A 56748-nucleotide genomic window follows, 5' to 3' on the forward strand; every position below is an offset into this window, starting at 1 on the left:
GTGCGTGCGCCGAAGTTGGCGATGTTCAGGTAGCCGAGGAGGATGTCGTCTTTCGAGTAGTCCTTCTCAACGCCGATCGCGAGCCGCATCTCCTTGAGCTTGCGGGCTGCGCCGTCGGCGCCCGATGCCTTCGTGGCCTCATCCGCGCACGCGTTGAGGTCTTCCTGGGAGGCCGATTCGACCTCGCACTGCTGGATGAGGACGTTCTTCACGTACTGCTGGGTGATGGTCGATCCACCCTGTGTCTGCCCGCCGACCACGTAGGTCTTGAAGATAGCCCGCGCGGTTCCGATCATGTCGACGCCTCCGTGCTCGAAGAAGCGCGGGTCCTCTGCTGCGACCGCTGCGTCCTTCGCGAACTGCGACACCTGGTCGCTCGTGACCTCTTCGCGGTTCTGGTCGTAGAACGAGGCGAGCAGGGGAGTGCTGCCGTCGGAGGCCGTGGCGTAAATGTTGGTCTTCTCCATCGACTGGCCTACCTTGAGGTAGTCGGGGAGCTCGTTGAAGACGCCAATCGTGCTGTTGGCGGTCATGCCAGTGACGGCAAGTGCGGGCGTGACGGCAGCGGTAACGAGTATTCCGGCAGCGACACTTAGTCCGATGAACCCGAGGAAGCCCCCGAGCACACCACTAGCCGTGCGTTTTTGTTCAGGCATAGGATCACTTTAAGCGACAAATCTGTAAAAGCGCCTTAATGGGTGCTCTGGTGGGTCCGTGGTGTGCCGCTGTGCCGGTATGTCCCGGCATCCCGCCGTCGCGATTCGCACCGACACAAAAGGATAAACATGCCTCGCTGGGAGTACCTCACGACCCCCCTCATGATTCACAACACCGCCGCGATTCTCAACAACTGGGGATCGGACGGCTGGGAGCTCGTCCAGGTTGTCAACGGGCCGGAGGGTGGCCTCGTTGCGTACCTCAAGCGCCCGATCGCCGAGGCGAGCTAGTGTCGCGCATCGCCGACCGGCTCGCTGAACTCGGCTTCACGCTTCCGCCCGTTGCGGCGCCCGTCGCCGCCTACGTGCCTGCCGTCGTGCAGGGAAACCTCGTGTACACCTCGGGGCAGCTTCCGTTTGTCGGCGGCGCCCTGCCCGCGACCGGCAAGGTCGGCGCGTCCGTGTCCGCTGAGGATGCCCAGTCGTACGCGGCGACCTGTGCGCTCAACGCGCTTGCCGCTGCCGAGAGCGTGATCGGCTCACTCGACCGCGTCACCCAGGTGGTGAAGGTGACCGGGTTCGTGGCATCCGACCCCGCGTTCACGGGGCAGCCGGGTGTCATCAACGGTGCGTCGAACCTGCTCGGCGAGATCTTCGGTGAGTCGGGGATCCACGCGCGGTCGGCCGTGGGCGTCGCCGTGCTGCCCCTGGATGCGCCGGTCGAGGTGGAGCTGATTCTCGCGTTCGCGTAGTCGCCTCGGGTTGCCCTCGTGAGATAAGGACAAAGCGCCGAGATAAGGATGCCGTGGGCAGCGGCATCCTTATCTGGCGCTTTTTTCCTTGTCTGGCGCTCACCCCCCGTTCCTGAGAGCGGTGGCCTGCGACTCCTCAACAGCCCGCTTCTGGTCGTGGGTTGGCCACGAATCTGCCCTGGCCGGCGTGCCTGGGGATGCGTCCCGCAGGGTTGGGATATGGATCTTGAAGGCTGGCTCAACGCTCGAAACGGTATTGCACACCGTGCAGATGCCCTGTCTGCGGGCTTCACTGCGTACGTGGTCACAAACGCGCTGCACGCCGGCCGTGTGCGCGTCGTTCGACGCCAATGGCTTTACACAAGGACGTGCCAGGAGCCCATGCTCACGGCTGCTCGACTTGGGGCTCGCCTCACGTGCATTTCTGCCGCTCGCCAGCAGGGCTTGTGGACCATCGATGATGGCCGCACGCATCTGTCGGTGCAGCGAAACTCTGTCGTAAGGTCGGCTCCCGAGTTACGGCTGCATTGGGGCCGGCCGGTGATCCCGTCCGACAGGTTCGTTCTGGTCGAGCCGCTTGAGAACGTGCTTGGCCACGTCGCCGACTGCCAACCGTTCGAGAAGGCGATAGTGGTCTTCGACTCTGCAGTCCGGGCCGAGCTGGTAACCCACGCGCAATTAGCCCGCTGGAACCGACGGTCGAAAGCGTTTCGCAGGCTCGTGAAAGCGACGACTGAGTTCAGCGACTCTGGGATTGAAACGCTTCCCCGCGTTCGGCTTGAACGGCGGGGGATCGTCATGCGGCAACAGGTCGTCATAGACGGGCACCCGGTAGACGGCCTTATTGGCGACCGGCTTGTGCTCCAAATTGATGGCTACGGCCCCCATTCAGACCCGCAACGGCGTCGTCGGGACCTGGCCCAGGACGCTCGTCTCGTGCTGCTGGGTTATATCGTTCTCCGGTTCGACTATTACCGGGTCATGTACGACTGGGAATACGTTGAGCAGACCATTCTTGCGGCGATGGCGCAGGGGCTGCACCTTCTGCCGGCCGTCGCCTCGACCTGAGCTCAGGCTCCGCTCCACCTATAGGGCTCGACATAAGGAATTCGGCCCGAGATAAGGATGAAGTGGGAGCTTTCATCCTTATCTCGGGCCGTTGTCCTTGTCTCGCGCCGTCGTTCCGGGCTGACGCGGTAGCGGCTACTTCGCCGTCACCTGCCCCGTGATGATCTGCATCACCGTGGTGTCGGCGAGCGTCGTCGTGTCACCAATGTCGCGGCCCTCGGCGACATCCCGCAGCAGGCGCCGCATGATCTTGCCCGAGCGGGTCTTGGGCAGCTCGTTGACGACGAAGACGTCGCGGGGCCGCGCGATGGGTCCGATCTGCTCACCAACGTGCAACCTCAGCACAGCGGCGATGTCCTCGACGGCGGCAGACTCCTCGAGCATGCTCTCCTTGATGATGACGAAGGCGACAACGGCCTGCCCCGTCGTGTCATCGTGGGCGCCGACCACGGCAGCTTCAGCGGTGAACGCGTGGGCCACGAGCGCGGACTCGATCTCCGCGGTCGAGAGTCGGTGTCCGGAGATGTTCATCACGTCATCGACGCGTCCGAGCAGCCAGATGTCGCCGTCGTCGTCGAGCCGGGCGCCATCACCGGCGAAGTACAGGTTCTTGTCGCCGAACTTCTCCCAGTACGTTTCCTTGAACCGCTCTGGGTCGCCCCAGATGCCGCGGAGCATCGACGGCCATGGCTCCGTGACCACGAGCAGTCCGCCGTTGCCGCTGCCGACATGCGATCCGTCGTCGTCGACGACATCGATCGAGATTCCCGGGATCGGTACCTGGGCACTACCGGGCTTCGTCTCCGTCACGCCGGGCAGCGCTGAGATCATGATCGCCCCGGTCTCCGTCTGCCACCACGTGTCAACGATCGGCGCCAGCTTGTCACCGATGACCTTGCGGTACCACATCCACGCTTCGGGGTTGATCGGTTCGCCGACGCTTCCCAACAGGCGGATCGACGACAGATCGAATTTCTTCGGGATCTTCCGGCCAAGCTTCATGAACGAACGGATGGCGGTGGGCGCGGTATAGAAGGTCGTCACCTTGTACTTCTCGATGATTTCCCACCAGCGACCGGGGTGCGGTGTATCAGGAGTGCCCTCATACAGCACCTGCGTCGTGCCGTTCGCGAGCGGGCCGTAGACGACGTAGCTGTGGCCCGTGATCCAGCCGACGTCGGCGGTGCACCAGTACACGTCTGACTCTGGCTTGAGGTCGAACACCATCTTGTGGGTGAACGTGGACTGGGTGAGGTACCCACCCGAGGTGTGCAGGATGCCCTTCGGCTTACCGGTTGTGCCCGAGGTGTAGAGGATGAACAACGGGTTCTCGGCCGGGAACGGCTGCGCCTCGTGTTCGGACTCCGCCTTCGCCATTTCCTCGTGCCACCAGAGGTCGCGGTCGGTCCAGTCGACCTCGTTCTCGCCGCGCTTGACCACGAGCACGTTGGTGACCGTCTCCTGCGGGCCGAGGTCACCTCGTGCCTCGAGCGCGGCATCCACAGCGGGCTTCAGCGCACTGACCTTGCCCTTGCGCCAGCCGCCGTCGGCGGTGATGACGAGCTTCGCGCTCGCGTCGTCAACGCGAGAACGGATGCTGTCGGCGCTGAATCCGCCGAAGATCACCGAGTGCACGGCACCGAGCCGCGCGACGGCGAGCATCGAGATGACCGCCTCCGGGATCATGGGCAGGTAGATCGCGACCCGGTCACCCTGGCCAATGCCGAGCCCGGCGAGGACGTTCGCTGCGCGCTTGACCTCTTCGGTCAGCTCGGCGTAGGTCACAGTGCGGTTGTCACCCTGCTCGCCCTCCCAGTGGAACGCGACGCGGTCGCCGTTGCCGGCTTCGACGTGCCGGTCGAGGCAGTTGTAGGCCACGTTGAGCTGGCCGTCGTCGAACCACTTGGCGAATGGGGGGTTGGTCCAGTCGAGGGTCCGAGTGAACGGGGTGTTCCAGTGAAGCAACTCACGAGCCTGCCGTGCCCAGAACTCGAGTCGATCGGCCTTCGCTTCGTCGTAGAGCGCGGCAGTGGCGACAGCATTTTGCGAAAATTCTTCGCTCGGAGGAAACTTGCGGGTTTCATGCAGGAGGTTGTCGATTTGAGGATTCATGTTGTGGGTACTCGCTCCTTTGCGACGCGTGGTCCGGGTCACTTCTGTGTAACTCATACAGACTGTACCGCGAATGATCCCCGGTGGGCGGGAGCGCAAAATGGGGCAGGAATGGCCGGTCCACCCTTTGGGGGACTTTGGAGGCCTTTACCGCTTGCGCGCGGACCTATTCCGCGTACACTGGGCCTCGGCCGAATTCACAAATTCGATCATGCGGCGTGCGGATTATCCCCCAGTCCAGCGCCGCCAGTGGCGGCATCCATTTCCCCCGATGGATGCCGCTGCTCTCATTTTCACCGGGCACCGCGGAGCCGTCCATTCGCCCGGTTCCTCCACAGCCAGGGCGCCCGTGTGAGCTTTCCACAGGTGTCTGGCGCCAGCCACACCGGTGACCCGCCGTCACTAGCGTTCCGGTATGAATACCCGATTCGTCGCCGCTCCGGCTGAGCTTGCCGGGTACGCCGCGGGCACCCCTCCTCCTCCCATCGTCGGCTCCCGTTCCGACGACACGGAGGGTCAGGCGGGCTCGACCGGGGCCGTAGTTGCGAAAGATCGTTTCGTTCCGTCGGGCGCCGCGACTCAGCGTGGTCCGGGTCGGCTAAGCCCGCAGTGGCCGAGCGTTTCGAAAGCGGTGACGGTTCCCGTCCGTCTGGCGCGCCCCGACGGTCCACGTGAAGCCCCAGTCGGGCTCGTCGACGCGTCCCCCGACGTCGGCGGCCCGGCTGGCCCGCGATCTGCGGCCGGTCCAGCTGGCCCGGCTAGTCGAGCTGGGCCGGCTGCAACAGCAGCCCGCCTCAGACTGAGCCTAGCTGCCGAATTCGGTGCGCTCGGAGGGTTTCTGGTCGAGGACGCGGTCACCGACGTCTTTATTAACGGTGAGCGCGGTGGCCTGTGGGTCGACCGCGGCGACGGGCTCCAGAGAGACGGGACCCTGACGCTCACCGAGCGAGAGGTTCGCGAGCTCGCGGTGCGGTTGATCGGGCTCGGCGGGCGCCATATCGACGAGGCAACGCCATGCGTCGACGTCAGGCTGCCCGGAGGCGTGAGGGTGCACGCCGTCCTGCCACCGGTTTCGGTCTCAGGAACCCTGGTCAGCATCCGCGTGCCCCAGGTGCGGCGGCTGGATCTCACCGAGCTGGGTGCGGCGGGCATGTTCGACAGCGACACGGCTCTCGAACTCGCCACGGCGGTCAGGGAGCGCACCAACCTCCTCCTCACCGGCGCGGCAGGCACGGGTAAGACCACGTTGCTCGGTGCGATGCTCGCGAGCGCACCCCCGAGTGAACGCATCGTCGCCATTGAAGATGTCGCTGAACTCGGGGTGAACCACCCTCACTTCGTCTCGCTCGAATCGAGGCAGCCCAATCTGGAGGGGGCCGGTGCGATCAGCATGGACCGACTCGTCAGGGAGGCGCTGAGGATGCGCCCCGACCGGCTGGTGGTGGGGGAGTGCCGGGGTGCGGAGGTGCGCGAATTGCTCGCCGCCTTGAACACGGGCCACGACGGCGGCGCCGGCACACTCCACGCCAACTCGCTGGCGGATGTTCCTGCACGGATCGAGGCTCTTGGCGCCCTTGCGGGAATGACAACGGATGCCGTCGCCAGGCAAACGGTGAGCGCCATCGGTCTGGTCATCCACCTGGAGCGAGTCGATGGGGTGCGTCGGGTCGCACGTCAGGGGCGTTTTGCCCTCGATGAAGGCGGGCGGCTCACCATCAGTGAGGTGCCCGCGTGACAGACCCGACGCCGGGGGTTGAACGCATCGCGGCGATCACCGAGCGACTGGCCGTGCTGCTCGGTGCCGGAGTCACGCCCGCAGCGGCATGGCAGTACCTCGCGGAGTCCCAGGCGCGCGCCACAGGCCCTCCCGGCGCCGATCCCGTCCCCGAGGTGGTCGCGGCTGCCGCACTGGCTGCCAGGGACGGCATCGACGTGCCGACAGCGATCGTCGAGGCGTCGCCGGAGGGACCGGACGGCCACGCCTGGCGGGCCGTCGCAGCAGCATGGGCCGTCGCCATCGGGACCGGCGCGCGGCTGGCGCCGTGCCTGACCCAACTGGCCCGGTCACAACTCGCGCTCGGCCAGGCGCAACGCGACATCGATGCCGCTCTCGCTGGCCCCAGGGCCACCTCGAGGTTCGTGACCGTCCTTCCGGCTGTCGGCCTTCTCTTTGGTTCGGTGCTCGGCTTCGACACCTTCGGCACGTTGTTCACAACGACGCCCGGTCTCGTGTGTCTGGTGGCAGGCAGCATCCTCACCGTCCTCTCGTGGCGGTGGTCGAACCGGATGGTGAACCGGGCGCTCCCTGTTACGAGCGCACCCGGACTCGAAATCGACCTGCTGGCCATCGCGTTGTCGTCGGGTGCGTCCGTTCAGCGCTCTCGATCCGCGGTGAGCGAGGCGCTCGAAAAATGTGGTCTGAATACGACGGATGCCCCGGCGCGGTCAGTCGACGGGGCTGCCGCTGCCGCTGCCGATGCGGATGCGAATGCCGATGCCGATGCCGATGCGGATGCGAATGTGGGGACGGAGGCGAGTTCTGCCGGCCGGGTGGCGTCGCGGCGCCGGAGTATCACCCGGGTCACCCACCGAACCGGTGATGAGAACACGGCGGCGGCCATCGAGGATGTCCTTGCGCTCTCGCGCGCGGCCGGCATCCCGGCCGCAGAACTCCTGATCGGTGAGGCCTCGCGATTGCGGCGCGATGCCCGGTCAGAAGCACAGCGTGCCGCGGCCGCCCTGGGCACCCGGCTCATGATTCCGCTCGGGCTCTGCATCCTTCCCGCTTTCATGTTGGTCGGCGTCGTGCCCGTTTTGCTGAGTGTGCTGTCCTCCACAGTGTCGGGGTTCGGGTGAAGCGTCCACGAGGTCTGAGTCCAGTCGTTACAGGCCCTGACGCCGCAGAACGATTGAAGCCAACACACTCAGCATCCCCGCGATGCGGAAGGAGAACACAATGATCACGGCGCGGCAGGCATCCGGCCAGGAACCCTCTGGCACAGGCCCGGCGAGGGCGCGGCGCCCTCTTGAGCGGTGGCGGGCAGTTCGAGCGCGACTCGGTGATGACGAAGGTGCGGCGACGGCGGAGTACGCGATCGCCACCATGGCTGCCGTCGGTTTCGCGGGATTGCTTGTCGTCATCATGAGGTCGGATGAGGTCAGGACCATCCTGACCGACCTGGTGCGGCGCGCGCTCACTTTTAACGGGTAGCTGCGGTGAATACCGGGATGAGGGCGGGCCGCCGCGCAGACGGCCAGACCGGAAGCGTGACGGCGGAGTTCGCCGTGGCGCTTCCCGCCGTCATTCTCGTGCTGGCGGGGTGCCTTGGGGCGGTCCAGGTGGCGTCACAGCAGGTCCGGTTGTCGGATGCCGCCGCCGACGCGGCCCGCACCCTCGCCCGCGGCGATTCGGTCGATACTGCCAGCGCTCGGGTTTCACGGGTAGCTGGCGCCGCCGCGATGACGACGTCGACGACGGGAGACTTCGTCTGCGTCGAGCTCAGCGCACCGGCGGGGATCGGCCCGGCGGTGCTCGCCGGAATCCGGGTACGGGCATCCGGTTGTGCCCTCGCCGGCGGACTGTGACGGGAGCCGTTGAGTGAAGGAGCAGGAAGGTTGCAGACGCTCGCAAGGGGACACGCGTCGTCGGACCGGCAGGGAGGAAGGGAGCGGGTCGATTCTTGTCATCGCGCTTGCGGCATCCGTGTTGCTCCTGACCGGACTGGCTCTTCCGCTCAATCAGGCACTGACCGTGAGGCAGCAGGTGGCCAACGCGGCAGACGCGGCGGCGCTCGCCGCAGCCGATACAGCGTCCGGTGTCGTCGCAGGGATCCCGTGCGAGAACGCGGCGGAGGCCGCGCGGCTCAATGGTGCAGCCCTGCGCGAGTGCACCGTCGAGGGGGTTGAAGCCCGCGTGACAGCCACCCGGTCCGTTCTCGGGTTGACCGTGAGCGTCGCCTCGCGGGCGGGGCAACCACCCGAGGGTGCAGGCGCTGGGCGGGGTCCACCCGGGTAGCGGTGGCGGGCGTTGGGTAGCGGGCGGCACCACTCAGCCAGGACCACTCAGCCAGGCGAGCCGCCGGCTGTCACCGAGCGAGGGGTGCCCCGGTTAGCGGGAGGAGGGAGGCGTTGACGCGGACGAACGGATGTTGAAGGGCGAACCAGGGCGGACGAACGGATGTTGAGGGGCGAAACCAGAGCTGACGAGAAGCTGAAAGGGGCTGGTGTCCCACTGCGGCCCGGGCGATACTCGGTCGAAACGGCAGAGTCCGTGCACAGGTCGAGGAAAGGAAACCCACGATGGCCGCTCTTGTCACCCCCGTGGACCCACTGGAATTACATCAGAACCCGGCGTTTGCCCAGGGCATGATCGCCCCAGCCGGGCGGATGCTGTATGTCGGTGGACAGAACGGCGCCGACAGCTCGGGTGCGCTCCTGACCGGCCTCGGTGCGCAAACCGAGCAGGCGCTGCACAACCTGATTGCCGTGCTCAACGAAGGCGGAACCGGGCCTGAGAACGTGGTCAAGTTGACCATCTACCTTGCCACCGGTGTCGACCCGCACGAGGCATATGCAGCGACCGGAGCGGTCTGGGGCGACCGCAGAACGGCGATCACCGTACTCGCGGTATCGCCGGCCAGGCAAGATGCGCTCGTAGAGATCGACGCGATCGCCGCGATACCGTAGCTCGCTCAACCGGCTAGACCCGTGGCGCAGTTAAACCCGTGGCGCCGGTTCAGACTCTTGGCGTCAGTTGTACCTGCGCCAGTGGTTGGTCCGGTTCGCAAACTCGTCCCGTTCCCGGGACGAGCTCAGGATTCCGTTGCGTCGTCGAAGTTGGTCGTCAGGTACCGATAGTTCACGGCACTGGGGCGATCGGAGTCCTCGGCCTCGAACTCCTGGCCCGCCGTGCGTGCATAGACATAGGTCTTGCCGCCGTGCGCGGCGATTTCGACAGTCGGACGGGGGTCGCCCGACTCGAGGAAATCGGCGGCCAGGGTCTTGCCCTCCAACGGCCCATCGGTGAGTTTTGCGGTGTAATTGCCCGTCGAGGATGCGCTCATAGAGCCATTCTGCTCTTTCCCTTTATCTTTTCAAGAGGCGAAGGTGCTTCTTCACGACGCGCCCGATGCGTCTCCGGCGGCGCCGGGGATTAGGTGTCCCCCAGCAAAGGGTGTGTATGGTGTGCACGACGAAAGGAGTCGGGTGCCAGGCACAAAAAAGCTGGTCATTGTTGAGTCACCGACCAAAATGAAGTCCATCGCCGGATACCTCGGCGAGGGCTATGAGGTACTGAGTTCCGTGGGACACATTCGTGATCTCGCCGAGCCGAAAAACCTCCCGGCTGAACTCAAGAAGGGCGCGTTCGGCAAGTTTGCCGTCGACGTCGACAATGACTTCGAGCCCTACTACGTGGTCTCCGACAATAAGAAGAAGACGGTGGCAGAGCTCAAGCGAGCGCTGAAGAACGCCGACGAACTCCTGCTCGCGACTGATGAGGACCGCGAGGGTGAAGCCATCGCGTGGCACCTGCTCCAGGTCCTGCAGCCCAAGGTTCCGGTGAAGCGCATGGTGTTCCACGAGATCACCAAGGACGCAATTCTCGCCGCGAAGGACAACACCCGCGACCTCGACGTCGCCCTCGTCGACGCGCAGGAGACCCGACGAATCCTCGACCGTATATATGGGTATGAAATTTCACCCGTTCTGTGGCGCAAGGTCGGCCCGAGCCTCTCGGCTGGTCGTGTCCAGTCCGCTGCCACCCGCCTGATCGTCGACCGCGAACGTGAGCGCCTCGCGTTCACCGCCGCCCAGTACTGGGACCTCACGGCCCAAGCCGCTCCCGACGCCGATGCCACCCACTTCGAAGCGCGACTCGTCCGCCTCGACGGGCAGCGTGTTGCCACCGGTCGCGATTTCGATGACACCGGAAAGCTGACGAGCAAGGCTGTACCGCTCGACGAGCAGGCCGCGCAGGCCGTCGCCGCAGCACTGGCCAGCCCCGCGGCATCCGCTGTCGTCTCCAAGGTCGAGTCGAAGCCGTACTCGCGTCGTCCAGCCGCACCGTTCACCACGTCGACCCTGCAGCAGGAAGCGGCGCGCAAGCTGCGCTTCTCCGCACGCCAGACCATGAGTGTCGCCCAGTCTCTGTACGAGAACGGGTACATCACCTACATGCGAACCGACTCGCCGTCGCTCTCGAGCCAGGCGATCAAGGCGGCCCGCGACCAGGCCACCGCCCTCTACGGCGCCGACACGATCCCTGACAAGCCGCGCATCTATGCGGGCAAGAACAAGAGCGCGCAGGAGGCGCACGAGGCCATCCGGCCGTCCGGTGATACCTTCCGTACGCCGGCATCGCTGTCCTCGAGCCTTCGCGGCCAGGACTTCAAGCTCTACGAGCTGATCTGGAAGCGCACCGTCGCCAGCCAGATGGCCGACGCCAAGGGCCAGACCGCGACGGTGACCATCGAGGCGCAGGCAGACGGCAAGACCGCCGAACTGACAGCATCCGGAACCGTCATCACCTTCCGCGGATTCCTCCACGCCTACGAAGAAGGCCAGGACGAGGAACGCAATGCGAGCGACAACGCTGCCCGTGAAGCGAAGCTCCCCCCGCTGACCCAGGGCCAGAAGCTGATCCTCACCGACGTCGAGGCCAAGGGGCACGAGACCTCGCCGCCCCCGCGCTACACGGAGGCAAGCCTCGTCAAGACGCTCGAAGAGCTGGGTATCGGTCGCCCGTCGACGTACGCACAGACCATCGCGACGATCACTGACCGTGGGTACGTGACCGCGCGCGGCCAGGCGCTCATCCCGTCGTGGATCGCGTTCAGCGTGATCCGTCTGCTCGAGGAGCACTTCACCGACCTCGTCCAGTACGACTTCACGGCCGAGATGGAAGAAGACCTCGACCGCATCGCCGGTGGAGAGCAGGACCGCACCGAGTGGCTCAAGTCCTTCTATTACGGTGGCGGTGACCACCGAGGCCTTCGCAAGGTGGTCGACAACCTCGGTGAGATCGACGCGCGCGAGATCAACTCGCTCCGGCTCAGCGACACCGTGACGATCCGGATCGGCAAGTACGGCCCTTACCTTGAAGTGACGGATGCCTCGGCGCCGGCGCAGGAGGACGGGTCGCCAGCTGTTCCTCGACGCATCAACATCCCCGAAGACCTGGCCCCTGACGAGCTCACACTCGCCAAGGCCCAGGAACTCATCGACGCCCCGGTGCTCACCGACCGCGTCATCGGAGTGAACCCGGAGAACGGCAAGGAAATCCTCGCCAAGGACGGCCGGTTCGGGCCGTACGTGACCGAGGTCGAGCCAGAGCCCGAGGTAGCCGAGGAGAAGGTCGACCTCACCACCGGTGAAGTGACCGATGCTCCGAAGAAGAAGGCACCGGCGAAGAAGAAAGCCGCAGCGGTCAAACCGCGGACGGCATCCCTCTTCAAGTCGATGTCGCTGGATTCGATCGACCTCGACACGGCGCTCAAGCTGCTCGACCTGCCGCGCGTCGTCGGAGTCGACCCGGAATCCGGTGAGGAGATCACCGCGCAGAACGGGCGGTTCGGTCCGTACCTGAAGAAGGGCACCGACTCCCGGTCGCTCGAGAACGAAGACCAGATCTTCGAGATCGAACTGCCGGCGGCGCTCGAGATCTTCGCGCAGCCGAAGTACGGCAACCGCCGTGCGTCGAGCGCGCTCAAGGAATTCGAGGCGGACCCGGTCAGCGGCAAGCCGATCAAGGTGAAGGACGGCCGATTCGGACCGTACGTCACCGACGGCGTCACGAACGCGACAATTCCGAAGGCCGAGTCGGTCGAGGAGGTCGACTTCGACCGCGCGGTCCAGTTGCTCGCAGACAAGCGTGCCAAGGGTCCTGCGGCTCCGCGCAAGAAGGCTGCTGCGAAGAAGCCTGCCGCCAAGAAGCCCGCTGCGAAGAAGCCCGCTGCCAAGAAGGCGACGACGACAGTGAAGAAGCCGACAGCCGCGGCAGCTGCGAAGGCAGCGGCCGCGTCGAAGACCGGAGTGTCGACAAAGACAGCGGCTGCCAGGAAGCCTGCCGCGAAGAAGACCGCCGGCGCTGCTTCGGCAACCGCTGAGTAATGGCGGCATCAGACGGATACCCCGGGCTGTTCATCACCCTCGAGGGTGGTGACGGCTCGGGCAAGTCGACGCAAGCCGCCGAGCTCGAGTCGTGGTTGCAGGAACAGGGGCGCGTCGTTGTGCGCACCCGTGAACCTGGCGGCACCGACTTCGGTGTCGAGGTGCGGGAGATCGTGCTGCACCACCGTGGCGACATCACCCCACGGGCAGAGGCGCTGCTCTACGCGGCAGACCGTGCGCACCACATAGCGACGAAGGTGCGGCCGGCTCTCGAGCGCGGCGAGGTGGTCCTCCAGGACCGCTACATCGACTCCTCTCTCGCCTATCAGGGCGCTGGGCGCGAGCTCGGCATCGACGAGGTCCGGCAACTGTCGATGTGGGCGACCGGGGGGCTGCTGCCCGATCTCACCGTTCTGCTCGACCTTAACGAAGACGCCGCACGGCTTCGGCTCGACGCGTCCCGTACTCGGTACGACCGGCTCGAAGCGGAGAAGTCGGCGTTCCATCGTCGCGTGCGCGAGGTCTACCTCGAGCTGGCTGCGGCGGAACCTGAGCGATTTTTGGTGCTGGATGCCACGGCATCCGTCGCATCGCTCGCCGAGAGCATCCGGTCACGGGTGTCGACGCTCCTCTAGCTGCCACGCACCGCCTCGCTCCGTCCGTGGGAGGGGCTGTCAGTCGCCACAGGTAGGCTGGGACCATGGCCACCTGGGATGACGTCATTGGGCAGGGCGACGCTGTATCGCTCCTGCGCGACGCCGCATCCGACCGCGGAGGTGACTCTCACGGGTCGATGACCCACGCGTGGCTGATCACCGGTCCGCCGGGGTCAGGGCGCTCAAACCTCGCATACGCGTTCGCCTCGGCACTGCTCAGTTCCGAGCCCGACGGCGACCCGGTCACCTCGAGGCAGGTCGACGCCCGGACGCATCCCGATCTCACAGTCCTCTCCACGTCGAACGTCATCATCAAGATCGACGAGGTCCGCGAACTCGTACGCAGTTCGCAGTTCTCGCCGGCCATCGGCCGGTACCGCGTCATGGTGATCGAAGATGCCGACCGTATGGCCGAGCGGACCTCGAACGTGCTGCTCAAGGCACTCGAAGAGCCACCGGAGCGCACGGTCTGGGTGCTGTGCGCGCCCAGCGAGGCCGACCTCATCCCCACAATCAGGTCACGGGTTCGTGCGGTCCGCCTGCGGGTGCCGTCGGTTGACGAGGTCGCCGCACTCATCACCCGCCGCGACGGTGTTGACGCTGAGACCGCCGAGCGCGCCGCCCGGCTGGCTCAGAGTCATGTGGGCATGGCGCACCGGTTGGCGACGGATGCTGGCGCCCGCGAGAGGCGCAACGAAACGCTTACGGCCGCCCTCGGCATCCGCAGCGTGTCTGATGCCGTGCGCGCCGCTGCCCGCATGATGGAGATCGCCGGAGACGACGCGAAGGCGTTCACCGAGCAAAAGGATGCCGAGGAGCGGGAGCACGCGCTGCGCTCGCTCGGTGTCGAGCCGGGCCAGAACCTGCCGCCCGCGCTTCGATCGCAGATCCGTTCGCTCGAAGACGACCAGAAGCGCCGTGCGACCCGCAGCCTCCGCGACGGGATCGACAGGATCCTCGTCGACCTGCTGTCGCTCTACCGCGACATCATCATGCTGCAGCTCGGCCGGAGCGAAACCGTCATCAACCGCGAACTCCTCGACCAGCTCGAGGAGGCGGGTGAAGCCAGGACGCCGGCCGAGACGATGGCGACGATGGATGCCATCCAGCAGACGCGGCGCCGCATCGAGGGCAACGTTGCACCGGCCCTCGCCCTCGAGGCCATGCTGGTGACGGCGATCCGATGACCGCCCCGGCGGCACCGAGCACGGCAGCGACACCGAACACAACAGCGACACCGACCACAACAACGGCACCGACCAGGCGGAGATGACTCGAGTGACAGATCCACAGCGACGCGGCGGGCTGCGTCAGGCACACACCGGCAGGAAGGTCGCGGGCATTGTGGCTCTGACTGTCGCGCTTGTGATGACGATGAGCGGATGCGTGACCGCATTCTTCCCCGACACCCAGCCCGGCAGCGTTTCAACTTCGACGCCGAACACGGAAGACGTGGCGGAGAACCTGCGCGAGTTCTACGGACAAAACGTGGTCTGGTCGAACTGCGAGCGTGCGTTCGAGTGCGCAACCGTCGCTGCGCCGATGGACTGGGAAAACCCGGAAGACGGCGAGATCGAACTCGCTCTGATCCGGCAGCAGGCATCCGGGAACGCCATCGGTTCGCTCTTCGTCAACCCCGGCGGGCCGGGAGCCTCCGGGTACGAATTCGTGCGCGACTCGGTGGATTACGCCACGGACAGCAGGCTCCAGGAACGATTCGACATCGTCGGGTTCGACCCACGCGGTGTCGGGCGATCCACGCCCGTCACCTGCCTCGACGCCGAGGAGATGGACGAGTACCTCTACGGGCTCGCAAACTCCGAGCGTGGCAGCGAGGCCTGGATCGACGAGCTTGAAGCGAGTTCCAAGGAGTATGGCGACGCCTGCGCCGCGAACACGGGGGAGTCCCTCGAATTCACCGACACGGTCAGCGCCGCGCGAGACCTCGACCTGATGCGCGCCGTGCTCGGAGACGAGAAGCTCTATTACCTCGGCTACTCCTACGGAACGTTCCTCGGCGCTACCTACGCCGAGCTGTACCCGGAGAAAGCCGGCCGGCTCGTGCTCGATGGCGCCGTCGACCCCTCGAGCAGCATCTTCGAGGTCAACCTCACCCAGGCCAAGGGCTTCGAGAGCGCGCTTCGCGCCTATCTCGAGGACTGCCTCGGCACCTCGGAATGCCCGTTCAGCGGAACCGTTGACGAGGCGATGGCCACCATCGGTGCCCTGCTCACCTCGGTCGACGCGTCCCCGATCAAAAACACCGATGGTCGCATGCTCGGCGCGAACAGCCTGCTCACCGCCATCATCTACCCCCTGTACTCGCCCGGGTCCGGCTGGCCGCTGCTCAGCGAGATGTTCGCGGACGTCATGAGCGGCAGCGCCGAATACGCGTTCTCCTTCGCGGATGCCTACAACGGCAGAAACGAAGACGGCACCTATCGCGACAACTCCACTGAGGCATTCAGCGCGTACAACTGCCGGGATTACACCTACGACGACGACCCCGCAAAGATGGCGGAGGAAGCCGCAGCACTCGCTGAGGCCGCACCGACCATCGGGCCGTTCTTCGGTTACGGAGACATCAGCTGCGTAAACTGGCCATACCCCGACGGCGCAGAGCGCAAGAAGATCACCGCTGAGGGTGCGCCCCCGATTCTCGTCGTCGGTACGACCAACGACCCCGCAACACCGTACGTCTGGGCTGAAGCGCTCGCCGAGCAGCTGGAGAGCGGCGTTCTCGTGACCTACGAGGGCGAGGGGCACACCGGGTACAACAAGGGCAGCGAGTGCGTGAACTCGGTCGTCGACGACTACCTGATCTCCGGTGAGGTGCCGACGGAGGACCCCAAGTGCTCCTGACGTGGTCGTGACTGCCCCGAAGAGGCTGTAAGATCGATAGCTGTGTGCGTCGCATCCGTTCGCGGAAGCGGAACACGCCGCCTTAGCTCAGTCGGCAGAGCGTTTCACTCGTAATGAAAAGGTCGTGGGTTCGATTCCCACAGGCGGCTCCACACAGAAACAGGGATCGAGGCTTCGGCTTCGGTCCCTGTTTTCGTTCTCTGTGGATGCCGACGGGCCAGGGTGGGCCGGTCGGCGCGGGACAGTGGTCCCGCTCGTCGCATGACCCCCAAAGGGTGGTCTATCGACCCGGAGCATCCCCCTGCTACCGTCGAACCAAGCTCGCAAACCCTTCGGGGTTGGCGCGCTCCCGACTGTGCCCCCAATCGGGAGCCCCTCCAGTCGCCATCCGGCGGTGGGAGGGGCCTTTTTCTTGGCCGATCGGGCAAATCTCCCTTGCCCGGAGTCAGCCTAGAACAGCCCTACCGGTAAACCCAGTCCCCTGTGCGGGGGACCGACGGTGCCGCGGTCTGCGCGTGGTCGCCGTCCCGGAAACCGCAGCGCCAGCATCCGCTCTCCGTGTCAGAGGTCCGCGAGCCCGAATTATCTCCCCGGGTCGGATTGCCGCCAGTAGGGTAGAGCCGTGACTACAACTGGGCTCCGCTGGGGCATTCTCGGACCGGGCGGCATCGCCAAGGCATTCGCATCAGACCTCGCTCTCCACAACTTCACGCTCCAGGCCGTCGGTTCTCGACGTCTCGACACCGCGCGGGAGTTCGCCGAGCAGTTCGACATCCCGAACGTGCACGGAAGCTATGAGGACCTCGTCGCCGACCCCGAGGTCGATGTCATCTACATCGCCACTCCTCACCCGTTCCACGCGGAGCAGGCCCTTCTTGCCCTCGACGCCGGCAAGCACGTGCTCGTCGAGAAGCCCTTCACGCTCAACAAGCCCGAAGCCGAAGCGGTCGCCGATCGCGCACGCGAGCGCGGTCTCGTCGTGATCGAGGCCATGTGGACCCGATTCCTGCCGCACATGATTCGCATCCGCGAGGTCATCGAGTCCGGCGCCATCGGCGAGGTGCACTCGATCATCGCCGACCACACGCAGGACCTCCCCGACGACCCGGAGCACCGGATCAACGACCTGGCGCTCGGTGGAGGCGCCCTGCTCGACCTCGGAATCTACCCGATCTCGTTCGCGAACGATCTGTTCGGAACCCCGGATACGGTGCAGGCATCCGCAACGTTCAAAGCCACGGGCGCCGACGCCAGCGTCGCAACGCTGTTCGGCTACGGCGACAAGCGCATCGCGACCACGCTGTCGGCGAGCGACACCAAGGGTCCGAATGTGGCGAGCATCATCGGTACCGAAGGGCGCATTGACATTGACGCGGTCTGGTACACCCCCACGTCCTTCACCGTCTATGACGCCGCCAGCACCGTGACCGAGACGTACCAGTCGGCGGTGACCGGTCGCGGCATGCACTTCCAGGCCGCAGAGCTGGAGCGCGTCGTCGCCGCGGGGGAGTTGGAGAGTCCTCTCATTCCGCTCGACGAGACGGTCGCCATCATGGGAACCCTCGACGAGATTCGCCGCCAGATCGGCTTGGCCTACCCCGGCGAGTAACCAACTGCAATAACCAAACGGATGCCGTCCTGCGCGCAAACGTCGGAGGCAGCTAAAATGCCCGGGTGCGTGAAAAACCACCGAGCGACAACCCGGGCTCAGGCGACGACGACGGCCAGGCCGCGCCAGCCGCGCCCGGGATGCCTTCGGTGGGCGGGGACGACGTGAACCCGGGCGACGTGGACCCGGACGAGGCGAACCCGGGCGACGTGGACCCGGACGAGGTGAACCCGGGCGACGCTGACCCCGGCGATCGGGACTGGACGCTCAGCGGGGACGACGACGAGGCCGGCTGGTTGCTCAGCGATTCCGAACCGATCGATGACGAATTGCTCGGCACCCGGTCAGAGGACGACGCGAAGCGCCCCGAAGACGCGCTAATGGACGAACCACCGTTGACGGCTGAAACGGCAACGGTCGTGGCGATCCCGCCGGTGGCCGCAGCCTCCTCCGTCGGGGCAGGCCTGATCACCGGACCCGACGACCAGACACCCGTGGCGACCGGCACGGCGGCAGCGGAGTCGCCCCAGCCGCTCACCCACCGGGCAGGCGGGATCGGGGCGCTGTTCGCCCGGCAGCCGAGGGTGTGGATGATCGCCGCGTCGGTCGCTGCCTTCGCCGTTGTGGGCTCGGGCGCTGTCGCCCTCGGGGCCGCGGTCGCGACCCCCGGGACGTCGGCGCCGTTCGCCATCGTCGACGAATCGGCGAGTCCGAGCCCGACAGCAACCACCCCACCGCCGCGCCCGCTCCCCGCGACCGAGCTGCCGGCATCCGCTCTTCGCAGCTGTTCGGTAGCTGGCCTCCTCGGAGACACCCGTTTCGGCACGCTTCAGGCCCAGGTCCTCAACGCGGCGACCGGTGAACTCCTGTTCGAGCGCGACCCGTCCACGGCATCGCAGACCGCGAGTTCGATGAAGGTGCTCACGGCCGCGGCGGCTCTCAGCGTGCTGGGCCCGGACTTCCGCGCGTCAACGCGGGTGGTCGCCGGAACTGAGCCGGGCACGATCGTGCTCGTCGGCGGCGGTGACCTCACCCTGACCCGGCTGCCAACGGGCCAGGAGCCGGTCTACACCGGAGCCGCGCACCTCGACGAGCTCGCGTCGAAGGCCAAAGCAGCCTATGAGGCCGCGAACCCTGGCACCCCGGTTGAAAAGATTGTGCTCGACTCCGGCTACTTCACCGGGAAGACCTGGGGAGACACCTGGCCTGCCACCGAGCGCGGGGCCGGCTGGCTGTCGCACATCACTGCACTCCAGGTCGACGCGGACAGGGCCGACCCGCAGGTCTTTCTCTCACCGCGCGGCGAGGACCCGATCGGCCGGGCCGGCAGCGCGTTCGCCTCGTATTTTGACAATGTGCCCACCGAACTGGGCACGGCGCCCGCCGGTGCCGTTGAACTGGCGTCCGTCTCCTCCCAGCCGCTCTCCGTACTGATCCCGCAGGCGCTGATCCCCTCGGACAACTCCCTCGCGGAGATGATCGGGAGGCACCTGGCGATCGCCCTGGGGCTTGGCAGCAGTATCGACGCGATGGCGGCGGCGATTCCGCAGGGCCTGGCGAAGTACGGCATCGATACCTCCGCACTTCGCACCGCCGACGCCTCGGGAATGAGCCGCAATAACGCTGTGCCGCCCGAGTACTTCACCAAACTGTTCCTGAAGATCCACGCGGGGGAGGGCAACCTGGCCATCATCCGTGACGGTCTCCCCGTTGCAGGGGAGTCAGGCACCCTCGACTACTCGAACCGGTTCTTCGGCGCCAACGCGGTGGCTCGCGGACACGTCCGGGCGAAGTCCGGGTCGATCTCGAGCGCGTATACCCTGACGGGAATGATCGACGCCGCCGACGGCTCGACGCTCATCTTCGCCATTTACGCGACGGGCAAGGTCGGTGCCGGCGCCAGGACGGCGATCGACACTCTCACCACCGGTTTCTACAAGTGCGGCGCGAACCTCTCCAACACGTAGGGCGACTGCCGTCGCGTCGTTTCGGGAGGAAATTCCGGGGGTCGAGGTGCTGTGCGGGGTCGGGCCCCACATTTCTCCGCCTGAAGTGGCGGCAGAGCCGTCCGGGCGGGGTCGGTGGCGGCGGCGCGCGCGCCTGTCCAACATGTTGGACGGGCTGTTACGTCGTTTACGTTGGACGGGTGCTGTTACGTCGTCTACGTGGGGCGGATGCCGTCGCGTCGTCTACGTGGGGCGGATGCCGCCACGTCGTTTCGGGAGGAAATTCCGGGGGTCGAGGTGCTGTGCGGGATTGGCCGCCGCGATTCTCCGCCTGAAGTGGCGGCAGAGCCATCGTGGTGGGGTGAGCGGCCCCCGACCTGAGTACGCTGGCGTAGACCAGTCGAACACCCACGTAAACCAGTCGAACACCGAAGCGGAGGAGCGATGACCAAAGCACTGTTCATCATCGATGTGCAGAACGACTTCACCGAGGGCGGTGCGCTCGGGGTCGACGGGGGAGCGGCTGTCGCGGCCGACACCTCCCGCTACCTCGAGCGGGCGGCGGACGATTACGCGCTCGTCATCGCGAGTCGTGACTGGCACGACCCTGATTCTGACAATGGCGGACACTTCGCGGCCAGTGGAACCGACCCGGACTACGTGACCACGTGGCCGGCACACTGCGTCGCCGGTACCGCGGGTGCCGACTATCACCCGGCGCTTGACCTTTCCCACGTGACGATGCACGTGAAAAAAGGCCAGGGCGAACCGGCGTACTCGATCTATGACGGCGAGGTGGAGGGCGGAGCGTCCGACGGCGCGGGCATCTCAGCCGTGCTCGACGAGCACGGGGTCACCGAGGTCGATGTCGTGGGGATCGCCACCGACTACTGCGTGCGTGCGTCGGTACTCGACGCCATCGAGCACGGGCGGCATGTGCGAGTGTTCACCGACCTCATCGCCGGGGTCGGTCGCGAGTCGAGCGACGCTGCGCTCATCGAGATGGGCCACCTCGGAGCGGAACTCGCCTCGAGCGATGCCGGTTAGGGCGTCCACCACGGACGGAGGGGCAGCGTGTCCGACGACGAACGGTCGTTCGGCCTGACCGCGAGCACCTGATGCAACTGGATCCCGCCGCTTTCGAAGGCGAGACGGGAGCCGGCCATATACAGGCCCCATACCTTTGCGGTCGGAAGCCCCACCTCTGCGACCGCCGCGTCCCAGTTGTCGACCAGGTTCGCGCACCAGTCCCGCAGTGTCATCGCGTAGTGCGGGCGGAGGTTCTCCTCGTGCAGTACCTCCAGACCGGCATCCTGTGCCTCGACGATGATCCGACCTGAGCCGGTGAGCTCTCCGTCAGGAAACACGTACCGGTCGATAAAACCGTGTGCTGAGGCTTCCGATTTGTTGTCAGGCCTCGTGATGCAGTGGTTGAGCAACAGGCCGCCAGGACGCAGCCTCGACTGCAGGAAGCTGAAGTAGGCGGCGTAGTTGCGCACGCCGATGTGTTCCAGCAGTCCGATCGACGACACCGCGTCGAAGCCCGTCTCTGTGACATCGCGGTAATCGCCGTAACGGACCTCAGCGAGGTCGCCAATGCCTTCTTCTGCGATCGCCCGTTGGGCCCACGAGGTCTGCTCCGCAGACAGCGTCACCCCGGTTGCCCTGACACCGCGGCGGGCGGCATAACGGACCATTCCGCCCCACCCGCAGCCCACGTCGAGCAACCTGTCACCGGGCTTCAGACGTAGTTTTTCGAACACCAGCCGGTACTTGTTCTCCTGTGCCTCGTCGAGAGTCGCATCGGGACGCGGGTAGCACGCGCAGGTGTACGTCATGGAGGGTCCGAGCACCCACTCGTAGAAGGTGTTCGAGACGTCGTAGTGGTGGTGGATCGCCTCGGCGTCGCGGCCCTTGCTGTGCCGGATGCCCCCGGCGACGCGGCGCCACCTCGCCGGAATCTCCTCCGGCGGCGGAGCGACGGGCCGCAGGTGCTCGACGCCGATGGACCGCACCACCTGCGCCATCACCCGCGGCGCCGGCAGTTTGAAGACCAGCGCGTCGGCGAGGGCCTTGAGCAGTTCGTACGGATCCCCGGGATGCACCCCGTGAACATCGAGATCGCCGCCGATGTAGGCCCTGGCGAGGCCGAGGTCTCCTCGTCCCGTGGCCAGATAGGTGGTGCCGCGCGGCGTTTTCAGTTCCAGCCCGAGCGCGGCATCCGGTGGCCCGGCCGAACTCCCGTCGTACGCGGTGAACCGAAGCGGAAGCCGTCCGCCCGCGAAAATCTCCAGAATTTCAGCGAGCGTCAGCCTGTCGTTCTTCTGGGTCGTTTCCGGCGTACCTTCGTGTACCGTCGTCATCGTCGTTGCACCGCCTTCTGATAGAGGTCGAGGAGTCGTGAGTCCGGGTCGTAGCGCCTTTTCGCCTCGCGATAGGTCTCGCCACCGTAGAGGTCGTCGAACTCCTGTCGGGAGTAGTACGAGTCCGAGTACAGCGACTTGTGTCCGTCGAACTGGTCGACCGTCCGTTCGATGAGGCGGTTCGTTTCCCCCTCGCTCGAACCGACCGGGACCGCGGACCAGAAACCGACGTTGACGTACGACTCACCTGGCCTGATCGGATAGAGCGGCCAGCCCGTATCGTCGCGCAGGGTCAACGGGCACAGCCAGACCGGGGAGATGGGCACCGCCCTGAGGAACCACTCCAGGAAGTCAGCGGATCGGTCAATCGGTACTTCCACGTCCTGCACAACACGTTCGAGCGGTGGGCGCCCCTTGAGGCTTTCGAGGCGATTTCCGATGTCGAACCGTCGCTCGAGTTTCATCAGCGCGCCGTAGCTGCTGCTGCGGCGGTAGCGCCGGGGCCAGAGACGCCTGACGAACGGATGCTGGACGCCGAACGCGGCGGAGCACCAGAACCAGTCGGCATCCCACCGCCACAGGTAGTCGGAGGTGGTGAGCCGATCGTGGGTGACGCCGCTGGCGTGCTGGATCGAACGATAGTAGATGCGCTGCCCGGTGTAGTCGCTCACCGGGCCGGGGGCCGCGGTCTGTGCGCCCAGACACAGGTAGCTTTCGTTCGCGCTGAAGACGACGCCGTCAAGGTAGTCGACGGTGGCGCCGTCGAACTCTCGGGTTTCGGTGATTCGCCGCATCGTTGCCACCAGGTCAGCGATGGAGTCGAACCGCACATGCCGGAGCGCGATGAAGGGCTGCACGCTCTCGAGTTCGATGCGGAGGCGTACCGCATAGCCGAGGGTGCCGTACGAGTTCGGGAACGCGCGGTACAGATCCGCGTTCTCGGCCGGAGACGCGGTGAGCAGTTCGCCGGAACCGGTGAGGATGTCCAGCTCGAGCACGGACTCGTGCGGGAGGCCGTTGCGGAATGACGTCGACTCGATCCCGAGACCGGTGACGGCGCCACCGAGGGTGATGGTTTTGAGCTGTGGCACCACGAGGGGTGCGAGGCCGAAGGGCAGTGTCGCCTTGAGGAGATCCTCATAGGTGCACATGCCGGCCACATCGGCGGTTCGCACGAGGGGATCGACGGCGATGACGCCGGTCAGTCCCGACGTGTCGAGCCCAGTGCTGCCTGTCCTGTCGCGCGTCCGGAAGAGGTTGGACGTGGGTTTGGCGAGCCGTACGGTTGCCGTGGGCGGGAGCGCCCGATAGCTCTGCAGAAGCCGCTCGACGCCCATGGCGTGAGCGTCCCGTGCGTCGGTGGCGGTAACGGACACGCCCTCACGCTACTCCGCAGAGTGTCGCGAGGCGACCCTAGGTCAGAACCCCAGCTGACGCAGCCGTGTGCTCGACGATCTCGCGGTAGAACGGCGCAACGACCGCGGGGGAGACTCGGCAGTCCAGGAGATAAACGCCGTCGCTTCCCGACGCGACCCACGACTCGAAGTCCACCAGATCGTCGAGCGAACGGATGACGTCACCCCTGCCGCCGAGAGACCGCGCGATGCCGGCGAAGTCGACCTCGTCGATGAGCATCGGTGCTGTGCCGAGGCCCTGCCTCCCATACGAGTGAATCTCGGCGCCGTACGCCGCGTCGTTCCAGACGACGATGATCCCCCGCCTGGCCGTGCGGATGACCGAATCGAGGTCGGCGAGAGCCATCAGTCCACCGCCGTCGCCGGTGGAGACCACGAGGGTCGCATCCGGGAGGGCAGCTGCCGCGCCGACGGCACTGCCGAACCCAAGGCCGATCGTCTGAAACGCGGTTCCCACCATGAGCGATCGGTTCGGCGACGCGACACCCCAGTAGGTGTTGGACCAGCCGAGGAAGTGTCCGCCGTCGGTCACCGTCACCCGGTCCTCGGGCAGAGTGCCGGCCAGCCGGATGGCGACGCTGCGGGGGTCGAGCCTGCCGTCCTCCAGCGTGCCGACGCTCGATTCGCGAACGCGGAACCTCGCGGCATCCGCTGCCAACCGGTTACGCCAACCCGCTGAGTGTCGCGGCGCGGGCGGGACGGCGGCCAGGATGGCGTTCGCGGTGAGGGCGACGTCGCCGGTAACCGCCAGTGTGACAGCGGGGTGTGCGGCCGGTTCGCGATCATCGATCCGGATCACAGCGGTGGCCGGGCCGAACAGCGTGTCGAACTTCGTGGTGAAGTGGTTGAGACCCGCGCCAGCGACGAGGGCGACGTCGGCCTCACCGATCAGTCGCATTGCCTCGTCCTGCCCGAACCCGCCGACGGTGCCGAGATCGAACTCGGGGCGGGAGAACAGTGAGCGCCCGAGCGCTGTGGTCGCGGTGAGGGCGCCGAGCGCGTCCGCGAGCCGGCTGAGCGGTTCGCCGGCTCCGGCCAGCCAGGCACCGCGGCCGGCAAGGACGACCGGGCGCCTGGCGCCGGACAGCACACGCGCGGCAGTGGCGATGTCCGCCTCCTTCGGTTCCACAGGCGCGGGGTGCGCCACGCGGGGCAGCGCTCCCTCTTCGCCGGCGTCGGCTGTCGCGAGGTCGGAGGGGATCGCCAGCACGACCGCCGTGCGGTGGGTGAGCGCGTGACCGACGGCGGCGACCGTGACGCAACCGGCATCCGCTGTGCTCACTGTGAATGTGGGGGCACCGACGGATGCCGCGAGCGCACGCTGGTCGATATCCCACGGCCGTGGCCCGGTTGTGGGTGAATCACCGACGAGCAGCACCAGCGGCGTGCTGGCCTGCACCGCCTCGGCGAGGGCCGTGACCGTGTTGGTGAAGCCGGCGCCGTAGGTTGTGGTCGCGACGGCGAGGCTGCCGCTCGCCCGGTAGAACGCGTCTGCGGCCGTCACCGCTGCGGCCTCGTGCCGCACGGCGGTATAGACGACCGGGGTGCGGCCGAGAGCGTCGATGACGTGGGCGTTGCCGTTGCCCATCACGCCGAAGGCGTGAGAGACGGACGGCGCGAGGGCCTCGGCGATGCGGGTGGCGACGGTGGTCATGGCTGTCCTCGAAGTCATATAGCGGCGGGTGAGTTCCGTATATGTCTTGCGGGGCCTGTGCCGACCTCGTTCAACGCCCCTTTTCCGAGCGCACGGCGCGACGCCGTTGACACCGGGCAGTCTAGTCCTGGGCCTATGGTCGGTAAACTCGCGCAGTGCCCGTTATCGAGATTTCCGACCTCAACGACCCGCGCCTCACCGATTATGCGCACCTGACCGACGTCGCGCTGAAGAAGGCCAGGGGGACAGAGCACGGCCTCTACCTCGCCGAATCGCTGCTCGTGTTCCAGCGCGCCTTGCGTGCCGGTCACCGACCCCGTTCCGTCCTCGCGCTCGGGACGAGCGCTGATGCCGCCATCGAGGCACTCGGCGAGGACGCTGCCGACGTCCCCGTTTTTGTCGGGCCGGGGGAGCTTCTCGCCGGCCTGACCGGCTATGTGCTGCACCGCGGACTCATCGCGTCGATGCACCGACCGGCGTTGCCCGAGCCGGCAGAACTGCTCGCCGGCGCTCGCCGCATCGTGATCCTCGAGAATGTTGCAGACCCCACCAACGTCGGCGCGATCTTCCGTTCAGCGGGCGCCATCGGGGCGGATGCCATTCTCGTGACGCCGCGCTGTTCCGACCCGTTCTATCGACGCGCCATTCGGGTGTCGATGGGCACCGTGCTCCAGGTGCCGTGGACCAGGGTCGGAGACTGGTCATCGACCCGCGCCCTGCTGACAGAGCAGGGTTTCCACGTTGCCGCCCTCGCGCTGAACGATGATGCCGTGAGCCTGCGGGACTTCGACGGGGCATCGCACGAGCGCCTGGCCCTCGTGCTCGGCGCTGAAGGTGACGGGCTGACCAGAGACGCGATAGCGGCATCCGATACCGTCGTCCAGATCCCGATGAAGCACGGCATCGATTCGCTCAACGTTGCTGCAGCCAGTGCTGTCGCGATGTGGGCTCTCGGCTGAGTCGTCGCAGGCGGGTGATAAATCAAGGCACCCAAAGTCAAGTCCCAGCGGCATTTTATTTACCCGTTTACATTGGGAAGTGCTCAGTTCGGGCATGAGAAAAGCGGCGCGATACTTACCAGCGCCAGCGCTGGCCCGTTCGGGAGCCGCGCGGAAACCTCAATGGCAGCTCGGCGGGTGGGACGACCGCGTCCGGGGCTGCCGGCTGACGGTCGTCCGCGCCAGCCCGTGTGAGTCTCACATCAATAATCCAGATTTCCCGTGCCATCCGGGCGTGTGTCAACACAGGTGGTAACCAGTGCGCCGATGGGCGTCAACGAGCTAAGGAGAAATGAAGAGATTGGGAAGTTTGGTCTACGGCTTCGGCGAGACTTATGAGTTCGAGGACCGACTCCTCGCGCACCTGAAGGTGGTTATCGGGTCGAAGCTTCGTCGCCGGGAAGGCTTCTACCTCAGTTGGCCACTCGGCCCCGACCAGGAACTCGGGCGTACCTCGCTGTGGCTGTCGCCGGCCATACCGCTGCAGTTCCATTTCAGCGACGACGCGTCGCCCGCGTTGAACAAACAGTGGCTCGAGTCGATGATGAGTTCGTCGTACGGTCCCCTGGGCCTGACGATTACCGAGGAGCCGGAGGACGCGTCCCGCGCAGGTCGGTCCGCCTGACCCGAACCGCGGTGCCCTGCCGAGCAGGGGCCCCGCGGGGCGCTGTCGGCGTGCTGCCGGAGGCGCCCATTCGGTGCTTACTCGGTGCTTACTCCGTGGCTTACTCCGTGGAGTGCCTCTCCAGGAAGGTGTACACCTCGGAGTCGTCGACACCGGGAAAAGTCCCGCTCGGCAGCGGAGCGAGCACGTGCGCGTGCAACCTCGCACTCGGCCAGGCGTTGTCACGCCAGCGCTCGGCGAGCGTGGTGGGCGGACGGCGGCAGCACGACGGGTCGGGGCAGGTCGACGTCGCGCGCGCCGTCGTCTCCCGCCCGCGGAACCATTTCGCCTGGTTGAACGGCACCCCGACCGAGATCGAGAATTCGCCAGCGCTGGTCGTGCCCGTCTGCGTTGCGCACCAGAAGGTGCCGGCGGGGGTATCGGTGTACTGGTAGAGCTCCGTCGTGCGGTTGGTGCGCTCGAACGCGCTTCGTGCGCTCCACTTGCGGCACACCAACTGGCCTTCGATCGCGCCGGTGACGTCGACGGGAAGCGGAAGGTTGTCGTTCTCGTAGCCTTTCGCGAGGGAACCGTCCTCCCCGACCCGAAGGAAGTGGAATGGCATGTCGAGGTGCCTCGTCGCGAGGTTTGTCAGCCGGAGCGCCGCGGCCTCATGGGTGACGCCGAACGCGTCACGGAAGTCCTCGACCGCCAGGTTCCGTTCGCGTTTCGCCTGGGTGAGGAAGTCGACGGCGGCTTTCTGCGGCATGAGACAACAGGCGGCAAAGTAGTTGATCTCGAGCCGTTGCTGCAGAAACGCGGCGTAGCTCGTCGGCCGGGTGTGCCCGAGCAGCCGGTGAGCCATCGCCTGGAGCGCCATCGACCGGAGGCCGTGGCCTCCGGGAATGGAGGCGGGCGGCAGGTAGATCCGGCCGTTGGCGAGGTCGGTGACACTTCTCGCTGAGTGCGGCAGGTCATTGACGTAGATCAGGCTCAGGCCGAGTTGTTCGGCCATGATGCTCACCGTGCGGTGGGTGAGCGCTCCGCGCACGTGACCCGCCGCTGCGAGGCGGGCTTCAGCGAGGTCCTCGATCTCCGGCAGGTAGTTGTCGCGCTCGCGCATGTTTTCCCGCAGCTCGGTGTTCGCGCGACGGGCCTCCTCGGGCGTGGCGATCGCCTCGGTCGCCTTCCGCTGGAGTTCGCGGTGCAGGCCGACGAGTGCTGCGAGTGCGTCATCGCTCATGCCTTTCGTCGGTTTGACGGCGGGCAGGCCCAGCTCGGTGTAGAGCGAACTCTGCTGGAAGCGTCGCAGTTCGATCTCGAGCGCCGCCCTCGGGTTCGGTGCCTCGGTCGACAGCAGATCGGTCAGCGCCACACCGAGGGCGGTGGCGATCGCCTGGAGCGTCGAGAGCTTGGGTTCGCGCTTGCCGTTCTCGATGAGGGAGAGCTGGCTTCCGGCGAGATCAACGCGCTCCCCGAGATCATCGAGTGTCAGGTTGTGCTCGGTTCGAAAGTGACGGATGCGATGCCCCAGCGTGGAGAGATCGGAGGTCGGTCGAGTCATGCCTTTACCGTAACCGAAAGAAGGGCGATTCTTAACGCCTCTTTCTTGATTATCCGAGGGATTTCTTTGTGAGAGTGGATGCAGGTCAACTTTTACAGCACGCAACGCAGCAGAGGAGCTCCCATGTCGATCGCCGAAGTCGACCGTCTCACGGTCACCACTCCGACCCCCGGGCTCCTCGAGACGGAGTCCGCCCCGATCGCCGGCACCGAAGCATCCGCCCCCCTCGACAAACTTCGTGCCTGGGTCGACTCGATTGCCGCACTGGCGCAGCCCGACGAGGTCGTCTGGTGTGACGGGTCGGTCCGTGAGAGTGACAGGCTGACCAAGCAGATGGTCGCCGAGGGCAAGTTCATCAAGCTCAACCCTGAGTGGCGCCCCAACAGTTACCTCGCCAGGAGCGCGCCGAGCGATGTCGCCCGGGTCGAATCCCGCACCTTCATCTGCTCGGACAGGGAAGAGGACGCGGGGCCGACGAACAACTGGCAGGACCCCGAGTCGATGCGTGGTGAACTGGATGCTGTCTTTTCGGGAAGCATGCGCGGTCGCACGATGTACGTCGTTCCGTTCTCGATGGGCGCTGTCGGTGGCCCGCTCTCGCAGCTCGGGGTTCAGATCACCGATTCCGTCTACGCCGTGCTCTCCATGGGCATCATGACCCGCGCGAGCGACACGGTTCTCGACCTCATCGCTGACGGTGTTCCCTGGGTGAAGACCGTGCATTCGGTCGGTGCACCGCTCGGCCCAGACGACGCAGATGTGCCCTGGCCGTGCAGCGACACCAAATACATCGTGCAGTTTCCCGAATCGCGAGAGGTGTGGTCGTACGGCTCCGGTTACGGCGGCAACGCCCTGCTGGCCAAGAAATGCTTCGCGCTGCGCATCGCGAGCGTCATGGGGCGCGACGAGGGCTGGCTCGCCGAACACATGCTGCTCGTTCGCATCATCTCGCCCGAGGGTAAGAAGTACCACGTCGCTGCCGCGTTCCCGTCCGCCTGCGGCAAGACGAACCTCGCGATGTTGCGCCCCACGATCCCGGGCTGGCGCATCGAGACCCTCGGTGATGACATCGTCTGGCTTCGTCCCGGTGAGGACGGCAGGATGTGGGCCATCAACCCCGAAGCCGGATTCTTCGGCGTCGCCCCAGGCACCGGCCAGTCGACCAACGTCACCGCCGTTGAAACGCTCTGGGGCAACACGATCTTCACCAACGTTGCGCTGCGTGACGACGGGGACGTCTGGTGGGAGGGCCTCACCGATAAGGCTCCCGATCACCTCATCGACTGGGAGGGCAACGACTGGACGCCTGACTCCGGGCGGCCGGCGGCTCACCCGAATTCCCGTTTCACCGTGGCAGCAGCCCAGTGCCCGTCGATCGCTGATGACTGGGAGGACGCTGTCCCTCTCGACGCCGTACTGTTCGGTGGGCGGCGCGCCACCAATGTCCCTCTTGTCGTCGAGGCCACCGACTGGACCCACGGCGTGTTCATGGGCGCGACCATCTCAAGCGAGAAGACGGCGGCCGCCGAAGGAACCGTCGGTGAGTTGCGCCGCGATCCGTTCGCGATGCTCCCGTTCTGCGGGTACAACATGGCCGACTACTGGGCGCACTGGCTGGCGGTTGGCCAGAACCTTCGCTTCGACCGGGCCCCGCGAATTTTCCAGGTCAACTGGTTCCGCAAGGGTGCCGACGGTGGGTTCCTCTGGCCGGGCTTCGGCGAGAACTCGCGGGTGCTCGAGTGGATCGTTCGCCGCATCGAGGGACAGGTACCGGCGCGGGAGACGCCCGCGGGTCGCATCCCGGTGCTCGCAGACCTCAACCGGGACGGTATCGACGTCTCCGATGACGCTCTTGAGGCGCTGTTCGCCATCGATCCTGAGTCATGGCTGGTCGAGGCCGACCTGACCGAAGAGTTTTTCAACACCTTCGGCTCCAGGGTGCCACCGGCCCTCCGCGCCGAACTCGCCTCGCTGCGTTACAGGCTGCACCAGAGCCGGTAGCCGGGCCATACAGCCGGCCTGACAGGGATGCCGCGAGGTGCCCGGAAGTGTTCTGAGACACCTTGGCGGGACCGTCTCAGAGCACTTCCGGGTACCTCGCGGTCGCGTGTTCAGCGACAGGTTCCGCGGCAGTCGCTGGTCTCCTCGCCGGTGATCGTCCTAGGATGGCGCCGTGCTGTCGATGACTGCGAGGACGGGGCGAGCATGAGAAACGTGCCGGAAGAATCGGTCGAGATTCTCTACCGGATTGCGGCCGCGCTGGAAAAGGACGGCCCGATCGAAGTGGGCACCATGTTCCGGAGCCCTGGGCTCAGAACGGGGAAGGCGATCGTGGCGTTCCTGGGATCGGAGAACCGCTTTCTTGTGAAGCTGCCGCGGGAACGCGCGGATGCCCTGGTTGACACGGGTGATGCTGAACCGGTCACCATGGGAGCGCGCACCATGCGCGAGTGGATCGCGATCCCGCCAGCGGACGGAGTGCCGGAGACAGAGGCCAGGTGGAGTGCGTTCGCCCGCGAGGCGTTCGCCTACGTCCGAAGTCTCTGAGACCCCTGCAGCGTGAGCGTGGTTCGTTACTACGTTTTATCGTAGTATCGACGGGTGGATGATCAGAGTGAATTACAGACGCTGAGGGAACAGCTGCTCGCACTTGCTTCGCGGGTGGCGACGCTTGAGAGCGGTGCGACGACCCACCCGCGGGTGGCTGAGCCTGGAGCCGAATCCGCTGACGCGTTCTGGGCGCTGTCAGGCCTGCGCTCGCGGTTAGCGGACCACGCATCGACGCGGGATGGCGCGGTGCTGCTTGTCGGCGCCGTAACGCTCCCGACCGGGGCGCCGGTTGAGTGGCAACAGGGCGCCGGCACCTCCGGGCTGTTCGAGGTGGAGTGGAGCGATCGGGCTGCGGCATTCGCGGCACTCGGACACCCGGTGCGACTGGAGCTGCTGCGACACATTCTCTCGGGTACCCACGCGACCGCCGACCTCGCCGCGCTCCAGTCGCTCGGGACCACGGGCCAGCTCCACCACCACCTGCGGCAATTGGTCTCGACCGGATGGGTGACGCAGAGTGGGCGGGGCAGCTACGAGGTCCCCGCTCGTCGCGTTGTCCCCCTGCTCGCGTGTCTCGCGGCGGTGGAGTAATGCGGTCGCTTATGGGGCTCTACCGCGTCCGAAGCGTGATCCTCGTGATCTCCGCCGCACTCATCGTCGTGGAGGGAGTCCTGGATACTGTGATGGAGGACGGTCCGGTCATCAGAATGCTGGGTCTGCTCCCGTTGGTTGGCGCACTCGGGCTTCTGGCGGTTCTCCTCAGTATCGCCCTGGCCGCCAAACGGCTTCCCGTGCGTCCTCCGGTCCCCGTCACTTCGCCGGTCACAGGGCGCTGGCTGGGAATCAACAGTCCAGAGACCAAGGTGCCAAGTCACGGCATCCGTGCGTATGGGCAGGCGTATGCCATCGACCTTGTCCATGAGCCTCTGGATCGCGTGCGACCCGCATTCGGTTCGGGATCGCCGATGCGACCTCCGGCCGACTACCCGGCATTCGGGCAGCCGGTTCGGGCGATGATCGACGGCGTCGTTGTCAGCGCGTCGGGCAGCCAGCGTGACCACCGCGCGCGCTCCACCTCGCTCGGGGTGATCTACATGATGGTCGAGGGAGCTCTCCGTGAGGTCGGCGGGCCGGGGTTCATCGTGGGGAACCACGTCACGATCCGGGGCGCCGATGGCGTGTACGCCCTGGTCGCACACCTGAAGAAGGACTCGTTGCTCGTGGCGGAGGGCGACAGGGTCGAGGCGGGCCAGCTCATCGCCGCGTGTGGAAACACGGGAAACACGAGTGAGCCGCATGTCCATGCCCAGCTCATGGACCGCCGTTCGCTGTGGACAGCGCAGGGCATCCCTTTCCTGTTCGCAGGCATCCGTGTCGATGACGACGGTGAGTCGCGGGACGCTCTTCCCGGCGACGGCCAGCACATGGACGCCGCCTGCGTGGTGGAATCGCGCTGACCGGGATGCGTTCCGCCCGGAAGTGGTAAGCGGCGTCAGCGCAACCCCTCCTTGTGGCCGCCGTGCGTTACCTACACTCGACGGATGCTCCTCATTTTCGGAACAACGCTCCGCAACCGGGTACTCGTCGTTGTGAACTTCCTCTGCCAGTTCTGCGGCACACATGCCTCGCAGGACGTCATCGAGAGCGCAACGAAGGTCTCAGTGTTCTTCATCCCGCTGTTCACGCTCCGCAAGCAGTACTACGTCACCTGCTCGAACTGCGGGGGAACTACACCGCTGACCAAGGAGCAGGCCACCCACGGAATCGAGTGGGCAGCCCGTAACCGCCAGGTCAGCTGACCCGCCGCGCCTAGACCAGGAGCTGGTGCTTGGCGAGTTCCTTGTAGAGGGGGACGGATGCCACGAGCTCGGAGTGCGTACCCGAACCGACCACGCGGCCCTGGTCGAGAACCACGATCGTGTCGCTGTCGACGACCGTCGAGAGGCGGTGCGCGATCACGATGAGTGTGCGGTCCTCGGCCACTGCGTCGATCGCGAGCCGCATCTTCTGTTCGTTCACGCCGTCGAGCGACGACGTGGATTCGTCGAGCAGGAGGATCGGGGGAGCGGAGAGCAGCGCTCGCGCGATGGCGAGGCGCTGACGCTCTCCACCGGAGAGCATGATGCCCTCCTCGCCGACCGGTGCGCCGAGTCCGAGCGGGTTGCGGTCGAGCACATCGGTGAGGTTGACCGCGTGCAGTACGCGGATGCAGTCCTCGTCGGTGGCGTCAGGGGTCGACAGCAGCAGGTTGTCGCGGATGGATCCGGCGAGCACTGGGGCGTCCTGTTCCACGTACCCGATCTGCGAGCGGAGTTCCGTGCGCGGCATCGTGCGGATGTCGACGCCGCCGAAGCGGATCGCCCCGGCTTCAGGGTCGTAGAACCGCTCGATGAGACCGAGGATCGTCGACTTGCCTGCCCCGGACGGGCCGACAAGTGCGGTGCGCTGCCCACGAGCCGCCGTGAAACTGACCCCGCGCAGTACCGGGTCGCCCGGTCGGCGTTTGTCGGTGTTGGCAACCGGCGCGAGGTCGCTCGTCAGGTCGCTGGGTGTGAGGGTGTCGCGGTCCGGGTCGACGCCAGCGGCGGCGTCCTTGTCCGTCTTGGTTGTGTCATCGACGGCCGCAGCCGGGTAGGAGAAGACCACCGAATCGAACTCGATCGCGGGCGCGCTGGCGGAGCGGATGCCGGGGGCGGCGACGGTCGCGGCGATGGCGGCATCCGCGTCGTCTTCGCGTGGCAGGTTGATGATCTCCTGGATGCGGCCGAGGGCGCCGAGCGCCTGGTTGGTCGCGGAGATCGCACCGAATGCCTGGCCGAGCGGCATGATCATCATGAAGAGGAACAGAATGAAGGCGACCAGGCTCGCGATGGTGATCGCGCCGCTCGCCACCCGGAACCCGCCGACGCCGAGAACGACGAGGAACGATACCTGCATGGCGATGCCGGCGACGGGGACGACGAGAGCGGACACCTTCGCGACCTGGATGCCCATGCGCCATGCGCCCGTGGCGTCGTTGTCGACGGTGGCGATCTCGCGATCCGTTGCGTTCGATGCCCGCACGGTCCGAACCGAGCTGATGGCGCGCTCGACGGAGGCGGCAAGGTCGCCCACCTTGGCCTGGGCGCGCTGGCTCGCGACCCGGATCTTTCCGGAGAGGGCGACGACGGTGACGATCGACACGGCGATGACGAGCGCGGTGAGGCCGAGCAGCACCGGGTCGATGATGAGCATGGCGATGAGGGCGCCGATAAATGTGATGATGCCGCCGACCGCCTCGACGAGCCCCTGGGTGAGCACAGCACGGAGGAGCGTGGTGTCGCTGCTCACGCGGGACACGAGGTCGCCTGTGCGGCGGGTGTCGAACTCGGAGATCGGCAGGTGCAGCATGCGTGCGACGAGTTTGCGGCGGCTGGAGAGGACGACGCCCTCACCGGTGCGCTGCAGGAGGTAGTGCTGGTAGCCGGAGATGACCCCGGAGACGACGACGAGCGCGATGAGTGCCCAGACCAGCCCGCCGAGCGCCTTGCCCTGCTCGACGATGCCGATGACCTGGCTGACGAGAAGCGGCTGGGCAAGCGATGCGGCCGAGCCGAGGATGCTCAGCGCGATGATGAACCAGAGGATCCGTTTGTGCTCGAAGAGGTAGGGGATCAGTTCACTGAACCGGGCACGCGGGCCCTCATCGGTTTTCGGCGATCGTCCGGAGAGAGAGCGACGGGCTGGCCGGGTACTGCTGGGGGCTGACATGCGGGTGTCCTTGGATCCTTGGGGAATGACGGGAGGTCAGCTTCGACCATACTTCTTGTGAACTGCTTGTTTGCTCACACCGAGTGCAAGCGCGATCAACTGCCAGGGTGCGTTGGCGTTTCTTGCCCGGCGGACGGCGATTGCTTCGACCTGGTCGAGTTCCTTGCGGAGTTTGGCGATGGCCCGGAGAGCCGCGATCGGGTCGTTTGAACCTGCTTCCCCGGCCAGTGTTGCGATGGTTCCTGTGCCCATGGTGTCAACGATAGTTGACGAGTTGTGAGCCGTCAACCTTTGTTGACGAACCCGGCCATGCACGGCTGCCGTGACGTTTGCAACCCGCCTCCGCGCGCCAACGACGCGGATAAGCTGGATACCCTTCCAGAAGGAGCACACATGGGTTCGGTAATCGGCGAGATCCTCACAGCCGCAGTCGGTATAGCGCTCAGCCCTATTCCGCTGGTGGCAGCGATTACGCTGATGCTCACGCCGAAATCTGTTCCGGCGGGCCTTGGTTTCCTCGGTGGATGGCTGCTCGGTGTGATCGTGCCGGTCGTCGCTCTCACCGCGATCGCCAACGCCCTCCCGGAAGACGCGGGGGATGACTCGACACCGATCGCGGGGATCGTGAGGCTTGTGCTCGGTGCGCTCCTCGTTTATCTCGCCGTCGGACAGTGGCGGCTTCGCCCGCTGCCCGGCCGCGCCGGCGTATTGCCGCGGTGGATGGCCGCTGCGGAGGAGATGACCGTTACGCAGGGGATCGCGCTCGGCTTCGGGCTGGGAGCGCTCGCGCCCAAGAACCTCGCGCTCGGGATCGCGGCAGGACTCACCATCGGCGGGGCCGAACTCAATCTCCGCGACACGATCGTCAGTGTGCTCATCTTCGTCGTTATTGCAGTTTCGACGGTGCTGATCACCATCGTCGGGTACCAGATGGCCACAGATGCGTGGCAGAAGCCGCTCGCGGATCTGCGCACCTGGCTCGTCCGGAACGGCCCGACCGTGCTCGCGGTTGCGCTCCTTCTCCTCGGCGCCGAACTCATCGGGGATGGCATCAGCTCGTTCTGAGCCGCGCCCGGCACGAGAGCATCACTTCCGGTCGAAAGCATCCGGCGGAACTGATGGGCTCGACCGGAAGTGATGTTCTCGACGCTGTGAGCAACGGATGCCGTCCCGCGCGAGGCGAGGGACGGCATCCGTTCGCTCTATGGGGCTCTCGTCGCGGTGACGAGCAGGTACTCCCACTCGAGCGTGCAGCCGCCGGCGTCGAACCGATTGACCAGGTCGACCAGATCGCGGTCGAGGGCCGCAATCCGGTCGGCGTCATCGCCGATGTTCTTGTACGTGACGATCGTCGGGCCATAGCGCGCTTTGAAGTAGTCGCGCAGTTCTTCGGCTGAGTTGAATCGCGTCACCTGCAGGATCTTGTGAGTCGAGGTGAACTCGTTCACCCGATCACCGATCAGCGACTTGACGTGCTCCTCCGAACCCCAGAGCGGCGGGGGAGAGGCGCCTGGTGGAGGCGGGGGAGCGTACGGCTTCATCGTCGCGAACATCTGCCCGATGAAGCCCTCGGGGGTCCAGCTGATGAGCCCGATTCTGCCGCCGGTCCGGCACACGCGGAGCAACTCGTCGGCGCTGACCTCGTGCCGAGGGGCGAACATGATGCCGACCGTCGACATGACGGTGTCGAACTCGCCGTCGGCGAACGGCAAAGCCTCGGCATCGGCCTGCCGCCAGTCCAGCTGGACCCCAAGCTCTTCCGCCCGGCGTGACCCCGCCTCGAGGAGCTCAGGAGTGAGGTCGCTTGCGACGACATCGGCTCCCGCCTGCGCTGCGGGGATGGCGGCGTTGCCTGACCCGGCCGCGATGTCGAGCACGCGCTGGCCGGGCCCGATCCGGAGCGCTTCCACGATCGTTGCGCCGAGGTCCGAGATCAGGTCGGCGGCGAGTTCGGGGTAGTTCCCCAGAGCCCACATCGTGCGATGTTTGGCTTTCAATGCCTTGTCGGCATCGGTGGTGACGTCGGTCATTGTCTTCCTTTCGTTCGCGCGGGGCCGGTACCAGCTCCGCTGGTGTTGTGCCCTCAGTATGGGACCGGCGGCGGTGCGGCGAAACGGGGTCGTGAGCCTTAAACGACGGATGCCGCCCCCCGCGAGGCGAGGGACGGCATCCGTTGTTGGGACGTGAACTTATCGGTCGATGTCGACGTCCTTGGTTTCCTTGCCGATGATGAGCGCCACCAGTGTGATGAGGCCCATGACGGCGAGGTAGACGCCGACGAGGACCGGGCTTCCGTCGGCTTCAGCCCACAGCCACACGGCGATGAACGGGGCGACAGCGGCGCCGAGGATCGACGACACGTTGTAGGAGATGCCGGATCCGGTGTAGCGCACGTTGGTCGGGAACAGCTCGGGCAGGAGTGCACCCATCGGACCGAAGGTCATGCCCATGAGGCTGAACCCGATGATGAGGAACGCCATCACGCCGACGAACCCGCCGCTGAGCAGCGGCACCCAGAGCAGTCCGAACACGATGATGCCCGACGTGACGATGATCAGTGTCTTGCGGCGGCCGAACTTGTCTGCCCACGGGCCTGACAGCAGCGTGAAGATACCGAAGAAGACCACGCCGGCGATGAGCATGAGCACAAACGTGTTGTAGCTGTAGCCGAGGCCTGGCTGCTGGCCCTCCGCCGGGTCGATCGGTGCGCGGCCGTAGCTCAGCGAGAACGTCGTCATCAGGTAGAACAGCACGTAGGTGGCGAGCATGAAGAAGGTGCCGAGGATGAGCTCGCGCCAGTTGGTCTTGAAGACCAGCTTGAGCGGCAGCTTGGAGACCTTGCCCGACTTCACGGTCTTGGTGAAGGCGTCACTCTCGACGAGCTTGAGTCGTACCCAGAGTCCGACGATGACCATGACCGCCGAGAACAGGAACGGGATGCGCCAGCCCCAGTCGAGGAACGCGTCAGACGGCCGCGACGGGTCTTCGGAGGGGAGGACGAAAGCGATGATCAGGAACAGGCCGTTCGCGATGATGAAGCCGATCGGGGCGCCAAGCTGCGGGAAGGTGCCGTACCAGGCGCGCTTGCCGACCGGTGCGTTCTCGGTAGCGACGAGAGCGGCACCGCTCCACTCGCCACCGAGCGCAAAGCCCTGGGCGAGGCGCAGCACGACGAGCAGCAGCGGGGCGAACCAGCCGATGACGAGGTACGTCGGGAGCAGACCGATGAGGAAGGTGGCGATACCCATCGTGAGGAGGGCAGCGACCAGCGTGGTTTTGCGCCCGACCCTGTCGCCGAGGTGTCCGAAGAAGACGGCTCCGAGCGGACGGGCGACCATGGCGGCACCGAAGATGGCGAACGACGACAGCAGGGCGGTCGTCTCGTTGCCGGCCGGGAAGAAGAGGTACGGGAAGACCAGGACGGCGGCCGTCGCGTAGACGTAGAAGTCGTAGAACTCGATGGTCGTCCCGATGAGGGACGCGAGGACGACCCGCGACTTCGGGTTGGCTGGAGCCTGTGAGGGGATGGTGGCTGAGGCTGACATGGTGCTCTCTCGTCGGTGAAGGAGCCATTGGAGGCGCGGGCCGGTCGCGTCTGCCAACCCCAACGGCGGAACATACAGTGGGTCGCGCTTGTGGCGCGGCTTTCACACCTTACGCCCAGTCTTCTCGAGGGCAAAAACCCCATAGCCGTGATCGGTGCAAATCGTCAGGAGCCGTCAAATTCGATCAGTACCTTGCAACTCGCAGCGCCGTCGGCGGCGACCGCGAATGCTTCCCTGGCGCGCTCGAGTGGGAACGTGTGTGTGATCAGGTCGTCTGCAATCGGCGTATCTCGCAACACAGCAAGCGCGCGATCCATCTCATCGGTGAATCGGAAGGCCCCGCGAAGGTCGAGTTCATGGCTCACCAGGAGAGCGAGTGGCAGTGCAATCGGGTCGAGCGGAAGATTGCCTACCTGCACGATGGTCCCGCCGACGGCGACCGTCCGAAGCAGCTGTGCGAGTGAGGCTGGCGCCCCCGACGCTTCGAGCGCGACAGCGAATTCGTCTGACGCAGCCTGGCCAACGTCGAAGACCTGATCAGCGCCGACCCGGCGTGCCCGATCGCGCGCCGCATGGGCCAGGTCTGTCGCGAGGATTTTCCGCGCTCCCGCGGCTCGCAACGCGATGATCGACAGCGCACCCACCGGGCCGCACCCGCTCACCATCACGGTTTGTCCCTCGACATCACCCGCTCGGACCACCGCGTGCAGCGCCACGGAGAAGGGCTCCGCCAGCGCGGCCCTGCGCAGGCACAAGCCCTCGGGGACAAGTCGTACCTGATCGTGGTGAACGACAATTTCCTCGGCGAAAGCGCCGTCTCTGTGCGGGAACACCGCCGCAGAGCCGAGGTAGGTGAGATTCGGGTGGAGGTTCATTCGTCCGGTCAAGCGCGACGGCAGAACTCCGCTCGTGGACGCTGGGTGAACGACTACCCGCGCTCCCTCGTCAATCGAGGTCACGGCCGCGCCAACAGCGGTCACGGTGCCCGACAGTTCGTGGCCAGGAACGAACGGATGCTCCTGCACAGCGCTTCCGGATCGGCCCGATTTCCAGTACGAGATGTCGGAACCGCAAATGCCTGCCCATGCCACTCGGATCAGAACCTGATCTCGGCCGACAACCGGGGCGGGGCGGCTCGTCAGCCGCAGGTCGCCTGGTGCATGGAGTTCGAGGACGCGCATAGGACTTTCCCAACTGCGAGGCCGACACGGTGATCGGCGTGGACAGGAGACTACTCAGGAGATTGCCGGCGCTGACACGGATTGAGTCCGATGTCAGAACGCGTTGACCAGTCCGATCACGCCGACGGCGATGATGGATAGCGCCGAGATGAGCAGCATGACCGTTGTCGCCCGGCCGTCCTTAACCCGCTGGTCCGTTTGGGTGCGTGACAGGTAAACGGTCGCGATGGCAACGCCGATGAGGAACACGGCGTTGAGTAATCCGGCAATAATCACGAGCGGCAGCGGCGATGAGACGATCGTTCCGAAGAGCCCCCAGATGATCGGCAACACGATCATGATCCAGCGCATCCAACGGTCCCGCTGCTTCTGGTTAAACCAGTCGAACGCACCGAAGAGCGAGAGGGTGTTCCCGATTTGCCGGCCGAGGCTCGGAACGTTCGCGATGATTGTCTTGAACAGCGCTACCCCGGCGCCGAGCAGGAAGACCGTTGCGCCCCATGCCCCGACGCCGGCCTCGAAGGTTCCGGAGAGCGTCGTCATGACCTCTGTGCCCTCCGGCACAATGCCCTGCGGATGCAGGACGGCTGCCCCGAGCATGTAGAAGGCGGCGGTGCTGATGGTGTAAATCACCCAGGACACCCAGGCGTCAACTTTCATGACACCGATCCAGCCGCGGGCTCGACGCTCCCAGGCTTCGGACGCGTCCTTGGGGCCGGTCCACGCTGCGTAGCCCTTTTCGACACACCAGTAGGTGTACGCCGTCATCTCTCCGGCCCCGACCCCGGTGAGTCCGAACATCGACAGGGCAATGCCCATGGCGCCGACGGCGATCTGGAACTGGAATCCCTCACCGAGGTCGGCGCCGGTCCAGGCGAACTCGGTCCTCTGGATCAGGAACACCATCGCGACAGCGAAAGCCGTCACGATGAAGACGAGAACCGTCGATACCCGCTCGACGACTGTGTACTTGTTGGCGATATGGATGAGGATCGCGAGGACCGCGAGGATCGCGACCCACGATCCGATCGAGACCAGCGAATACGGATCGTCCCCGAAGGGAAACAGCGTGCTGAAGGCGAATGCTGCAGCGCTGATTACTCCGGCCTGGCTCGTGAGGAACTGGAGGAACATGAGCAGGACGAGCCAGGCCATCCACCCGCGCTTGCCGAGGCGCGGTGGTACGTCGTCATAACCGGCAACGGCGACGCGACCGGTCGATATCGTCCATCGCGCAAGCTCGATCTGCACCCAGACTTTGACGAACGTCGACACGAAGACCAGCCAGAACAGCGTGAAGCCGGCCTGAGCGCCGAGGGCGGTTGCCGTCAGCAGTTCTCCGGAGCCGACGACCGCGGCTGAGGTAATCATCCCTGGCCCAAGGAAACGGAACCGGCCGGCGAGCGTTGTCGGCGGCTCCTTGACCTGAGTCCCGTCGAGAATGTACGGATCTGAGCGGGTGATCGTGGTCGCGTCAGATGGCGTCGTCATGATGGCCTCCTTGCCAACTCGCGCCGGTGTCGGCCCGACACACCGGCCAAGTTAGCAGTTCACTCGACGGGAGGCCAGAGGGTGCAACGGAAGCGGAGGCGGGTGCACCCTGGGAGGAGAATCGTGGGGTCTGCGGCCCATAGCCGGTTGGCCCCCGCGATGTTCCTCCCGAAACGTCGGCACCGGGGGCGCGGGACGTAGGGTCCAGGGTGCGGGGCGGGTGCGTCGCGGCGCGCTACCCCCGCAGCTGCCTGAGCAGCACTGCGGTCGCGACGGCGGCCTCGGCGGCCTCACGTCCCTTGTCCTCCTTCGAGCCGGGCAGGCCGGCGCGGTCGAGCCCCTGCTGCTCGTCGTCGAGGGTGAGCACGCCGAATCCGACGGGCTTGCCCGTCTGCAGGGTGACGTGCGTGAGGCCGGAGGTTGCGGCATCCGACACGTACTCGAAGTGGGGAGTGCCGCCGCGGATGATCACGCCGAGCGCCACAACCGCGTCAGCTCCCGCCTCCAGGGCGACCTTCGCCGCGACGGGCAGCTCGAAGCTGCCGGGAACCCTGACCAGGGTGTAGCTCGCTCCGGATTCGTCGAGAGCCTTCGTCGCTCCCGCGATCAACCCGTCGGTGATCTCGGTGTGCCACTGGCCAGCCACGACGACGATGCTGAGGCCCTCGCCGTTCGCGGCGATAGCGGGGGATCCGTGTCCACTCATGAGCGGGTTCCTGCTTCCTGGCCTTCGGCCATGATCTGTGCTGGTGCGTATTCGTGACCCATGCGGTCGCGCTTGGTTTGGAGGTACGACTCGTTGAGTGCGCCGACGCCGACGACGAGCGGCACCCGTTCGGTGACGGTGATGCCGAACTCTTCGAGCTGGCGGGCCTTCTCCGGGTTGTTGGTGAGCAGGCGGATCTCGGTCAGCCCGAGGTCCTGAAGAATGGCGGATGCCGCCTGGTAGCTGCGGGCGTCTCCCGGGAGCCCGAGCGCGAGGTTGGCGTCGAGGGTGTCGAGCCCCTCCTCCTGCAGCTGGTAGGCACGCAGCTTGTTGATCAGGCCGATGCCGCGTCCCTCGTGGCCGCGCAGATAGATGACGGCCCCGTCGTGTCTCCGGATCGTGTCGAGTGCAGCGTCGAGCTGTGGGCCGCACTCGCACTTGAGCGAACCGAAGGCTTCGCCGGTGAGGCATTCCGAGTGCACGCGCACAAGCGCGCCCGGTTTCGGATCCCCGGCGATGATGGCGACATGATCGGCTCCCGTGTTCCTGTCCCGGTAGGCCCGGATGCGGAATGTGCCGTGGGTCGTTGGAACGTTCGTTTCGACCTCGAAGAGGACGGGAGAAGACGGGGCAACGGGCGTGAGCTCTTCTGACGGTTCCGGGCCGGACTCCTGCTCGGTGACGAAGTCGATGAGCGCCGCGATCGTGATCACAGGGAGGTCGTGCTCCAGTCCGAGCTCGATCAGCCCGGGCAGGCGCATCATGTCGCCGTTCTCGTCGATGACCTCACAGATAGCGCCGACGGGGCTGAGCCCGGCGAGTCGCATGAGTTCGACGGCGGCCTCGGTGTGACCGGCGCGTTCCCGCACTCCGCCATCGACCGCGCGGAGCGGCACGATGTGGCCCGGCCGTATGAGATCGGTCGCCAGGACGCCCGGGTTGCCGAGCACCCGAAGCGTTGTGGCACGGTCGGCCGCGCTGATGCCCGTCGTGACATGCTCAGCGGCGTCGACGGTGATCGTGTATGCCGTCCGGCGTACGTCCTGACTCGCGGGAACCATGATCGGAAGCTCGAGCCGGTCGGCGAGTTCGTTCGACATCGGAGCGCAAATGTAGCCGCTGGAGTGCCGCACGGTCCAGGCGACCCAGTCCCTGGTTGCAAGCTCGGCAGAGAGAATGATGTCTCCCTCGTTCTCGCGTCCTTCATCGTCGGCCACGAGTACCGGTTTGCCCTCACGCAGCGCTCTCAGCGCCTGGGGGATTGTCGCGAGGCTCATGCGTCGCTCCTTTCACCGGCGAGTTGAACCGCCGGCATCCGTTCTGTAGCCGACCGCAGGGCGAGCATCCGCTCGACGTGCCGTGCGACGATGTCTGTTTCGATATTGACGGTGTCTCCGACGCCGCGCGCGCCGAGGGTGGTGGCGGCGAGCGTCTCGGGAATGAGGGAGACCTCGAACCACTGGTCGCTCTCGGTGGGGGGCGACACGTCGCTCACGGTGAGCGAGATGCCGTCGACGGCAATCGAACCCTTGCGCGCGACGAGGGGCGCGAGTTCCGGGGCCAGACTGAACCGCACGACCCGCCACGCGCTGCCATCGGTCACGTCGAGGATCGTTGCGGTCCCGTCGATGTGGCCCTGCACGATGTGGCCACCGAGCCGGCCGCCGACCTCCGCTGCCCGTTCGAGGTTGACCGCGCGCCCGGGGGCGACGTCGTTGAGAGTGGACATCCTGAGTGTCTCAGCCATCACGTCGACGGTGAAGGTCTCGTTGGTGCGGTCCACAACAGTCAGGCATACGCCCGACACGCTGATCGAGTCTCCGTGGCGCGCACCGGTCACGGCGACCGGCCCCCGCACGGTGATGCGAGCGGCATCCGTCGAGCGGTCGACCGCGGTGACCTCGCCGATCTCTTCAACTATTCCGGTGAACATGTCAGAGGTTTCCTTTCGGGAGTGCGACGATCAGCAGATCGTCGCCAAGTGTCTCGACCGACTCGATCTCCAGGCGGCGCATCTCGTCGATCGAGCCGACACCGATGTCGCCGAGCGCCGTTCGAGGGCCGCCCAGGAGCGCCGGGGCGATATAGAGGAGATATTCGTCGACGAGACCGGCGGCCGTCAGCGCGCTGATCAGCGTCGGGCCCCCTTCGACAAACAGTGAGCGGATGCCGCGCTGCGCCAGGCTCTCGAGGTCGGCGGCGAGGTCCCCGCCACTCAGCAGAACGGGGGAGTGCGGGTGGTCGAGGAGTCGGGCGTTGTCGGGAACCGCGCGCGTCCCGAAGATGACGGGGATGGGCTGGTCGGGGAGGAATGCGCCGTCCTCGGTACGGGCGGTGAGCGCCGGATCGTCGGCGAGGACGGTACCCGTCCCGACGCCGATCGCATCGGCGGCGCCACGTCGGCGGTGGACGTCCGCTCGGGCAACGGGGCCGGTGATCCACTGGCTCGAGCCATCGGCGGCGGCACCGCGACCGTCGAGCGACTGTGCCCACTTCGCGATGACGTACGGGCGGCCGAGGCGGGTGGCGCGCAGCCAGTCGGCGATCAGCGCTTCTCCTTCGGCGGTGAGCACGTTCGGGATCACGTCGACTCCCGCAGCCCGGAGGCGGCCTGCGCCACCGCCGGAGTGGCGACCCGGGTCGGCCACCGAGTACGCAACGCGCGAGATTCCGCGGTCGATGAGCGCCTGGGTGCACGGGCCGGTTCGCCCGGTGTGATTGCACGGTTCGAGGGTGACCACCGCCGTTGCTCCGGCAGGAACTGGCCCGTCGAGGTGCGAGAGTGCATCGACTTCCGCGTGGGCAGTGCCGGCGCCGCGGTGCCAGCCTTCGGTGATGACGGCACCGCTCGCGTCGGTGATGACGCAGCCCACCTGCGGGTTCACCCCGCGTTCCGGCCCACGCCGGGCGAGGTCGAAGGCCCGGCGCATGGCTCTGTCGAGGACAGCGTCGCCCGAAGCGGTTACGGCTTCGGCTGTGTCGCTCACCATTCGGATCTTCTCTCGTCTCGCAAGAGCTCCGGGGGTTGCCGCGACCGGCGCGTAGCGCCGTTCGAGTCGCGCCACCCGGCAGATGGCTGCCCAGTGTCGCGCGTGCTGCCTCCCATCCGGACTGAGCGTTGCTTTCGCAACCCATTACCGTCGGTGCTGGAGTTTCACCAGCTCAACCAGTCGCATTGCTGCGACCGGCTCGCGGACTATCACCGCCGGTTCGGACTTTCACCGACCCCGGAGCACGTTTCTGATTTCCATCGTAGGTCAACAGCGGCGAGCCTGGTCTATTCCCATCGGTTTCCGTCACGCACCGCGGATGGCGTCAGCCGCTGACGAGCATTCTGGCCGTGCCCGAGTCGACGATGAGGTCTGTGACGAGGCCGGCAGCGAGAGCGCCCCTGAGACTCTGCAGTTTGGTCTGGCCGGCGACGACGCACACACGCCTTGCGGTGGCGGCGAGCACGTCGATGCTTGGACCGCTCGAGCGGTCATTGAGCGGGATGCCGTCGGTCGAGCCGTCTTCGCGGTAGAACACTGTGGCGACATCGCCAACGACACCGGCCGCGCGAAGCTGGGCGAAATCGTCGTCGTCGAGGTAGCCGCCGATGTAGACGTGGCTTGGAACGCCCGAGAACGGCGAGCCCAGGCCGAAAACGACGACGTCGAGGCTGTTCTGCAGCTCGACGACGCGGCTGATACTCCGCTCCCGCCAGAGTGCTGCCTTCGTCGCAGGGTCATCGAAGACTGCCGGGACCGGGAACTGCTGCACTGTTGCGCCGTACGCGGCACCGAACCGCTGAAGGATCTCGCTCGCGTAGAGAAGACCCGTTGTGCGCGGGTTCGCGGCGCCATTGAGCTGGACGATCGACGTGTTGTGCGTCGGCTTGGCGAGCAGATGCCTGGACAGGGCACTCATGGTCGATCCCCAGGCCACTCCCATCGACATGTTCGAGTCGAAGAACCCGCCGAGAATCCGTGCAGCGGAGATCGCCACCCGCTCGAGGCGGTCAACGTCACTCGTCTGGTCGGGGACAGGGACGACGTGTGCAACGACACCGAACGCCGCCTGGATATCGCCCTCGAGCTGGCGGGGCATGTCAAGGGGGGACTTCACCTGGATCTCCACGAGGCCGGTTTCGCGGGCGTGCCCCAGGAGCCGCGATACCGACGAGCGGGAGGTATGCAGTTCGTGAGCGATGGCCTCCATCGTCAGGTCCTGCAGGTAATACAGCTGGGCGGCCGTCAGAGCGTCCCTGGTCTTGGGGGACAGTGAAACGGCAGGTGACTGATTCATGAACTCTCCTTGCACATCTGTGCACTGAGTTTGCACAGAAGTGAATATAGCCGAAGAATCTGATGGGACCACGCAGAGTGCTTGTCCTCGACGCGAATGCGGTCCCACACCGGCAGCAGTCTGCCACCCAACACCACAACGAGTTTCCCGGCAGCAGTGTGCCGACCGGCACCACAAGAAGGAGTCACACGATGAACGACCACGACGCCCGCCGGCCGGAGCGCAGGAAAGCCGTGGAAGCGCTTCGCGCCCACCCCAACTCGAAGGTGCTCATCATCGGCGGCGGGATCAACGGTCTGGCGACCTTCCGCGACCTCGCTCTGCAGGGCATCGACGTCACGCTCGTCGAGCGCAACGACTACTGCTCCGGAGCATCCGCAGCGTCAAGCCATATGATCCACGGCGGCATCCGCTACCTGGAGAACGGCGAGTTCCGCCTGGTCAAGGAATCGGTCACCGAACGCAACGGGCTCATCAAGATTGCGCCGCACTACGTCAAGCCGCTCGAGACCACGGTGCCGATCTTCTCGACCTTCTCGGGGATCATCAGCGCCCCCATGCGCTTCCTCACCCACAAGCAGGGCAAGCCGCAGGAACGCGGTGCGCTCCTGATCAAGGTCGGCCTCACTCTCTACGACGCATTCTCCCGCGACGGCGGCAGCGTGCCGCGCCACCGCTTCGTCGGTAAGAAGAAAGCGCTCAAGGCGTTGCCGCAGCTCAACGATGGCATCAAGTACACGGCGACCTACTTCGACGCGTCAGTCCACGACCCTGAGCGCCTCGCACTCGACGTGCTGCACGACGGACTCGCCGCGGGCCCCCACGCGCGGGCAGCGAACTACGTCGAGGCAGTGGGACTGGACGGCGGCTCGGTTCGCCTCCGCGACACGGTCTCCGGCGAAGAGTTCGTCATGGCGGCCGACGTCGTGATCAACGCGTCTGGTCCGTGGACCGACCTCACCAACGCCGCTCTCGGTCAGGAGACCGCGCTCATGGGCGGAACCAAGGGCTCGCACATCGTCCTCGACAACCCGGAACTCCTCGCCGCGACTGGCGGTCGCGAGATCTTCTTCGAGCACAAGGATGGCCGCATCGTCCTCATCTACCCGCTCAAGGGCAAGGTCATGGTCGGAACGACCGATCTCGAGGCCGACCCGCGCGAGAAGGCCGTGTGCACCGAAGAAGAGGTCGACTACTTCTTCGAACTCATCGAGCACGTCTTCCCGAATGTTCCCGTGAATCGCAGCGAGATCGTGTACCGGTTCTCCGGCATCCGACCGCTCCCGGGTCACGGCGACCTCGCCCCCGGCTTCGTCTCCCGTGACTACCGGATTGTGTCGTCTCAGCTCGGCACATCGACGATGCTCAGTCTGGTCGGCGGCAAATGGACGACGTTCCGCGCACTCGCGGAGCACCTGGCGAACGATGCGCTCGCGTTGCTCGGGGCCAGCCGCTCCGTGTCCACGCTCGGTACCCCGATCGGTGGCGGAGTCGGATTCCCCAGGACGGATGCCGCGATGCGCGTCTGGATCGCCGACAACTCCCGCGAGGTCGGCAGGGTGCGGGCGACGCAGCTGCTCGAGCGTTACGGAATGCACGCGAGTGCGATTATCGAAGAGTTCGCCGAGTCGGGAGACACCCCTCTCCGGTTCGCTCCCGACTACAGCGTCCAGGAGATCCAGCGGATCGCGCGCGCCGAGTCGGTGGTTCACCTCACCGACGTTCTCCAGCGCCGGACGAGCATCGCCTTCACCGGGGGTGCGTCGATGGGCCTCCTGACGGAACTGGCCGGCATCCTTGCTCCCGTGCTGTCCTGGACCGAGGAGGAGACGCTGCGGCAGATCACGACCGCGGCCAGTGTTCTCCGCACGGAGCACGGCGTCGCCCTCGCGACCGACGAGTCGATTTCGAGCCGGTAACAGCGACGGCGGAACCCGTGGAATAACCGTCCGTATTCTCACCTCGTGCCCTTGTCTCGTCCCGTACTTCGTCTGTACGTTTCACTGTGAATCGAAAAACACCCCTATCCGGGGGCATTCGGCTCGGAGCTAAACAAGGAGGTCAACGTGGACATCACATTAGGACAGGTCTTTCTCTCGGAGGTCGTCGGAACGGCGCTCCTCATCCTTCTCGGTGGCGGAGTCGTCGCCAACGTTGTGCTGTCGAAGACGAAGGGGTTCAACGGCGGCTGGCTGCTGATCAACTTCGGTTGGGGCTTCGCCGTCTTCATCGGTGTGCTCGCCGCTTACCTCTCGGGTGCCCACCTGAATCCGGCGGTGACTGTCGGTCTGGCTGCCGCGGGGACGGAGGAATTCGTGCCGGGGATTCCTGTCGACTTCGTGTCGGTTCTGACCTACTTCGGTGGGCAGATGCTCGGTGCCTTCCTCGGAGCGGTTCTCGTGTTTCTCACCTATAAGCAGCACTTCGACGAGTCGGATGACCCGGCTGCAAAGCTCGCTGTTTTCTCGACAGGCCCCGCCATCCGCGGCTACGTGTGGAACACCATCACCGAGGTCGTCGGCACGTTTGTGCTCGTGTTCGCCGTGATCTCGTTCAGTCGACAGGGTGAGACGCCGGGGCTCGCTGCTCTCGGCGCGCTGCCCGTTGCTATCGTGGTTGTTGCCATCGGTATTTCGCTCGGTGGGCCAACCGGATACGCAATCAACCCAGCCCGTGACCTCGCCCCCCGGATTGCACACGCCGTCCTGCCGATCAAGGCCAAGGGCACAAGCGACTGGAGCTACGCCTGGGTGCCGGTCGTCGGTCCGCTTCTCGGTGGGGCGATCGCCGGCTGGTCATCGCTCGTTCTGCTTCCGGTGATCTAGCCGGGCCCCCAGCGCGGCGGAGCTCGCACCGCTGTGCTGCACACATCTGTTCACTACGAAGACACGACACATACAAGGGAGTACGACATGGCGGATTACATCATCGCAATCGACCAGGGAACCACGAGCACCAGGGCGATCATCTTCGACAAGTCAGGATCGATCATCTCGACGGGTCAGCTCGAGCACGAGCAGATCTTCCCGAAGGCCGGTTGGGTGGAGCACGACCCAACAGAAATCTGGAACAACACGCGTGAGGTGATCGGTCAGGCGCTCTCGAAGGCCAACCTCACCAGGCACGACATCGCATCCGTCGGCATCACCAACCAGCGTGAGACCGCCGTCGTCTGGGACAAGACCACGGGAAAGCCCGTTTACAACGCGATTGTCTGGCAGGACACGCGCACCCAGCCGATCGTCGACCGGCTCGCGGCTGACGGGGGAGTCGAGCGGTTCAAGCCGACCGTTGGCCTCCCGCTCGCCACCTACTTCTCGGGAACGAAGATCGTCTGGATCCTCGAGAACGTTGAGGGTGCACGTGAGAAGGCGGATGCCGGCGACCTGCTGTTCGGGACGACCGACAGCTGGGTGCTCTGGAACCTGACCGGCGGAACCGATGGCGGCGTTCACGTCACCGACGTGACCAACGCGTCGAGGACCCTGTTCATGGACCTCGAGACGCTGCAGTGGGACGACGAGATCCTCGCGGCGTTCGACGTGCCGCGGTCGATGCTCCCCGAGATCAAGTCCTCGAGCGAGATCTATGGGCACGCCCACAGCCACAGCCTCCTCCGCGAGACGCCGATCTCCGGCATCCTGGGCGACCAGCAGGCAGCGACGTTCGGCCAGGCCGCGTTCGACACTGGCGAGTCCAAGAACACCTACGGCACCGGTAACTTCCTCATCTTCAACACCGGCGAGGAAATCGTGCACTCGAAGAACGGGCTGCTCACGACGCTGGGCTACAAGCTCGGCGACGCGAAACCGCACTACGCGCTCGAGGGATCGATCGCCGTGACCGGGTCGCTCATCCAGTGGCTGCGCGACAACCTCGGTCTTATCAACTCGGCGCCCGAGGTCGAAACGCTCGCGACGACGGTCGACGACAACGGTGGCGTGTACATCGTGCCCGCGTTCTCCGGACTGTTCGCGCCGTACTGGCGCCCCGAGGCGCGCGGCGTGATCGTTGGCCTCACCCGGTTCGTCAACAAGGGTCACATCGCTCGGGCAGCGCTCGAAGCAACGGCTTTCCAGACCCGTGAGGTCCTCGACGCGGTCAACGCTGACTCCGGTGTGGACCTGAGCGAGCTTAAGGTCGACGGTGGCATGGTCCAGAACGACGCACTGATGCAGTTCCAGGCCGACATCCTGAACGTTCCCGTCGTCCGACCGGTGGTCGCTGAGACCACCGCGCTCGGTGCGGCATACGCCGCCGGCCTCGCCGTCGGCTTCTGGGACAGCCTCGACGACCTGCGTGGAAACTGGCAGGAAGACAAGCGCTGGGAGCCGAAGATGGACGCCGAGGAGCGCGACCGGACGCTCCGTCTGTGGAAGAAGGCAGTGACGAAGTCGTTTGACTGGGTGGACGAAGACGTCCAGTAGTTCACGGTCGAACGGGCCCGTCCTCTCCGGAGGGCGGGCCCGTTTTCGTTGGAACCACCGGCGTGCCCCGGTCCTGTCGGCTGACTCGGCGAGTTGCTCTCACGGGACCCGCCCGGGAAGGCGATCTCATCGGTGACCGGTCGGTACGGTACGACGCGCAAGAACGAAACACAACGCGATCGAAGCAGCGACGAGCACGCCAGCCATCAGCCAGAGACCGGCACCCGTGCCGAACGCATCGGTCAGGCCGAAGACGGCAAGCGGCCCGATGGCTGCTCCCACGTCGCCAGCGGTGCGAGTGATTCCGATCACCGCCCCCGCTTGAGCAGGGCTGTACGTCTCGCCCGTCACCACGCCAGGCACAATGTTCGACACGCTTGTGACGACGCTGTAGAGAACAATTGCGATGCCAAAACCGAGAGGCTCATTCACAACGGGAAGCACGAGGAGGACGATGGACGCGCCAATCGCCGACGCGAGGATGACGCTATATCTTCGACCGGCATCAACAGCGCGCCCGATCGGCCCGAGCACGATGAGGCTCACGACCGTTCCAGCGGCGAGGGCAACACCGAGGCTGATCGGGGTCATTCCGCCCGTGTCATAGGCGAGGACGGGTATCAGTCCCTGTTCGCCAGCGAATCGGGCGAAGAACGCCGCGAAGGAGATTCCTGCGAGGGCCACGAGGAGTCCGACGTCGATGGCGGGCCCGACGCGACCCGACGACGAACGGAGGGAACCGTGCTGTTGATCCCAGAACAGTGTCGCAGGGCGAAGCGCATCCCACAGGACAACGAGTACGACCGGAATCGCAGCCGCGATGAACGCACCGTGAATGCCAGAAACGGTGAGCGCGATACCGCCGAGAAGTGACCCGACAGCCGCTGCACCCATCTGTACGACGGTCGCTGTCGCCATGGTGCGTCCCCGCCGCTCGGGCGGGGCGCCAGTCACGAGAACGGCGAATCCGATGGTGACTGCAGCCCCGCCCAACGCGCCGGCAACTATCCGTGCAGCAATCAACAGCGCGGCATCCCCGATAAAGCCCGTCAGAGCGGTCAGGATCGCGAGGGCGATGAGAACACTCCGCAAATATCGACGGGGGTGCCACCACCGCAGCGCGATGCCAGCCGGAATGTTCGCGATCACGCGGCCGACAGCAAAAGCCGCGATGATGGGGCCGAGCACGGCGACTCCAAGACCGAAACGCTCCACGTAGACGGGGAGAACCGGCACGATGGCGCCCCACGTCATTTGAGCCGCACCGATGAGTGCGCAGATGAGCACGGTTTGCTCGCGCTGACCGGAAACCCGGCTTAGATTCATGCGCGCAGGTTCGCGCGAAGGGTCGAGCCCGCATAACGGGGGGCGAGCGCGCCACGTCGGCGGAGTTCGGGCACAACGAGTTCTGCGATGTCGGCGAAACCCGAAGGCATCGCGAGCGGGGTCGTGAACATGTATCCACCGCGACTGCCGGTAGCTGCGAAGTTCTCCTCGACAGCGTCAGCGATTTCAGATGGTGTGCCGCACAACGTATGGTCCAGCCCGGATGCGCTGCGCCACGCGTGCTCAAAGAACTCCGCCTTGCTGACCGAATGTTCAGCTCCGAACTCGGCAACGAGCATTCCCACAAACCCCGCTGGCGATGCTCCACTTGCGACGATGAGCTCCTGAAGTTCGCCTAAGACAATCGTGGGTGGCAGGGAGGAGAAGTCGAAGCCCGAGTTGTGCGAGACGTAGGCGCCCACCGCCTCGTCGCTCCAAAAACTCAGCATTTCGTCCCGCCTGGTCATAGCCTCTTGCGCTGTCCTGCCGACGATCACCTGTGTTGCCCAGAGGATTCCCACCTCGGCAGGGTCTCGTCCTTCCGTGCGTAGCGCAGCATCCAGCGCCTCACGATGACGTTGTTGTCCCTGAAGAGAACCGCCGAATCCGAAGATTACGTCGGCGAATTTTGCCGACGTTGCAATTCCCTGCGGCGAGCTCCCCGCTTGAACGAGGACCGGTGAGACCTGGGGGCTTGGTACCGAACTGAGTGGTCCCTTGACAGTGAAGTGCGTGCCGCGGTGATCGATAGCGTGCACCTTGGACGGGTCCGCAAATCGGCCGGTCTCGCGATCCATCACAATCGCGTCGGGCTCCACCGATCGCCAGAGAGCCTGGCAGACATCGATGAACTCTTCCATGCGCTCGTACCGTTCAGCGTGTCCCCGTAACTCATCCATGCCGTAGTTCGCGGCGTCAGCGAGCCGCGTCGAAGCGACGACGTTGAACGCCAGCCGACCACCTGTGACGTGGTCCAGAGAGTTGAGGAGGCGGGCGACATAGAACGGATGCATGAACGTGGAGGAGTAGGTGAGCCCGAAACCGATGTTGTCGGTAACCGCAGCCATCGCCGCGATGAACGGACTCATGTCCTGGCGGGGCCACTGAATTCCCCATTCCACCGCTGCATCGATGGACCCGCGCCAGGTGTCGGGGATACCGCTGCCGTCGCCGAAGAACAGCATGTCGACGCCTGCGCGTTCGGCCGTGATGGCCAGTTCCTTAAACATCCGAACGTCCGGGAATTCCCGTCCGACCCATGATCCAGCACGGGCCCAGCGACCTTCGGTGTGGGTGAAAGAAAGGTCGAAGGCAATGTGCATGCCGCTCATCGTGTTTCTCGATTCTCGCGCCAGATGTGCTCAATCTCTTCCGCTGACGTCACGGCAGCGACGTGCGTAGACAATTGCTCCAGGGCGTTTCTGTGCATCTGACGGTCGTAGGCGGCGGAGGCGTCGGCCGCGACGAGGACAGGCCAGTCGAGTTGGAATGCGTCCTCGGCGGTGGCTGAAACGCAACAATCTGTGGTGAGGCCGACCACAGTAAGCCAGGTAACCCCGCTCTCACGCAACGTCCGCTCGAGGTCCGTGCCAAGAAAGCCGCTATACCCTCGCTTCGTGACACGTGTTTCGCCGTCGGCAGGAATCACACGAAACCACTCCGCCCCCGCAGTCCCGATCACGCATGGCTCGGACTCCGAGGGATGGTTGCGCTTACCGAAACGTAACCACGAACTTGAACGCCACGGGCGATCCGGGTCGCTCGCCAGCTCGACCCAGATCACGGGAACCCCGAGACGGCGGGCGGACGCGACGAGATCAATCGTCCGCGTGACGGCTGCGTCGATCTCGGCGAGGTCCTCCTCGCCGAGATCGAAGTCACGGAGATGATCCGGGTCTCCGAAGGAGCGCTGTACATCCACAACGATGAGCGCCGGCCGTTCCTCGCTGCCGGAGAGCACAGACAGTCGGCGTTGCTCGAGAGTGCTCATGCGGCCAGCTCGTTCGGAGTGCGCAGCAGAGGGAGTACGTACGTGCCGAACGCGGGCATATCCTCCATGTAGTCGGGGAAGATGAGCATGAGTCCGTCGAGCTGTGCGCCGTCAACGACCTCACGAATGTGCTTCGCGACGGTTTCCGCGGAGCCAGCTACGTAAGGCGTTTGAAATGCCTCGGTGCCCTTCGCGCCTTCCGCCCACGCCATCGCCCGTTCCTGATCCCATCCCCACGCCTGACGCATGTTCGCAACGGCCACGCGGTCGAGCCCGTCGGCGTAGAGCTGCACTCGCTCCTGTGCGGCCTCATCGGTCTCGGCAAGCACGACCGTGAGCATGGCGTACGCGTTGCACGAACGAGCTTTTGACTGAGCGCGCTTATGCACGTCAACGGCCAGTTCTCGCATCTGCTCGATAGTGGGGGCGTCGAGGAAGGCACCGTCGGCATAAGTGGCCTGGAACTCTCGGCCGCGTTCTGACCGCCCGGCGGAAATGATTGTCGGACGTGTGGCTGGATGTGGACGCGATTCACACGCCGTCAGTGTGAAGAACTCGCCATCAAGGTCGACGCTGTCTTCGGTCCAGAGCCGGGTTACGGCCTGAGTCCACTCCTCGGTCATGCTGTATCTCTGTTCGTGAGTCATGTCCTCGTCCCACACCCCCATCTGCTGGAACTCGGCGGCATAGGCTCCATTGACGATGTTCATTCCGGCACGGCCGTGTGAGATCTGTTGCAGCGTTGTGAACACCTTTGCGGCGAAGGCCGGATGCACCAGGTTGGCGTGGACGGTAGCCCAAACCTTGACCCGTGTGGTGGCTTCAGCGAGCGCCGCCATCATTGTCATGGATTCGATCGACTCACCCCAGTGGTCGGTGCTGCCGCCGAACCCGCGCCACTTCGCCTGAGCCATGATGAAGTCGAGTCCCATGTCTTCGGCCATCACCGCGGCGCGTTTGTTGTAGTCGTAGTCGGCGGGTGGGTATGGGGCGGTGTCGGAAACGAGCCAGCCGCCAGCGGCGACGGGGAGGAACACTCCGTACTCGGTGTTTGTCATTGTTTTCCTGTCTGTGATGTCGAATGTGAGTGAGCGGGCTTGATCAGCCAGGAACGAATCCGGGAGACGCGACCGTCTGGGAAGAAAATTCTCGAATTATGGAGCGGGCCAAATGAGTGACGCATCCTCGTAGAGCGAGTCGATGAAACGTGTGTCGAAGAGCGCGGCTGCGTCTTCGGCAGACAGATCCTCCGAGAACATGTTGTAACCCGCGAGCATGGTCCGGAGAGATTCAACGTTGGCCAAATCGATTGCCCCGCGGTTTACTCCGTCAACTTCGCTTTCCTCGACAATCTCGAGCTCGGTTTCCCAGACCTTGAGGTTGTGTTCAGCGTCGTAACCTTCGCCACTGAGGTCTGATGCGAATGAGACGCACTCTTCCCCGTTCTTGCCGCAGTAGTCCAGCGCTTTCAACGCACCCCGGAGGAAGTCCTCGACCACGGTGGGGTGCTTCTTGGCAAAATCGGGGTTTACCGCGAGCGCACCGAGCGACGACGGAACTCCGAAGTCAAACGGCCGCCAAACGGTAACTTCATTGCCGGCAACCTCAAGCAGATTCGGTTCGTTGGAGAGGAAGCCCGTGAGTGAGTCAACTTGTTTTCGCGGGAGGATCGTGGGGTCGTAGCCGACAGTGACCTGCTGCATGCTGGCGACATCTGCTCCCGCGTCGTCGAGCATCGCTTGTACCGCAGCGGGCAGGACGCCCTTGTGGCCCAGGGTTGAGCCGTCCAGGTCGGTCAGATCGTCGATGTCGGGGTTGGTCATAAGGACCTCAAGGCCGACATTCGAATAGGAAGAGATTCCGATCATCTCGATTCCGTTGTCAGCTGCGAGCAGGACGTCCTGCTGGCTCACCGCCGTGAACTGAACCGTGTTTGCCGCGATCAGCTGAGAATTCTGGCCGGTGTCCCCGGTGCCAGGTTGGATTTTGACGTCGAGACAGAGGGCGTCGAAGTAGCCAAGTTCTTCCGCCGCAAGGATTTCGAGGATGGATACGGATGCCTGGTACTGGTATCCGGTGAGGTAGCCGACCGTGCCGGCTGCCTCGTTTTGCGCGCAGCGCTCCGCGGAGATGGCGGAGCCCGCTTCTTCCTTGCCGGACGCGCCGCCCGCGTCAGCGGTGCTGCACGCGCTCAAACCGGTGAGAAGGGCAGCGACGCCCACACTCGCTGTGACGATGTGGTGGAAACGTTTTTTCATCTGGTTCTCCTGGTGGGTGGGGCGGATCCGGGCAGGGGGTATCGCGGAAAGGGAGGTATGAGAGGAAGAGCAGGACTGGCGCGGCGTCGAATCGCTAATCGACGTCGCCGATTCTCGAGTCGTGCCAGTGCAGGGCTTTGCGTTCAACGGCCGTCACGATCGCCAGGAGGGCGGAACCCAAAACGGCGAGGACGAATATCGACGCGTACACGACAGGAAGCCTGTTGTTTGAGCTCGCTGTCGAGATCACAGTTCCGAGGCCCTCCGCCGATCCGGGGGCAGCCATTTCGGCAACGACCGCTCCCACGATGGACAGCGGAAACACGATCTTGAGCGCAGCGAACAGGTATGGCGTCGCACTCGGGATCCGCACGTGCCACAGCATCTCGGCGCGCGAGGCCTTGATCGTTGTGTAGAACTGCAGGACAGGGCCAGGAATCGAGCGCAGGCCTATGGAAACGTTGATCAGGATGGGGAAGAAGCAGCAGATCGCCGTGACGATGAGTTTCGGTTCCGGTCCGAATCCGAACGCGACGACGAGTACCGGGGCGATAGCGACGAGTGGGGTGACGTTCATCACCACGGCAAGGGGCATGATCGCTCGGCGGATGACCGCGACCTCGCTCATGAGGATCGCAAGCACGAAGGATCCAGCGAAAGCGATCGCAAGTCCGAGAATTGCCTCCTGGAGGGTGACCCAGGCATTCAGGAGGTAGAACTGCGGGTTGCCGGTGAGCGTCGCGAAGACGGAATCGAGTGGCGGGAGCAAATAGGGCATGGTCGCTGCTCCCACGAGCCATAAACCCGCCAAGGCTGCGAGCATTATCAGCACGGGGAGAGACCGGCTGGGCCGCAGGAACTTCAGGTGC

51 protein-coding genes, 1 tRNA gene and 1 riboswitch (2 of these 53 running past the window's edge) are annotated in these 56748 nt (G+C 65.5%); of the genes, 28 read left to right on the forward strand and 24 right to left on the reverse strand.

Features of this window, described 5'->3' with window-relative positions; genetic code table 11:
• Positions 1–656 carry the 5' end (the start) of a transglycosylase domain-containing protein gene (locus tag AC1X6S_RS09280; protein WP_483405464.1) on the reverse strand. It extends 1903 nt beyond the left edge of the window, so the window shows 656 of its 2559 coding nt (coding positions 1–656); it begins with the start codon at positions 654–656; the stop codon falls past the left edge of the window.
• Positions 657–785: 129 nt separating this feature from the next.
• On the opposite strand from AC1X6S_RS09280, the gene sp36 reads away from it, so the two are divergent.
• From sp36 to AC1X6S_RS09295, 3 genes are all read left to right on the forward strand, one after another.
• Positions 786–947, forward strand: coding sequence for a Sp36 family protein (gene sp36, locus AC1X6S_RS09285; protein ID WP_483405465.1), 162 nt, complete (start codon positions 786–788; stop codon positions 945–947).
• Complete coding sequence (locus AC1X6S_RS09290; protein WP_483405466.1) at positions 947–1408, forward strand: RidA family protein; 462 nt, start codon at positions 947–949, stop codon at positions 1406–1408. Before sp36 ends, AC1X6S_RS09290 begins: the two co-directional genes overlap by 1 nt.
• Before the next feature lie 219 nt (positions 1409–1627).
• Complete coding sequence (locus AC1X6S_RS09295; protein WP_483405467.1) at positions 1628–2476, forward strand: endonuclease domain-containing protein; 849 nt, start codon at positions 1628–1630, stop codon at positions 2474–2476.
• 135 nt (positions 2477–2611) lie between these two features.
• Here the strand turns inward: AC1X6S_RS09295 and acs are convergent, their stop codons facing one another.
• Positions 2612–4588 carry an acetate--CoA ligase gene (gene acs, locus AC1X6S_RS09300; protein ID WP_483405468.1) on the reverse strand — a complete coding sequence of 659 codons (1977 nt, stop codon included), beginning with the start codon at positions 4586–4588 and terminating at the stop codon, positions 2612–2614.
• Positions 4589–5003: 415 nt separating this feature from the next.
• Here acs and AC1X6S_RS09305 point away from each other — a divergent pair, with 415 nt between their 5' ends.
• The 6 genes from AC1X6S_RS09305 (at position 5004) to AC1X6S_RS09330 (ending at position 9274) form a co-directional block, all read left to right on the forward strand.
• Positions 5004–6323, forward strand: coding sequence for a TadA family conjugal transfer-associated ATPase (locus tag AC1X6S_RS09305; protein ID WP_483405469.1), 1320 nt, complete (start codon positions 5004–5006; stop codon positions 6321–6323).
• Positions 6320–7444: a type II secretion system F family protein gene (locus AC1X6S_RS09310; protein WP_483405470.1), complete on the forward strand. Its 1125-nt coding sequence runs from the start codon at positions 6320–6322 to the stop codon at positions 7442–7444. The genes AC1X6S_RS09305 and AC1X6S_RS09310 overlap by 4 nt, the downstream gene beginning before the upstream one ends.
• A 100-nt stretch (positions 7445–7544) precedes the next feature.
• Positions 7545–7799 carry a DUF4244 domain-containing protein gene (locus AC1X6S_RS09315; RefSeq protein ID WP_483405471.1) on the forward strand — a complete coding sequence of 85 codons (255 nt, stop codon included), beginning with the start codon at positions 7545–7547 and terminating at the stop codon, positions 7797–7799.
• 17 nt (positions 7800–7816) lie between these two features.
• On the forward strand, positions 7817–8173 hold the full coding sequence (locus AC1X6S_RS09320) for a TadE family type IV pilus minor pilin (protein ID WP_483405472.1): 357 nt from the start codon (positions 7817–7819) through the stop codon (positions 8171–8173).
• A 13-nt stretch (positions 8174–8186) separates the two neighbouring features.
• Positions 8187–8603 (forward strand): Rv3654c family TadE-like protein, encoded by a 417-nt coding sequence (locus AC1X6S_RS09325; RefSeq protein ID WP_483405473.1) that lies wholly within the window; start codon positions 8187–8189, stop codon positions 8601–8603.
• A 284-nt stretch (positions 8604–8887) separates the two neighbouring features.
• Positions 8888–9274, forward strand: coding sequence for a RidA family protein (locus AC1X6S_RS09330; RefSeq protein ID WP_483405474.1), 387 nt, complete (start codon positions 8888–8890; stop codon positions 9272–9274).
• A gap of 125 nt (positions 9275–9399) precedes the next feature.
• On the opposite strand, the gene AC1X6S_RS09335 is transcribed toward AC1X6S_RS09330, so the two are convergent.
• The gene (locus AC1X6S_RS09335; protein ID WP_483405475.1) at positions 9400–9651 is read right to left on the reverse strand and encodes a hypothetical protein; all 252 of its coding nucleotides are present in this window, start codon (positions 9649–9651) and stop codon (positions 9400–9402) included.
• Between the two features lie 142 nt (positions 9652–9793).
• Here AC1X6S_RS09335 and topA point away from each other — a divergent pair, with 142 nt between their 5' ends.
• The 8 genes from topA to AC1X6S_RS09375 all read left to right on the forward strand — a co-directional run bounded on the left by topA (position 9794) and on the right by AC1X6S_RS09375 (position 20817).
• Positions 9794–12697, forward strand: coding sequence for a type I DNA topoisomerase (gene topA / locus AC1X6S_RS09340; RefSeq protein WP_483405476.1), 2904 nt, complete (start codon positions 9794–9796; stop codon positions 12695–12697).
• The gene (tmk, locus tag AC1X6S_RS09345) at positions 12697–13332 is read left to right on the forward strand and encodes a dTMP kinase (protein WP_483405477.1); all 636 of its coding nucleotides are present in this window, start codon (positions 12697–12699) and stop codon (positions 13330–13332) included. Before topA ends, tmk begins: the two co-directional genes overlap by 1 nt.
• Positions 13333–13397: 65 nt before the next feature.
• Positions 13398–14540, forward strand: coding sequence for a DNA polymerase III subunit delta' (locus AC1X6S_RS09350; RefSeq protein ID WP_483405478.1), 1143 nt, complete (start codon positions 13398–13400; stop codon positions 14538–14540).
• 82 nt (positions 14541–14622) lie between these two features.
• Positions 14623–16215: an alpha/beta hydrolase gene (locus AC1X6S_RS09355; protein ID WP_483405479.1), complete on the forward strand. Its 1593-nt coding sequence runs from the start codon at positions 14623–14625 to the stop codon at positions 16213–16215.
• Positions 16216–16291: 76 nt separating this feature from the next.
• Positions 16292–16367: transfer RNA gene (locus AC1X6S_RS09360), tRNA-Thr, on the forward strand.
• Positions 16368–16837: 470 nt separating this feature from the next.
• Positions 16838–17824, forward strand: a complete 987-nt coding sequence (locus AC1X6S_RS09365) for a Gfo/Idh/MocA family protein (protein ID WP_483405480.1) — start codon at positions 16838–16840, stop codon at positions 17822–17824.
• 65 nt (positions 17825–17889) lie between these two features.
• On the forward strand, positions 17890–19791 hold the full coding sequence (locus AC1X6S_RS09370) for a D-alanyl-D-alanine carboxypeptidase/D-alanyl-D-alanine-endopeptidase (protein ID WP_483405481.1): 1902 nt from the start codon (positions 17890–17892) through the stop codon (positions 19789–19791).
• Positions 19792–20214: 423 nt separating this feature from the next.
• Positions 20215–20817 carry an isochorismatase family protein gene (locus AC1X6S_RS09375; RefSeq protein WP_483405482.1) on the forward strand — a complete coding sequence of 201 codons (603 nt, stop codon included), beginning with the start codon at positions 20215–20217 and terminating at the stop codon, positions 20815–20817.
• Here the strand turns inward: AC1X6S_RS09375 and AC1X6S_RS09380 are convergent.
• The 3 genes from AC1X6S_RS09380 to AC1X6S_RS09390 are packed head-to-tail and all read right to left on the reverse strand — an operon-like array spanning position 20814 to position 25202.
• Positions 20814–22133 carry a class I SAM-dependent methyltransferase gene (locus tag AC1X6S_RS09380; protein WP_483405483.1) on the reverse strand — a complete coding sequence of 440 codons (1320 nt, stop codon included), beginning with the start codon at positions 22131–22133 and terminating at the stop codon, positions 20814–20816. The genes AC1X6S_RS09375 and AC1X6S_RS09380 overlap by 4 nt on opposite strands.
• Entirely contained in the window at positions 22130–23509 is a 1380-nt protein-coding gene (locus tag AC1X6S_RS09385; RefSeq protein WP_483405484.1) for an FAD-binding oxidoreductase, read from the reverse strand. The genes AC1X6S_RS09380 and AC1X6S_RS09385 overlap by 4 nt, the downstream gene beginning before the upstream one ends.
• Positions 23510–23546: 37 nt before the next feature.
• Complete coding sequence (locus tag AC1X6S_RS09390; protein ID WP_483405485.1) at positions 23547–25202, reverse strand: thiamine pyrophosphate-binding protein; 1656 nt, start codon at positions 25200–25202, stop codon at positions 23547–23549.
• A 155-nt stretch (positions 25203–25357) separates the two neighbouring features.
• Between AC1X6S_RS09390 and AC1X6S_RS09395 the strand changes: the two genes are divergently transcribed.
• Together AC1X6S_RS09395 and AC1X6S_RS09400 are read left to right on the forward strand one after the other, a co-directional pair.
• Positions 25358–26161 carry a TrmH family RNA methyltransferase gene (locus AC1X6S_RS09395; protein WP_483405486.1) on the forward strand — a complete coding sequence of 268 codons (804 nt, stop codon included), beginning with the start codon at positions 25358–25360 and terminating at the stop codon, positions 26159–26161.
• Between the two features lie 331 nt (positions 26162–26492).
• Complete coding sequence (locus tag AC1X6S_RS09400) at positions 26493–26825, forward strand: DUF7882 family protein (protein WP_483405487.1); 333 nt, start codon at positions 26493–26495, stop codon at positions 26823–26825.
• Positions 26826–26925: 100 nt separating this feature from the next.
• On the opposite strand, the gene AC1X6S_RS09405 is transcribed toward AC1X6S_RS09400, so the two are convergent.
• Positions 26926–28368 (reverse strand): helix-turn-helix domain-containing protein, encoded by a 1443-nt coding sequence (locus AC1X6S_RS09405; protein WP_483405488.1) that lies wholly within the window; start codon positions 28366–28368, stop codon positions 26926–26928.
• A gap of 123 nt (positions 28369–28491) precedes the next feature.
• On the opposite strand from AC1X6S_RS09405, the gene AC1X6S_RS09410 reads away from it, so the two are divergent.
• The 5 genes from AC1X6S_RS09410 to AC1X6S_RS09430 all read left to right on the forward strand — a co-directional run bounded on the left by AC1X6S_RS09410 (position 28492) and on the right by AC1X6S_RS09430 (position 32717).
• Entirely contained in the window at positions 28492–30369 is a 1878-nt protein-coding gene (locus AC1X6S_RS09410) for a phosphoenolpyruvate carboxykinase (GTP) (RefSeq protein ID WP_483405489.1), read from the forward strand.
• 204 nt (positions 30370–30573) lie between these two features.
• A complete protein-coding gene (locus AC1X6S_RS09415; protein WP_483405490.1) occupies positions 30574–30915 on the forward strand; it encodes a hypothetical protein in 342 nt (113 codons plus the stop codon).
• A gap of 54 nt (positions 30916–30969) precedes the next feature.
• Positions 30970–31509 (forward strand): ArsR/SmtB family transcription factor, encoded by a 540-nt coding sequence (locus AC1X6S_RS09420; protein ID WP_483405491.1) that lies wholly within the window; start codon positions 30970–30972, stop codon positions 31507–31509.
• Positions 31509–32375: a M23 family metallopeptidase gene (locus tag AC1X6S_RS09425; RefSeq protein ID WP_483405492.1), complete on the forward strand. Its 867-nt coding sequence runs from the start codon at positions 31509–31511 to the stop codon at positions 32373–32375. Before AC1X6S_RS09420 ends, AC1X6S_RS09425 begins: the two co-directional genes overlap by 1 nt.
• Positions 32376–32459: 84 nt before the next feature.
• Positions 32460–32717 carry a zinc-ribbon domain-containing protein gene (locus tag AC1X6S_RS09430; protein WP_483405493.1) on the forward strand — a complete coding sequence of 86 codons (258 nt, stop codon included), beginning with the start codon at positions 32460–32462 and terminating at the stop codon, positions 32715–32717.
• 10 nt (positions 32718–32727) lie between these two features.
• Here AC1X6S_RS09430 and AC1X6S_RS09435 read toward each other — a convergent pair whose 3' ends face one another.
• The gene (locus tag AC1X6S_RS09435) at positions 32728–34668 is read right to left on the reverse strand and encodes an ABC transporter ATP-binding protein (protein ID WP_483405494.1); all 1941 of its coding nucleotides are present in this window, start codon (positions 34666–34668) and stop codon (positions 32728–32730) included.
• 36 nt (positions 34669–34704) lie between these two features.
• A complete protein-coding gene (locus AC1X6S_RS09440; protein WP_483405495.1) occupies positions 34705–34920 on the reverse strand; it encodes a hypothetical protein in 216 nt (71 codons plus the stop codon).
• Between the two features lie 141 nt (positions 34921–35061).
• On the opposite strand from AC1X6S_RS09440, the gene AC1X6S_RS09445 reads away from it, so the two are divergent.
• Positions 35062–35733 (forward strand): GAP family protein, encoded by a 672-nt coding sequence (locus AC1X6S_RS09445; protein ID WP_483405496.1) that lies wholly within the window; start codon positions 35062–35064, stop codon positions 35731–35733.
• A gap of 137 nt (positions 35734–35870) precedes the next feature.
• Here AC1X6S_RS09445 and AC1X6S_RS09450 read toward each other — a convergent pair whose 3' ends face one another.
• From AC1X6S_RS09450 to AC1X6S_RS09490, 9 genes are all read right to left on the reverse strand, one after another.
• Positions 35871–36698 (reverse strand): class I SAM-dependent methyltransferase, encoded by an 828-nt coding sequence (locus AC1X6S_RS09450; protein WP_483405497.1) that lies wholly within the window; start codon positions 36696–36698, stop codon positions 35871–35873.
• Positions 36699–36857: 159 nt separating this feature from the next.
• On the reverse strand, positions 36858–38213 hold the full coding sequence (locus AC1X6S_RS09455; protein WP_483405498.1) for an MFS transporter: 1356 nt from the start codon (positions 38211–38213) through the stop codon (positions 36858–36860).
• A 164-nt stretch (positions 38214–38377) separates the two neighbouring features.
• On the reverse strand, positions 38378–39394 hold the full coding sequence (locus AC1X6S_RS09460) for an alcohol dehydrogenase catalytic domain-containing protein (RefSeq protein ID WP_483405499.1): 1017 nt from the start codon (positions 39392–39394) through the stop codon (positions 38378–38380).
• A 93-nt stretch (positions 39395–39487) separates the two neighbouring features.
• Entirely contained in the window at positions 39488–40885 is a 1398-nt protein-coding gene (locus AC1X6S_RS09465) for an Nramp family divalent metal transporter (RefSeq protein WP_483405500.1), read from the reverse strand.
• Between the two features lie 235 nt (positions 40886–41120).
• Positions 41121–41591, reverse strand: coding sequence for a 6,7-dimethyl-8-ribityllumazine synthase (ribH, locus tag AC1X6S_RS09470; protein WP_483405501.1), 471 nt, complete (start codon positions 41589–41591; stop codon positions 41121–41123).
• On the reverse strand, positions 41588–42868 hold the full coding sequence (ribB, locus tag AC1X6S_RS09475) for a 3,4-dihydroxy-2-butanone-4-phosphate synthase (protein ID WP_483405502.1): 1281 nt from the start codon (positions 42866–42868) through the stop codon (positions 41588–41590). The genes ribH and ribB overlap by 4 nt, the downstream gene beginning before the upstream one ends.
• The gene (locus tag AC1X6S_RS09480; protein ID WP_483405503.1) at positions 42865–43524 is read right to left on the reverse strand and encodes a riboflavin synthase; all 660 of its coding nucleotides are present in this window, start codon (positions 43522–43524) and stop codon (positions 42865–42867) included. Before AC1X6S_RS09480 ends, ribB begins: the two co-directional genes overlap by 4 nt.
• 1 nt (position 43525) lies before the next feature.
• Entirely contained in the window at positions 43526–44581 is a 1056-nt protein-coding gene (gene ribD, locus AC1X6S_RS09485; protein ID WP_483405504.1) for a bifunctional diaminohydroxyphosphoribosylaminopyrimidine deaminase/5-amino-6-(5-phosphoribosylamino)uracil reductase RibD, read from the reverse strand.
• Between the two features lie 99 nt (positions 44582–44680).
• Positions 44681–44830: riboswitch (FMN riboswitch) on the reverse strand.
• A gap of 76 nt (positions 44831–44906) precedes the next feature.
• Positions 44907–45878, reverse strand: a complete 972-nt coding sequence (locus tag AC1X6S_RS09490) for a sugar-binding transcriptional regulator (protein WP_483405505.1) — start codon at positions 45876–45878, stop codon at positions 44907–44909.
• Positions 45879–46069: 191 nt separating this feature from the next.
• On the opposite strand from AC1X6S_RS09490, the gene AC1X6S_RS09495 reads away from it, so the two are divergent.
• From AC1X6S_RS09495 to glpK, 3 genes are all read left to right on the forward strand, one after another.
• On the forward strand, positions 46070–47797 hold the full coding sequence (locus AC1X6S_RS09495) for a glycerol-3-phosphate dehydrogenase/oxidase (protein WP_483405506.1): 1728 nt from the start codon (positions 46070–46072) through the stop codon (positions 47795–47797).
• A 153-nt stretch (positions 47798–47950) separates the two neighbouring features.
• Entirely contained in the window at positions 47951–48703 is a 753-nt protein-coding gene (locus AC1X6S_RS09500) for an MIP/aquaporin family protein (RefSeq protein WP_483405891.1), read from the forward strand.
• 87 nt (positions 48704–48790) lie between these two features.
• A complete protein-coding gene (gene glpK / locus AC1X6S_RS09505; RefSeq protein WP_483405507.1) occupies positions 48791–50305 on the forward strand; it encodes a glycerol kinase GlpK in 1515 nt (504 codons plus the stop codon).
• A gap of 126 nt (positions 50306–50431) precedes the next feature.
• Here the strand turns inward: glpK and AC1X6S_RS09510 are convergent, their stop codons facing one another.
• The 6 genes from AC1X6S_RS09510 to AC1X6S_RS09535 all read right to left on the reverse strand — a co-directional run.
• Positions 50432–51631: an MFS transporter gene (locus AC1X6S_RS09510; protein WP_483405508.1), complete on the reverse strand. Its 1200-nt coding sequence runs from the start codon at positions 51629–51631 to the stop codon at positions 50432–50434.
• A complete protein-coding gene (locus tag AC1X6S_RS09515) occupies positions 51628–52962 on the reverse strand; it encodes an NtaA/DmoA family FMN-dependent monooxygenase (protein WP_483405509.1) in 1335 nt (444 codons plus the stop codon). The genes AC1X6S_RS09510 and AC1X6S_RS09515 overlap by 4 nt, the downstream gene beginning before the upstream one ends.
• Positions 52959–53621 carry a cysteine hydrolase family protein gene (locus AC1X6S_RS09520; protein WP_483405510.1) on the reverse strand — a complete coding sequence of 221 codons (663 nt, stop codon included), beginning with the start codon at positions 53619–53621 and terminating at the stop codon, positions 52959–52961. Before AC1X6S_RS09520 ends, AC1X6S_RS09515 begins: the two co-directional genes overlap by 4 nt.
• Entirely contained in the window at positions 53618–54679 is a 1062-nt protein-coding gene (locus AC1X6S_RS09525) for an LLM class flavin-dependent oxidoreductase (RefSeq protein WP_483405511.1), read from the reverse strand. Before AC1X6S_RS09525 ends, AC1X6S_RS09520 begins: the two co-directional genes overlap by 4 nt.
• A gap of 96 nt (positions 54680–54775) precedes the next feature.
• Positions 54776–55879, reverse strand: a complete 1104-nt coding sequence (locus AC1X6S_RS09530; RefSeq protein WP_483405512.1) for an ABC transporter substrate-binding protein — start codon at positions 55877–55879, stop codon at positions 54776–54778.
• A gap of 94 nt (positions 55880–55973) precedes the next feature.
• A protein-coding gene (locus tag AC1X6S_RS09535; protein WP_483405513.1) for an ABC transporter permease crosses the window boundary here: on the reverse strand, positions 55974–56748 show its 3' portion. The gene runs 95 nt beyond the window's last position; only the last 775 of its 870 coding nucleotides appear in the window; the start codon falls outside the window, past its right edge; it ends in the stop codon at positions 55974–55976.

The sequence above is a fragment of the Mycetocola sp. Y442 genome, from assembly GCF_056898615.1.

What these genes read in the sequence shown, in the direction of transcription:
- AC1X6S_RS09380 (WP_483405483.1), bottom strand. Translation starts at nt 22,133, where the DNA reads ATGACGACGGTACACGAAGGTACGCCGGAAACGACCCAGAAGAACGAC.
- AC1X6S_RS09430 (WP_483405493.1), top strand. Translation starts at nt 32,460, where the DNA reads ATGCTCCTCATTTTCGGAACAACGCTCCGCAACCGGGTACTCGTCGTT.
- AC1X6S_RS09460 (WP_483405499.1), bottom strand. Translation starts at nt 39,394, where the DNA reads ATGCGCGTCCTCGAACTCCATGCACCAGGCGACCTGCGGCTGACGAGC.
- AC1X6S_RS09415 (WP_483405490.1), top strand. Translation starts at nt 30,574, where the DNA reads ATGAGAAACGTGCCGGAAGAATCGGTCGAGATTCTCTACCGGATTGCG.
- AC1X6S_RS09335 (WP_483405475.1), bottom strand. Translation starts at nt 9,651, where the DNA reads ATGAGCGCATCCTCGACGGGCAATTACACCGCAAAACTCACCGATGGG.
- AC1X6S_RS09440 (WP_483405495.1), bottom strand. Translation starts at nt 34,920, where the DNA reads ATGGGCACAGGAACCATCGCAACACTGGCCGGGGAAGCAGGTTCAAAC.
- AC1X6S_RS09445 (WP_483405496.1), top strand. Translation starts at nt 35,062, where the DNA reads ATGGGTTCGGTAATCGGCGAGATCCTCACAGCCGCAGTCGGTATAGCG.
- AC1X6S_RS09450 (WP_483405497.1), bottom strand. Translation starts at nt 36,698, where the DNA reads ATGACCGACGTCACCACCGATGCCGACAAGGCATTGAAAGCCAAACAT.
- AC1X6S_RS09480 (WP_483405503.1), bottom strand. Translation starts at nt 43,524, where the DNA reads ATGTTCACCGGAATAGTTGAAGAGATCGGCGAGGTCACCGCGGTCGAC.
- ribB (WP_483405502.1), bottom strand. Translation starts at nt 42,868, where the DNA reads ATGAGCCTCGCGACAATCCCCCAGGCGCTGAGAGCGCTGCGTGAGGGC.
- AC1X6S_RS09295 (WP_483405467.1), top strand. Translation starts at nt 1,628, where the DNA reads ATGGATCTTGAAGGCTGGCTCAACGCTCGAAACGGTATTGCACACCGT.
- AC1X6S_RS09320 (WP_483405472.1), top strand. Translation starts at nt 7,817, where the DNA reads ATGAGGGCGGGCCGCCGCGCAGACGGCCAGACCGGAAGCGTGACGGCG.
- ribD (WP_483405504.1), bottom strand. Translation starts at nt 44,581, where the DNA reads ATGGTGAGCGACACAGCCGAAGCCGTAACCGCTTCGGGCGACGCTGTC.
- AC1X6S_RS09410 (WP_483405489.1), top strand. Translation starts at nt 28,492, where the DNA reads ATGTCGATCGCCGAAGTCGACCGTCTCACGGTCACCACTCCGACCCCC.
- AC1X6S_RS09520 (WP_483405510.1), bottom strand. Translation starts at nt 53,621, where the DNA reads ATGAGCACTCTCGAGCAACGCCGACTGTCTGTGCTCTCCGGCAGCGAG.
- AC1X6S_RS09465 (WP_483405500.1), bottom strand. Translation starts at nt 40,885, where the DNA reads ATGACGACGCCATCTGACGCGACCACGATCACCCGCTCAGATCCGTAC.
- AC1X6S_RS09490 (WP_483405505.1), bottom strand. Translation starts at nt 45,878, where the DNA reads ATGAATCAGTCACCTGCCGTTTCACTGTCCCCCAAGACCAGGGACGCT.
- AC1X6S_RS09525 (WP_483405511.1), bottom strand. Translation starts at nt 54,679, where the DNA reads ATGACAAACACCGAGTACGGAGTGTTCCTCCCCGTCGCCGCTGGCGGC.
- tmk (WP_483405477.1), top strand. Translation starts at nt 12,697, where the DNA reads ATGGCGGCATCAGACGGATACCCCGGGCTGTTCATCACCCTCGAGGGT.
- AC1X6S_RS09355 (WP_483405479.1), top strand. Translation starts at nt 14,623, where the DNA reads ATGACTCGAGTGACAGATCCACAGCGACGCGGCGGGCTGCGTCAGGCA.
- AC1X6S_RS09435 (WP_483405494.1), bottom strand. Translation starts at nt 34,668, where the DNA reads ATGTCAGCCCCCAGCAGTACCCGGCCAGCCCGTCGCTCTCTCTCCGGA.
- AC1X6S_RS09510 (WP_483405508.1), bottom strand. Translation starts at nt 51,631, where the DNA reads ATGAATCTAAGCCGGGTTTCCGGTCAGCGCGAGCAAACCGTGCTCATC.
- ribH (WP_483405501.1), bottom strand. Translation starts at nt 41,591, where the DNA reads ATGAGTGGACACGGATCCCCCGCTATCGCCGCGAACGGCGAGGGCCTC.
- AC1X6S_RS09305 (WP_483405469.1), top strand. Translation starts at nt 5,004, where the DNA reads ATGAATACCCGATTCGTCGCCGCTCCGGCTGAGCTTGCCGGGTACGCC.
- AC1X6S_RS09390 (WP_483405485.1), bottom strand. Translation starts at nt 25,202, where the DNA reads ATGACCACCGTCGCCACCCGCATCGCCGAGGCCCTCGCGCCGTCCGTC.
- AC1X6S_RS09405 (WP_483405488.1), bottom strand. Translation starts at nt 28,368, where the DNA reads ATGACTCGACCGACCTCCGATCTCTCCACGCTGGGGCATCGCATCCGT.
- AC1X6S_RS09330 (WP_483405474.1), top strand. Translation starts at nt 8,888, where the DNA reads ATGGCCGCTCTTGTCACCCCCGTGGACCCACTGGAATTACATCAGAAC.
- AC1X6S_RS09400 (WP_483405487.1), top strand. Translation starts at nt 26,493, where the DNA reads ATGAAGAGATTGGGAAGTTTGGTCTACGGCTTCGGCGAGACTTATGAG.
- AC1X6S_RS09455 (WP_483405498.1), bottom strand. Translation starts at nt 38,213, where the DNA reads ATGTCAGCCTCAGCCACCATCCCCTCACAGGCTCCAGCCAACCCGAAG.
- sp36 (WP_483405465.1), top strand. Translation starts at nt 786, where the DNA reads ATGCCTCGCTGGGAGTACCTCACGACCCCCCTCATGATTCACAACACC.
- AC1X6S_RS09530 (WP_483405512.1), bottom strand. Translation starts at nt 55,879, where the DNA reads ATGAAAAAACGTTTCCACCACATCGTCACAGCGAGTGTGGGCGTCGCT.
- AC1X6S_RS09495 (WP_483405506.1), top strand. Translation starts at nt 46,070, where the DNA reads ATGAACGACCACGACGCCCGCCGGCCGGAGCGCAGGAAAGCCGTGGAA.
- AC1X6S_RS09375 (WP_483405482.1), top strand. Translation starts at nt 20,215, where the DNA reads ATGACCAAAGCACTGTTCATCATCGATGTGCAGAACGACTTCACCGAG.
- AC1X6S_RS09315 (WP_483405471.1), top strand. Translation starts at nt 7,545, where the DNA reads ATGATCACGGCGCGGCAGGCATCCGGCCAGGAACCCTCTGGCACAGGC.
- acs (WP_483405468.1), bottom strand. Translation starts at nt 4,588, where the DNA reads ATGAATCCTCAAATCGACAACCTCCTGCATGAAACCCGCAAGTTTCCT.
- AC1X6S_RS09350 (WP_483405478.1), top strand. Translation starts at nt 13,398, where the DNA reads ATGGCCACCTGGGATGACGTCATTGGGCAGGGCGACGCTGTATCGCTC.
- AC1X6S_RS09515 (WP_483405509.1), bottom strand. Translation starts at nt 52,962, where the DNA reads ATGAGCGGCATGCACATTGCCTTCGACCTTTCTTTCACCCACACCGAA.
- AC1X6S_RS09425 (WP_483405492.1), top strand. Translation starts at nt 31,509, where the DNA reads ATGCGGTCGCTTATGGGGCTCTACCGCGTCCGAAGCGTGATCCTCGTG.
- glpK (WP_483405507.1), top strand. Translation starts at nt 48,791, where the DNA reads ATGGCGGATTACATCATCGCAATCGACCAGGGAACCACGAGCACCAGG.